Here is a 57,671-nt window from a genome sequence, read left to right as displayed (position 1 = left end):
ATATTTGGGTAGTAAGGTCGGTAAAAGTAAGGAGACTTACATAGCCGCTGGAGGTTTAAATGCCCAGAACACCTTGTAGATAACTCCTCCGCAATATTATATAAAGAGATGTATATGTCATTTGTAGGATTAGAAGCGTTATAGTAATGATGTTTGTATTACATGACAAATGTATGTATTGTTAATTTAACAAACGAATTTATTGTGTTAAAATAACACTATAAATCTTGTTTTGTTAAAAAAATAAAAAGAGACCAAATTATTTTGGTCTCTTTTGCCGATATAAGTGTGGATTCGTATTTTATTTTAGGTTAATAGCTGTTATTTGCTATTTTTTATACATCTTCTCTTTTAAGGCTTTTATATCATCGGAAATAATATAGTCATCATAATCCATAATCTTGTCTATCGTGCCATTAGGAGTTAATTCTATTACCCGGTTACATACGGTCTGAATAAACTCATGGTCATGCGATGACATCAGTACATTACCCTTGAATTGAATGAGCGTGTTGTTAAAAGCCTGTATCGATTCCAGGTCAAGATGATTAGTAGGCGAATCCAATATAAGGCAGTTGGCGTTTGTCATCATCATGCGTGCAATCATACAACGCATTTTTTCGCCTCCCGAAAGCACTTTTGTCTTTTTCAGTACTTCTTCTCCCGAGAACAGCATACGTCCCAGAAAACCTTTTATGTATATCTCGCTGGTATCGTCAGAGAACTGCGACAGCCAGTCTATAAGGTTCAGCTCGTCTTTGAAGTAATCACCGTTATCCAGAGGTAAATATGCGCTTGTAATGGTCTGCCCCCAACTGAAAGTTCCTGTATCGGCCTTTTGATAATCATTGATGATTTCGAAAAAAGCAGTCATGGCACGGGGGTCTTTCGACAGGAAGATCACTTTGTCATCTTTTTCTATATTGAAACTTACATTCTTGAATAATGTAGTTCCTTCTATAGAAGCGCTAAGATTATTTACTTCCAGAATTTTATTCCCCGGTTCACGATCGGGAGTAAAAATAATACCGGGATAACGGCGCGATGAAGGTTTGATCTCCTCTATATTTAACTTTTCGATCATCTTTTTGCGACTGGTAGTCTGTTTCGATTTGGCTACATTGGCGCTGAAACGACGAATAAATTCTTCTAGTTCCTTTTTCTTTTCTTCGGCTTTCTTATTCTGCTGTTGTTGCTGACGCAGGGCTAACTGGCTCGATTCGTACCAGAAGCTATAATTACCCGCAAACATGGTTACTTTGCCGAAATCGATATCTACAGTGTGTGTACATACCGAATCCAGGAAGTGACGGTCGTGCGATACGATTAATATCGTATTTTCTGCGTTCGCCAGATAATTTTCAAGCCACATCACAGTTTCTATATCCAGGTCGTTGGTTGGCTCATCGAGCAGCAGATTATCAGGGTTGCCAAATAATGCACGGGCTAGCAGGATTCTTACTTTTTGTTTTCCGCTCATATCGCCCATCATCTGATAATGCAGATCCTCCGATATACCAAGGCCGCTTAATAGCATGGCGGCATCGTTTTCCGCGTTCCAGCCTTCGAGTTCAGCAAATCTTTCTTCGAGTTCCGAAGCCCTTATTCCATCTGCATCAGAAAAGTCTTCTTTGGCATATAGTGCATCTTTTTCCTGCATTATATCCCATAGTGTGGAGTGTCCCTGAAGAACGGTATTCATTACAGTCTGATCGTCAAATGCAAAGTGATCCTGCGCCAGTACCGAAAGACGTTCGCCCGGGCCAAGTGAGAATGTTCCGCTGGTAGCATCCTTTTCCCCGCTAAGTATTTTCAGGAGAGTTGATTTCCCTGCACCGTTAGCGCCTATTATACCATAGCAATTACCACTGGTGAATTTCAGATTCACATCTTGAAATAATACACGTTTACCAAACTGAATACCTAAATTTGAAACTGTTATCATTGATATTTAAAACTTTATGTGGCACGATGGTTTATCCTGCCGCTAATACTGAATTTTGAAATGAAATTTGAATTCGGGCGCAAAGGTACAAATTTTTTGCCTTATTCCGGCATTATAATGCTTTTAGAATAATGGATTTTCGTATCTGAGGTACAATGGTGAATTTGCGTAATTGTTTCCCGTCCCAAGCTTCGATAAGGATTCTGTTATCACCTCTGCTATTCACATATTTCTCAAAATCATATAGATAAGAAAAATGTGTCTGATATTGTGACTTACCGAATTCTTTGGCTATATCCTGATAATAGACCTTATTCCAGAACATACAATCGGTAAATCCTTCGGCATTAGTAAACTTCGTAGATGCATCCCTATACGCCATTGTTTCTGAAATAAAGCGTTTATACGCTTCAGATAAGCTTCCCTTTGAATGATCGAATTTTTTGTCGTTTATTTTCTGAATGATATAACCTGTACGGATGCCTGCTTCATAAGCCGGAGATCCCATATCGACATCTTTTATTGTTATCAGGTCGTCCGCATCAAAATGCATGCCTGTATAGTTATATTGATTAAAGTCTACCCTATATTTCGCTTCTCCGTTTTTCGGATTGGTGAACGGAAATTGTTTTAGCATCAAAGGCGTATGCAATTTTACATAATCGGCAAGCGAATAAGATGACGACAGGTAATCTTTGATATTGCAGTCCCATATCTGGGTCAGCCTGCTTGTATCTATATATTTACGATCATAAAAACTGAAGCCGTACTCAACTGTATATTGTCCGCCTTTTTCCTTGTTCGGCTCATTTGGATCGAATATTGCCAGATTAACCATTTGTTGCTTATCAGAATCGAACCTCCAGACACCCGGAGCATAATTCGGATTGTTCAGCCCGGTGAAACTCGGGTTCGGTCCATAACTGTAATATGCCTGGACTACGATGTCGGGATCGGAAGTGTCTCTTACCAGCCCTTTTTCTACTAATTCCTTCTCAAGTAAGGCTGTAATTTGCGCATCGATAGCAGGTACATTTTTCCCATCCGAGTAAATATCGAAAGAGTGATAATCTGTAAAATCGACTTCCTTGTTTGGAGTTACATTCAGAGGTAAAGAAAAACTGCGCTGATTCGTGTTTTCAAGACTGTAGAATGAGAATATCTGTGACAGTTGCCTTTCATTGACTGAACTGGTGGCAATACATTCACGATACAGTGTGTATTCCTTGAAATACGTATTCATATTTCGTATGGTGAATTTTACGGTAGGTGCATACATATTGTCGAAGAGCCAGCTGGCTATTGTCGGATTGTCGCGCAGATAAGTTGCTTTACCATCTATCTCCATGATAATATCCCCAACCTTTATTCCGGTCTTTTCGGCGGGAGAATTAGGTTCAACATCAGTAATGACCAGTTCCCCGTAGCCCCAGTTCTGGTTTTTACTGACTTCGAACGTAAAGCCGAAATAGCAATTCTTATCATAAACCTGAGATCGTATATTGATGGTGAATACACCTGTAAGAATACATAAAAAGAGTATTTTCTTCATTTTAGAGTCTGTTGTGAAAAATTTGCTTGCAAAGATATGCTTTTTTTATCAATTTCTTATTTTGAATGAGGGGTTTAGCCGTATTTTAATGCATGAATCTTTATTAAATCAGGTGTTACTTCTTTTACTCTGTGTTTTTTACAAAAGTCGAACTAATTTCTATAAATGTTTTCTCTGAACTCATCCTGACTTTTTCAACACAGAGTAAAAGAAGTAAAAAAGAGTCTATCTGGATATAAAATAAATTATTGATGCGAATCAGTAGTTAAATTTAAATGTTCGTTTTTCTACTGCGCGTAATCAAAGATTACTTGCCATCCTTTTTTCCTAAGCAAAAAAAGGATGCAAAAATGCTTTGGTGGCTCATCCTTCGTGCGACCCGCCACAGACTCAGGAGCTAAACCAAATAAACTCGCCTGCGGCTCAAACAGTATTTGGTTTCACGCCCCTTTCGCCTGACGGGTGCCCCACACTTCGGACTAATGCCACCGGGCGGACGCCTGACAAGGCAGGGGTAACCTTTGTCGTCGCATTGCGACTCCGGCATACGTTCCGCAGGCGGGGCACCCAATCCGGCAGTGGAGGCGTAGAACAAAAAGCTGTCCGAGCTTAGGCATAAGATTCGTATTTAGCCCTGCTTATGAGCGAGTTCTTTTTGTTCAGCCGCAACGCCGGTTTTGGGTCGCCGGAGGAATGCAGCCTTGATTTTTTGTAACTTTTTTATCAAGAAAAAAGTTGAAAGAAAACAAGCCGGCTGACGTGGTAGTAAAAAAACGAACATTTAAATTTAACTACTGATTCACATATTTTATTCTCTAATAAATTCCGTACCTTTGTACCACAAAATATAAAAATATAAAGAGATGTTTTCAGGTATAATAGAAGAAGCAGCCACAGTAGTTTCTTTGCGTAAAGAAGCAGAAAATCTTCATCTGACAATGAAGTGTTCGTTCACTCACGAGTTGAAAATAGATCAGAGTGTATCTCATAACGGAGTTTGTCTGACTGTCGTTAATCTGGATGGAGAAACGTATACCGTAACTGCTATAAAGGAAACTCTGGAAAGATCAAATCTTGGTCTTTTGCAGGTTGGAGATAAGGTGAACCTCGAACGCAGTATGTTGATGAACGGCCGTCTGGACGGACATATTGTACAAGGACATGTAGACCAGACAGCAAAATGCGTGGAAATCCGTGAGGCTGACGGTAGCTGGTATTTTAAATTTGAGTACGATTTTGACAGGGAGATGGCTAAAAAAGGATATCTGACCGTAGATAAAGGATCGGTAACCGTCAATGGAGTAAGCCTTACAGTTGTGGCTCCTACCAATAATACATTTGAGGTGGCCATTATTCCATATACTTATGAATTTACAAATTTTCATCAATTAAAAGTAGGGAGTGTGGTAAATATCGAATTCGATATCATTGGAAAATATATCAGCCGTATAACCCAACTTTAAATCATGGATAAGACTGAGTTTTATGAACTGGTAAAACATCGTCAGAGTACACGGGCATATGATACAGACCGCACCGTTGACCGTGAAATAATAAACCGGATACTCGAAGCCGGACGTCTGTCGCCTTCTGCTTGTAATGCTCAGCCGTGGCATTTTATTGTGGTCGATGAACCGGAACTAAAAAATAAAGTAGCGGATGCGGCATCTGCACGCTTGCTTGGTATGAACCACTTCACTAAACAGGCTCCGGTACACATTATAGTGATTGAGGAAAAAGTAAATCTAAGTTCGGGAATCGGTGGTCTGGTCAAGGATAAACATTTCGCATTTCTAGATATCGGCATTGCCGCTGCACATATTTGCCTGGCAGCAGAGGCCGAAGGGTTGGGTACATGCATCCTGGGCTGGTTTGCCGAGGGAAAAATGAAGAAATTACTGAATATACCGGACAGTAAACGTGTAGTACTGGACATCGTGCTGGGCTATCCCGCACAATTGGTACGGGAGAAAAAACGTAAACCGGCCGAAGAGATAATATCATATAACACATACAAATAAACTATATTATACTGATGATAGAGAAAAAATACTGGATATTTCTTGCCATATTCTTTATAGTGGCCATCTGGTCGGGAATCAATCCTTACGAGACAGGACTGTGGTTTCTCGAGGCGGGAATGTGTCTGGCCGGTGTTGCTATTCTGATCTTTACATTCAAACGTTTTCGTTTTACGGATATGACCTATGTGTTTATCCTGATTCATCTTATCATCCTTTTTGTCGGCGCGCATTATTCTTATGCCCGGGTTCCTTTATTCGACTGGATAAGAGAGGTCTTCGACCAGGATCGTAACAATTATGATAAGGTAGGACATTTTGCACAAGGGTTTATTCCGGCTATGATAGCCCGCGAATTAATAATCCGTCTCGATGTAGTGAGAAAAAGGGGATGGATACCATTTTTTGTCGTTTCTATCTGTATGGCGATAAGTGCTTTCTATGAGTTGATCGAATGGTGGGTTGCCGTCTTGTCGGGTGATGGAGCCGAAGACTTTCTCGGTATGCAGGGATACGAATGGGATACCCAATCAGATATGTTCATGGCCATGATTGGGGCGATATGTATGCTGGTTTTTTTCTCGCGGTTACAGAACAGGCAAATTGGCAAAATAGAAAAATTACAGTCAGAGAAGTAATATGACATGATGCTTTCACAAAAACAACAAGGTCATCTCCTTATGCTACTGGTGATGACAATATTCGGGCTAAATATCCCCATAAATAAATACCTGTATGCAAATGAATTATTGTCGCCTATGGCAATGACTCTGTTGCGTATGGGATTTGCTGCTATTGCATTCTGGATAGTTTCCCTGTTCACAAAGAAGGAGAAAGTAGATAAAAGAGATATATCGATTCTGGCCATCGGAGGCCTTAGCGGTATGCTTATCAATCAGAGCCTCTTTGCAATAGGGTTGGGACAAACCTCTTCGGTGGATGCGTCGATTATAACCACCAGTGGACCATTGTTTGCCATGGTTTTAGCCGCAATTATACTGAAAGAGCCTATTACTACAAAAAAAGTAGGAGGAGTGCTTGTCGGTGCGGCCGGGGCTATATTTCTGGTCTACTCGAGTACACAGGTAGTTGTGCCAGGACAAGGTTCGGCTATTATCGGCGATATATCTGTTCTTACTGCACAATTGTTTTATGCTTTCTATCTGGTTATTACCCGCCCATTGGCTACAAAGTATTCTCCTATCACCATGATGAAGTGGATGTTCCTGTTTGCTGCATTGATAGACTTGCCGATAGGCTTTAAATATGTTGCGGAAGCACCATTGTTCACTCAGCCGGATATCATGCCATATATGTTATTATCATTCACATTGGTTGGGGCAACATTTATTACATACATGCTCATCCCTCTGGCTCAGAGACGGATAAGGCCTACAACAATCTCTATGTATAACAATATGCAGCCGTTGATCGCTTCGGGCGTTGCCATATCGATGGGGATGGATCGGTTCACTATAGAGAAACTGATTGCCGGTATACTGATCTTTGCCGGAGTTTATCTGGTGACTGTGAGTAAATCCCGGGCCGATTTGGAGGCTGAAGGAGTGAAAGAAGGAAAATAAATCGTATTTTTGTAGTTTCAAATTTAGATTATTGATTCACATGAAGATAATAAAGATCATATTACTCTTTCTCATATTGCCTCTGACAGCATCGGCACAATTGTTAAGCGTTGGCGGGCAGTATGCCACACCTCAGGAAGGAGGTAATGCTATCCAGTTTGCTGCTAATGCGGCGTTTCCCGTATGGCACAAAAAGAACCCGATGAATACCTTTATAGCCAGTGGTATCGATTACACAGGTGGAAGTACTCCCGTGTCAGGATTGAATATAAAACCACTGCAGATCACATCATTCCTAAGCGAATCATTGTTCAATAGTAAGTCATTCACATTCCTTGTAGGGTGTGATGCCGGATATCTGTTCAATTTCAGGCATGGAAAAGACGGGATAGTTATTACACCCAATGCTTATTTCGATTATAAGGGCGTTTTTCTGAAAGCAGGATATGATTTTAATGTTACAGGCGGTGAACAACAGTTCTTTTTGCGCCTGGGAGTGAATTTTGGAATAGGTACATTTAAGAATTTTGTAAAAACAAAGATCTGGTAGGGATTTACAGGAATGAAGATAGCAGCATTGGTATCGGGCGGGGTAGATAGTTCGGTGGTTGTACATCAACTAAAGGAACAGGGCTATGATCCGACGATATTTTATATACGCATAGGCATGGAAGACGAGCAGGGCTATATCGATTGTCCTGCCGAAGAAGATATAGAGATCACCACCTACATTGCCAAAAAATATGGTTGTAAGATGGAGGTTGTGTCTCTGCACGAAGAATATTGGGAAAATGTGGTGAGTTATACTATCGATGCCGTGAAGCGGGGACTTACCCCTAATCCGGATATGATGTGCAACAAAATGATCAAATTCGGATGCTTTGAGCAAAAGTGGGGGCACGAATTTGATAAGATCGCTACGGGGCATTATGCAACGACTACCGAACTTGGCGGAAAAACATGGCTTTCGACAGCAAAAGACCATGTGAAAGACCAGACTTACTTTCTGGGGCAGATAGACTATATGCAGGTCTCTAAGCTGATGTTCCCAATAGGAAATTTACTGAAAAGCGAAGTGCGTGCAATAGCTGCACAACAGGCTTTGCCATCGGCACAACGGAAAGATAGCCAGGGAATATGCTTTCTGGGCAAAATCAACTACAATGATTTTATCCGTCGTTACCTCGGGGAAAGAAAAGGTAAGATCGTGGAACTGGAAACCGGAACGGTTCTGGGAAAACATGACGGCTATTGGTTCCATACTATTGGTCAGCGTAAAGGCTTGGGGCTTAGCGGAGGGCCCTGGTTTGTGATAAAGAAAGACACCCGCCGCAATATTATCTATGTGTCTAATGGCTATGACCCTGCCACTCAATATGGAAATGTGGTTAACCTTGCCGGTTTCTCTTTTATAACAGACGATATATGGGGTGATTTTACGGGATCGAAAGACGTAACTTTTAAAATCCGTCATACGCCCGAATTTACCAAAGGTCGTATAGAAAAGATAGGAGATATTTACCGCATATATTCCGACGAAAAGATACAGGGCATTGCCGCAGGACAGTTTGGTGTGGTGTATGATGCCGAATCTAAACTTTGTATCGGCAGCGGGATGATTTCTAATGAAGAATGATAATTTGATAATTTGAATATTAGCAAATTTGAAAATGATATTTATAACTCATAATCCATAACTTATAATTATTACTCATGTTCCTTTTTGATGATCTGACTCAGATTGAAGTTGTCGATATTATCGAGTTCTTAGGGACTATAGCGTTTGCTATCAGTGGTATACGATTAGCTTCCGCCAAGCATTTCGATTGGTTTGGGGCTATTGTTATAGGTTTTGTAACCGCAGTAGGAGGGGGGACGTTGCGTGATCTCCTGCTCGATGTTCCTATATTCTGGATGCAAGCCAGCCGTTATATATGGTGTACGCTTTTTGCATTTATAATTGTCCTCTTTTTCAAGAAATATCTGGTACACTTGAATAATACTATATTTTGGTTCGACTGTATCGGTTTGGGGCTCTTTGTTGTGGTAGGATATGAGAAAGCCATGGCGCTTGAATATCCGGTTTGGGTATGTGTGTCGATGGCTACTATAACAGGCATTGTAGGTGGAATGATACGTGATATCCTTATCAATGAAATACCGATCATCTTTACACAGGAGCTATATGCCGTGGCATGTATTCTGGGAGGTATCTTATTCAGTATATTGAGTTATCTGCATGTCGATCTGGTTGTAACGGAAATAGCTACGGCCGTATTTGTTGTTGTAATAAGGATACTGGCGACAAAATATCATCTGAAACTTCCGGTGCTGAGAGGAGAAGACTAACAAAACAGGCAATATTCTGCATATAAATCAGTTATATTTACAGATCTGTTATCTATCGAAAACCAGATACAAATAAAGTTGCGATTTGAAAAAACATATCGTTTATATATTAAGCTCATTATTGCTTCTGCCATTCTTCAACTACTGTAAATCGGTTAAGCTGGAGGATGCCGATCTCAAATTTGCTCAGGGTGAATACTTTGTCGCCTCAGATATGTATCGTAAAGTATATCGCAAGACATCCCCCCAAAAACGCGAACTCAGAGGTGAAATCGCTTTGCGTATGGCCGAAAGTTACCGCCTGATAAACTATCCTGCCCGTGCGAATGTCGCTTATGCAAATGCCATCCGCTATAATGTGGGCGACAGTACTGTAACATTGCAATATGCCCGGTCTTTGCATAAAGCGGGTGATTACAGGAATGCGGCAAAATATTATGCAGAGTTTTTGGAATTATTCCCCGGGAACCAGTTTGCGATAAATGGTCTGGAGGGTACTAAGGTAGCCCCCGAATGGCGTAGTAAGCCAACAAAGTATAAGGTGGCAAAAATGGATCTGTTCAACTCCAACAGGGGAGAATTCAGTCCGATGCTATTACCCCCCGATTATGATCAGGTTTATTTTTCATCTAACCGCAAAGAAGCCACAGGTGATACGATCAGTGGAATCACTGGTGCAAAACTGAATGATATATTCATGGCAAGGAAAGATGAAAGTGGAAACTGGATGAAGCCAGAGATTATAGAATCTGCACTTAATACACCGTCAGACGAAGGAACCCCGTTTTTTTCCGTCGTGGGCACTTCCATGTACTATACACATACCCGTGTAAAAGATTCGCTGGAAGCATCCTATCCCGCCATATATGTTTCGCAACGGTCAGGCGGTTCATGGGGAGCCGGTACTAAGATAGAGCTAAACAGAAGGGATTCTTCCCATGTATATGCTCACCCCACTGTCAGTGCAAACGGAAATTTCCTTTATTTTGTATCGGATATGCCCGGAGGATATGGGGGCAAGGATATCTGGCGGGCTTCCATGGTCGGCGATCTGGTAGAATATGTGGAAAATCTGGGACCGGAGATAAACACTGCCGGAGACGAGATGTTTCCTTATCTGAGAAACGATTCTACATTGTATTTTTCATCCGACGGACATGTTGGGATGGGAGGTCTGGATATTTATAAAGCATCATATCATTCCCGTACTGAAAAATGGAGTGTTGAAAATATGAAATACCCGGTAAATTCCTTTGCAGATGATTTCGGCATTACGTTCGAAGGAGAGAAGGAGCGGGGCTTTTTTAGTTCGAACCGGGGCGATGCAAAAGGATATGACCATATTTATTCATTTGATTATCCTGTGATTAAGACTGTTGTTGAAGGCTATATTGTTGATACTGATGATGAGTTTGTCACAAAATCTACGATCCGAATAGTAGGTAGGGACGGAACAAATAAACGGTTTCCCGGCAAAAATGACGGTTCTTACAGTCTCGATGTCAACCAGGGTGTGAATTATGTATTCCTTGCCAGTGCTGAGAATTTCCTGAATACCCGCATGTCGCTGAAAACTGTGGAGCAGGAGAAAGACTCGGTTTACCTTGTCGATTTTATCCTCACCCCGATAAACAGACCTGTGGTTTTAGAAAATATCTTTTTCGATTTTGATCGATATACGTTGCGTCCCGAGTCGAAAGAAGAATTGGATGGACTGATTGATTTGCTGACCTTAAATTCAAATGTGACAATAGAGTTGTCGGCGCATACCGACCGGAAAGGCAGTGATGAATATAACAATGTGCTGTCGCAACGAAGAGCTGAGGCCGTTGTCGATTACCTGATCAAAGGTGGTATCGCTAAAGACCGGCTTACAGCTGTGGGAAAAGGAAAAACAGAGCCTAAGACTGTAACGCGGGGAATAAAGAAGAAATACGATTTTCTGGAAGAAGGGCAAATACTGACTGAAGATTTTATAAAAGAACTATCGCCCGAGCAGCAGGAGATGGCCGATCAGGTAAATCGCCGCACCGAGTTTAAGGTATTGAGTGTAACCTATAATCTGGAATAAATGAAAAGGCTGATCATATATATTATTACTATATTGCTGTTCTCATTTGGAATGCAGGCGCAGGAGTTGAATACCAAGCTCACTATCAATACGCAACGCCTGCCTACGCCCAGTAAGGAGCTGTTTGCTTCTCTTGAAAGTAACCTGATCCGTATATTGAATGATCAAAAATGGTCGAATGTCACATTCAATCAAAATGAACGCATCAATTGTACTATGACGATTACGGTAAATGAGATGACAGCGGAGAATGCTTTTAAAGGTGAAATCCAAGTTACGTCGAGTCGTCCCGCTTATAATTCCACATATGTAACCACGATGTTCAATTTCAGGGACACCCAGTTTGAATTTAAATATATGCAAGGAGAGTCTTTGGACTTTAATAGTCTGAATATCGATAATAACATTGTGGCCGTCATATCTTTCTATGCGAATATCATTCTTGGTCTCGACTTTGATTCTTTCTCCCTGAATGGGGGAAAACCTTATTTTGCCAAGGCCACGGAGATCGCAAATATGGCTCAGTCGCTGAATACAAAAGGATGGGAGCCTTTCTCCGGAAAGAATAATAACCGTTACGATCTGGCAATGGCCCTGACTGAAGAGAGTTCATCCAGCTTTCATGATATGTGGTATGCCTATCACCGCACAGGCCTTGACGAGATGGTTTCGAATGCATCGAGAGGAAGAATAAGAGCAATGGAAGCTTTTACCGGACTCAATAAATTATACGAAGCTCGTCCTTCATCCATTTTGCTTACAGTTATCGGCGATACCAAGCTTGATGAAATAGTGAGGATAAGTTCGCAGGGTACAACCGAAGAGAAAAGGAGCATGAAAGATATGTTATCCAAATTTTTTCCTACCCGTGGTGCTATTATAAAAGGATTAGAGTAGTTTGCTGTCTACTAACTACTTGTCCTACTAATTCTTTATTTACACAATCTTAGGAAATCTTCAACGATGCTTTCTTCCACGCCCATTTCCTTTGCTCTCAGAAAATCAGCCTTTGCCAGCTTTTTTTCATATTGAGCAAGCCGTAACTGCCCTCTTATCATATAGATAGACGGATCTTCATATCCAAGTTCCAATGCCTTTGCTATATCTTCCCGTGCACGGGCCAGGCGATTGAGGCGTAAATAGCATTCGGCTCTGTGAGAGTATAACTCTGCTACAGATTTGTTTTCGTATATGAGGTCACTATATTTCTCCTCGGCTTCTTTCCATTGGCTTCTTCGTTTCAGTATCAAAGCCAGTCCCATTTCGGCATTCAGATTCTTAGGTTCGATTTCTAGTATTTTCTCAAAATCTTCTTCGGCAGACATCAGATTTTTTTCACTCATATATATCAGTGCTCTTCTGTATATCGCTTCCGTATCTTTGGGATCACTCAGAAGAATTGTGTTATAGTCTTTCATTGCGTCGCTGAAGCGGTTCATTTCGCAATACAAAGCTGCTCTGTTGTGCCTGATAAATGCAGATTCCGGAAATTTTTCAATAGCTACGTTATATGACAGAAGTGCTTCATCCAGCTTGCCCAGATTGCGTTGTATGGTTCCCAAGTTGACCATCAACATCGTGTTGTTGGGGTTGGCGGGTTCTTTCCTGAGGGCGGCTTTCAGTGCCTGTTCGGCAGCGGCGTAATCGTTCATCTCCACATAGTCGATCGAGCGGCTCACCATCTCTTCGTATGTTTGGGCGTGCGAACTGATTAAAGAAAGACAAAACAGTGAAACAATGGTAATTATATTCTTCATTCCTTTATTTTTATTCAAAGCAAATGTACTCCTATTTAACATACTATGTTTAAAGTTATTGTCTAAAAAGCTTTAAAAAAGATTATAAGTGGTTTACAAAAAAAAATAGCATACCTCTCAAGATATGCTATTCTCTATATTGGGTTTTATTTTTAGAACCTATAACCTAAAGTCATTAATCCCTGGAATGTATTGTCTTTCCATTCCGATTTTTCTGAGCCATAGAAAGTGTATATATCACTTTTTTGAGTTCTCATTACGAAAGCGATATCTGTATAGAAATTCTTTGAGAACCGGTATCCCAATCCGTAGGTGATATAGTTGGTATCGCCGTCCAGAGTATAATGATTGGTGGTTCCGGCTGTCATCACCTCCTGGTTGCCATCTTTGAAGTCTTTTTTAAGCGGACTTTGTTTCCATTGGTATCCTATACGTCCCGAGAACTGGGGAGTGATACGGATTTCAGCACCCACACGTAAAGTTGATGATCCTTTAAAATGATTTTTAATATCTACGTTTGCATCATAGTTCAACGGATCTCCGTGATCATCGTACAATTTCATGTTACTGCCATAATTTGTGTACTCATAGTCGGCACTGATAATTGCAGTGTTACCGATTACCCCCGCCAGGCTGGCTGTCCATCTGTCTGGCGTACGCAATTTATAATCATAATGGTAGAAGTCTGTACTGATCCATCCTTCTTTTAGTCCATATTCTTGAAGATTATATTCGAAATCGGCGGCATAAGAATCGGTCATATTATACCATGTCGGTGAGTGATATGCCAGTCCGATGCGCAGTTCATTGACAGGTTTTACAATAATTCCGGCACTCACCTGGTAACCTGTTCCGTCGGTTCTTATATCATTATCAAGATAGGCGTAAGAATCATTTGTATAGAGTTCGTCAAATTGTGAATACATACGGTATTTCAGGTCGGTAACTGATACTGTCAGTCCTACGCTTACAATATCCGAAAACGTTGTCCCTACATTAAAATCATATGTGTCTACAGATCCCTTTTCTCTGACGGCCAAATAGTTGTCTGAGTTAGGATATAGCTGATCCAGAACATTAAATCGACCACCATTTAATCCGATCAATCCACTGTTATATCCAAAAACAGCCATCCAGTCGTAGTTATCTAATGCTGTGTAATAATTTCCACTCATTTTACTTAGTTCGCTGGCCGGATCTTTTCCTCCAAAGTTGACTGCGTTTGCCCTGTCGGCCATATAATCGGCCATAGTGTGATTATCTGGATTTGTTACACCCATCGAATATTTACGGTCAAAGTTCTTTACTCGGTTGTATGAAAATCCAAAATTGATGAATGGTACAACATCATCGGAGGTTGGGAAGGCGGCAACAAAAGCCAGATTATCAAAAGTAAACTTAAATTTACTGTCGTCTCTCTTTTCCAGATTCGATTCAATAGTTGTTTTCGCATTTTGGAAATTCATTGTGGTAACTATTTCCGAACTGCGATAAACACCGATACCTGCCGGATTGATCGCTATCCCCGATATATCACCACCCAATGCGCCAAATGCGCCTCCCATAGATACGGCACGTGCAGTACCCGTAAGGTCGGTTTGTGACAGTTTGTAAGCATCCATTTCTCCCTGGGCAAAAATGCTTCCGGCCGAAATGATAAGTGCCGCTAAAGATAAAACTCTACGTCTCATAATATTCATTTTGTGTATTTTTAAAAAAGCTGCTTCAATTATTAGCATTCTTGAAACAGCTTTGTTTTATTAATTGTTCAGTTTATCAGCTTTTATCTGCCGCGTCCACCACTACTTCTGCTACTGCTACTGCTTCCGCCACCGCCTGATGAACGACTGCTTGAAGAAGAGCTTCCTGAGCTATAGGAAGAGGAGCTTCTGGAAGAACTCGAAGAACTGCTGTAGCTACTGCTTGATCTTGAAGAACTGCTGCTACTGCTAGAGCTCGGTCTCGAACTGCTGCTCGATCCGCTGTAACTTGGTCTTGAAGAACTGCTGCTAGAGCTTGATCCGCTGTAACTTGGACGAGAACTGCTGGATGATCCGCTATAGCTTGGCCTTGAAGAGCTGCTACTAGAAGAACTTGAACCACTGTAGCTCGGTCTTGAAGAACTGCTGCTTGAGCTAGACCCGTTGTAGCTTGGTCTTGTCGACGGACGCGATGATGTACTGCTCGATCCGTTATAGCTTGGTCTTGTTGAGCTACTGGATGATCCGTTATAGCTAGGTCTGGTAGTAGGCCTTGTTGAGCTGTTGGATGATCCGTTGTAACTTGGTCTGGTAGTAGGCCTTGTAGAACTACTGGATGATCCGTTATAGCTCGGACGTGTGTTCGGTCTTGTAGAACTTGATCCGTTATAGCTAGGACGAGTGTTTGGCCTTGTTGAATTGGAACTATTATAGCTCGGACGGCTATTCGGTCTTGAGGTTGAACTATTATACGATGGCCGGGAATTAGACGAATATCTTCCTCCACTGCTAGTCGCATAACGTCCGCCAGATGAATATCTCGATCCGTAATAAGCTCCTCTTGAACGGCCTGCTCCGCTATAACGTACAGGACTTGAGTAATAGTGATGGTGATGTCCGTACCAGCCACCGTAATAAGGTCTGTTCCAACCCCATCCCCAAGAGTTGTAATACCAAGGATCGTGCCATCCCCAGGAACTATAGTACCAAGGTCTGCTCCAACCCCATCCCCAAGAACCATAATACCATGGATCATACCATGAATCGTACCAAGGGTAGTAGCTGAATCCCCATCCCCAACCAAGGTTTACGTTGAAGTTCCATCCCCGGTTGTGATAATAATTACTATACAGGTCATTTGTAACGTATACATTAATCTCATTATCACTTGTTATTTTTACACTATTCTCCGGATCATGGAATTTTACTATACGGTCTGTATATTCAAAGTCCTGATATTCGGTAGTGTCCTGAGGGGTTTCGTATACTTCTACATTGCCGCCGCGGCGGTTGTATGCATCAACATCGATATTGACGTTACCTGTAGTTTCCAGCGTAACGTCTCCATTATCGCGAACGACAAGTACCTGTGTCGGGTTTACCTGTTTCTGAGATACTGTTGTTTGTTTGACTTCTTTCTTCTTGTTTTCTTTCGGTTTAGAAGAAGCATAGATGTCATCCCATTCCTCCTGCGCAAAGGCAAAGAACGGAATTGCAGACACCAGAAACATTAATAATAATTGTTTTGCTTTCATAATGTGCTCTCCTATTTTTAATTTTCTAAACATTTGTGTCCTTTTATGACAAATACCTTTACAATTTATAGTTTAGACTAGCTGCCAATTAAAAGGTTTAATTCTTGTTATAAATTTAATAGATAATAAACAAATATACAATAATTTATTTCTTTCTCAATGGGTTTATATATGAAAGATGCATTTAAAGAGGAATTTGTTGCGTTTAATTATGTTAAATAAGTATTAAAAATATGAGTAAAGCTGACGCAGGTCATATAAGAGGCTTTTAGGAAGATGGGAGCGTTTCATATAGAATCAATTTTATAAAAGAAGAGGTTGCTTCCTTTCGGATGGCAACCTCTGAGAATAACCTAAAAAAACCTAATTTATCTTACCTGATATTTTATTCTATTATTGAATTTATATATACTTCCAGATTGGTATAAGACCTGCTTAAATTATATTTATTTGTGTCACTGCTATCGTTCGGGTCGAGCCCCATTTTAGTTTCCCATTCGTCGGGTATACCGTCGCCGTCGGTGTCTTTGAGTGCTGCGGTTGAACTGTAAGCCGGCCATCCGCCTACGTCGCTCTGGGAGTCGATAATTCCGTTCGTGCTGCCGTTAGATCCCGGATAGGTATATGTCCCGTTCCTGACTTCATTTATGATGCGTTCATCGACTTTATCCCGTTTGTAAGATGCTCCGGCTTGTTGTAACACGAGATTATACGCTTCCTGCGCACTATGGGTTTCACAATCGGCCATGGCGAATTCGCTGGTTACCTTACATTCCTCTTTCGTGAAAACAACATCGGATACTTTGACTGTAAAGCCAAACCAATTGTCATTGTTTACACTGGCTATTTCGGCGCTGTATTGTGATACGGATGAAGATGTCGCGTCAAAATTATTACCGTTAAGATAGAAATATCCATGTACTCCGTTATTTGCATAAGCCTCGAATATCCGGTAAACGATATTCTTTTTTGTAGCTGTTGATGGTCCCGGTTTATAATAATTATTTACGAAATTGTAGGAACCGCCTTCACCCGCATAACCGCTATTGCCATCTGTGGCAGACCCCCAGTTGTAAAATACGTTATTACGGATGTCTACTTTTTCCAGTTCGGGTTCACCTGTATACCGGCTTCCGCAAAGGCGGGGATTACGGCTGTTATGATGTGCAAGCAGATTGTGGTGGAATGTTACGCCTTGCCCGCCCCATATTCCGCCATAGCCGTGAGAACCTTTCCCATGTACTGAATTGGTAAGGCTCTCGGAAAGGATACACCATTGCATGGTAAAATTCTGGTTGTCGTAGAATGATGAACATTCATCTGTTGACCAACTCATCGAACAGTGGTCGATGATGATATTTTTACGTTCGCGGCCCCACAAGGCATCATCTTCGGTTTGCGTCTCATCTCCCATGCGAAAACGTATATACCTGATTATAACATTGTCAGCTTTAATGCTTGTCGCGTAATTTTTCAGGCAAATGCCATCGCCGGGGGCCGTTTGTCCGGCAATAGTAAGGTCTCCGTTTTTTATTTCGAGGGTATTTTTTAGTTCTATTATTCCACTGATGGCGAATACAATAATGCGAGCCCCGGACTGATTAATAGCCCAGCGCAAAGTCCCTTGTTTCGATGCATCATCTTCCAGACTATTGACGATGAGAGTTTTACCTTCAGCACCACCTTTTACATATTTACCGGCACCATCCGCACCCGGGAATGACGGAACGGTATCCCTGTTCGGAGCAGGATAAGTGGTTAATCCCGGATCAGGATCAGGGGTTGGGGTTTCTACCGGGTTTTGTTCTTCTGTGTCTGATGAACAGGAGCTATTGATGATTATAAAACCGGATAGTATTATTGAAAGGGTAAACCGCAAGTATATGTATTTCATGAATATGTGAAGATATATATATCTGCAAATATATTATTGAAAACAATACAATATGGCTTCTGTTTTAACATAAAACAGATAGACACCCTAATCTGATTAGATTGACACCCTTATTCTACAATCTCGAACCGGGCAAATTTTAATAACAGTTGTTTTATTCCCGAGTTTTCGAATTCTACGGTAGCTTTTCTGCTGTCGGCGTCACCTGTTACGGCGGTTACTTTTCCTATGCCGAAACGTTCGTGTTTAATAATAGCTCCTACCTGAACCTCGCCGCTGTTTTTTCCTGCGTCGGCTTTGGGCATGGCTTTTTTCGCATTCACGAAGTTTGTTGGCGATGTAATATTCTGAGGATTTGGTTGCCTTTGTACCAGTCCTTTGTCTAAATGAGCAGGATGTTGTTTTTTCGAATAATCATACAGGTCATTTGTGTAAGTTTCGGGGCGGTTGAGCACACCAAATGTTCCACTACCCAGAACGCCTGCATTTGCATTTAAGAACTTTTCGTCAATATCCTTTAGAAAGCGGCTCGGGTTGCAAGCATTGATCTGCCCGTTGCGGAAACGGCTGCGCGCATAAGAGATCATGCAATATTCCTTTGCCCGTGTGATGGCGACATAGAACAGGCGGCGTTCTTCTTCCAATCCTCTGAATTCTTCTTTCGCCATGGCCGACGGGAAAAGGTCTTCTTCGAGTCCGACTATAAATACATTGCTGAATTCCAGCCCTTTGGCAGCGTGTACGGTCATCATGGTCACTTTTTCCTTATCGGCCTCCTTGTCGGTGTCCTGATCGCTTAACAGGGAAACTTCGGACAGGAAATCCATTAGTCCGATGCCTCCCAGACCTTCTTCTTTGCGTGATTCACAGAATTCGTGTATACCTCCCAGCAATTCCTGTAAATTTTCCTGACGGCTCATACCTTCGGGTGTCTGATCCTGATAGGCTTCACTGGCTATGCCGCTTTGCTTTACTATACGGGTTGACAGTTCGTAGGCATTAAATTCGGTCAGTCCGGCTATAAAGCTTTCTATCAGTTCGCGGAATCCTGTCAGTTTCTTTGCAGTCCCTGCATTCACATCGAGATTGTAAGCCAGCGGATCACCTATAACTTCCCATAGGCTGATATTGTGCAGGCGTGCGGCATTCGCTATTTTTGTTAAGGTGGTAGCACCTATTCCACGTGCAGGAAAATTAATAATACGACGGAATGCCTCTTCATCGTATGGATTGACCACCATACGGAAGTAGGCGATCACATCTTTTATTTCTTTGCGCTGGTAGAACGAAAGTCCACCGTAGATACGATACGGAATGTTCTTTTTCCGTAAGGCTTCTTCAAAAATACGGGATTGTGCATTGGTGCGGTATAGGATCACGAAATCGCTGTAAGACGCTTTCTTTTCACGCCGTAAGTCCCAAATTTTATTCGACACAATAACTCCTTCTTCAAAATCAGAGAAAGCACTGGCTATTTCTATGCGTTCGCCCTCATCGTTTTCGGAGTATATTGTTTTCTTTATCTGGTCTTTATTTTGTTTTATAAGGCTGTTGGCCGCGTTTACAATATTCTGGGTAGAGCGGTAGTTCTGTTCCAGTTTAAATAATTTTGACTCAGGATATACTTCTTTAAATTTGAGTATGTTGTCTATGTTTGCTCCACGGAACGAATAGATACTTTGTGCATCGTCACCAACAACACATACACGATGGTGCGCATCGGCCAATTGCTTTACAACCAGATATTGTGCAAAATTCGTATCCTGATACTCATCTACCAGTATAAATTGATAACGTTCCTGATAAGATTTCAATACATCAGGATTGTCCCTGAACAGGCAGTTTGTATAAAATAACAGGTCGTCGAAATCCATGGTGTTGGATGCTTTCAGCCTGTTGTTATAATCACGGTAAATATCTTTCAAAGCGGGTATTTTGGCCCGTTGGTCATATTCCAATAGCTCTTTGTTCTGGGCATAAGCCTGCGGCGAGATTAACGCATTTTTCGCATTGGATATAATCGCCTGCACTTTTGCCGGTTTATATATTTTATCATCGAGCTGATATTGCTTGATAATTGTTTTTATCATATTACGTGAATCAGCCGAATCAAAGATGGTAAAGTTGGAAGTAAAACCTATTTTTTCGGCTTCAGCACGTAATATCCGGGAAAATACCGAGTGGAACGTACCCATCCACAGGTAACGGGCATACTGCCAGCCGATAAGCTGCGCTATACGTTCTTTCATTTCTCGTGCGGCCTTATTGGTAAAGGTAAGGGCAAGTATACTTTGCGGATAATAGCCTTGTTGCATCAGGTAGGCTATCTTGTAAGTAAGTACACGTGTTTTACCCGAACCTGCACCTGCGATTATCAGGGAAGGCCCGGTTATATATTCTACAGCTTCGCGTTGTTGCTGATTCAGATGATTGAGAAGATTATCCATAGATATTTGTGATAGGAAAACAAAGATATTAAATAATATGTCAATGTGAAAATAGTCTGATGAAGTGTTGAAAAGTTTATCTATGTTAGTAGACAGTAGAAAGCGATCATTGAAATAAATAAAGTTGACAAGTAAACGAGATACAAGTAAACAAGTTTTTCGTTTTTTGAGATTTAACTATGTTTCTCTCCGTTGACCGTTGGTTGTAATCCGATGATTTATATACATAGCGGATTTAAAATCCGCACTTAAAAACTTCCGGATTGCAAATCCGGAAGAACGGGGGATCTTTGAAATAGTGGGAAAGTGTACGGTTTGTACTGTTTTAGTTAAAATATGAATAGCCTCCTGCTAAAGCAGGAGGCTATTGATTAAGAAGGGAAAATATGTGTAAGTTTTGCCAGGTTTTAGAAAGGCTATTGGCTATAAACTAATAGCTAAAAGTTGCAAAAGTGTAACTTTTGTAACTTTTTTGTTAACTGATAACTGTTGACTGCTAACTGTAAAGTTTTTTCTTTTAACTTTATCAACTTATAAATTAAAACAGCAGTTTATGAAATACAATTTTTGCGGGAACAGCGGTTTGCAATTGCCCGAAATATCTTTAGGGCTGTGGCATAATTTTGGAGATGTAGATAACTTTGGGATGGCAACATCTATGATTGTACATGCTTTCGATAGTGGAGTAACTCATTTTGATCTGGCGAATAATTACGGGCCGCCTCCGGGAAGTGCCGAAACAAATTTTGGTAAGGTGTTGGCTAAAGAACTGAAAGAGCATCGGGATGAACTGATTATTTCATCGAAAGCCGGACATCTGATGTGGGATGGGCCCTACGGGGATGGCGGTTCACGTAAATATATTATGGCGAGCATAGATCAGAGCCTGAAACGTACGGGGCTGGAGTATTTTGATATATTCTACTCGCACCGTTATGATCCGCAGACGCCAATCGAGGAGACTATGCAGGCATTGATAGATATTGTCCGGCAGGGGAAAGCCCTTTATGTAGGCATATCAAAATATCCACCGGAAAAACAAATGCGGGCTTATGAAATATTAAGGTCACAGAATGTACCCTGCCTCATCTATCAGGATAAGTACAGTATGCTGGTTCGTAATCCGGAGAAAGAACATATGGCAATAAATGAGAAATATGGGGTTGGTTTTATTGCTTTTTCACCTCTGGCGCAAGGGCTTCTTACCAATAAATACTTACATGGTATTCCCGAAACTTCACGTGCTCATAAAAGCCATGGTTTCTTACAGGAAGATGAAGTGACACCGGATGTGATAAGGAAAGTTTCAGCCTTGAATGACCTGGCTTTGCAGCGCGGACAGACTCTTGCCGAAATGGCACTCGCCTGGCTATTGCACAACGAGAAGGTAACTTCGGTGATTATCGGAACGAGTTCTTTGACTCAGTTAAAAGATAATCTGAAAGCAAGAGAAAATGCTGATTTCTCTGATGAGGAACTGAATATAATAGAAAGAATACTGGCTTGATAAAACGAAAAAGGAGGATCAATTAAATCCTCCTTTTCTACCTAGTTTTTGATCTCTTTTCTGTATATAATTGTTTTGGTTGGCTCGTCGTATATCTCCGTTACAGGACTCTGATCTTTATAGCCATTTTCTTCCATGAACTTTGTCATTGCAGGATAAACCTTGATAATTCCTACTATAATTGATAACATGCCTTTATTTGGAAACTCGGTGGTAAGATATTGTCCTTTGGCTATTTCTTTTATCCTGAACTTTTCAGAGATTTTAGCCATTTGAATACTATCTACCGGAGAATCCAAAAAACAACCTATCTCGGAGCGGAGTTTACTGGTTTCCACTTGTTGCGGATTATCATAATATATGCCGACTCCCTTTGTTGTAGCTATATTCAGATCATTCAACAAGAAGTAATATACACTGTCCATATAAACGGGGCTTTGATTATAATCACCTGTCATATCCGAATAAACAAAGATCTCACCTCCGGTTTCTTCTATTTTGAGATCAATAGACTTGAATCCTCCATAATAGGCATATACAGCTGTAATGATAACCACAAATGCTACAACGATTACAAAAAGTATCTTTACCAGTTTCTTCATCGGGGCATTACTCTTTTATCTCCACTTTCAGATTCAGTTCATCCAGTTGTGCCTGATCTAATAGAGACGGAGCATCGAGCATTACATCACGTCCCGAATTGTTTTTAGGGAAAGCGATGCAGTCGCGGATACTGTCCAGACCGGCAAATATAGAGACAACACGGTCGAGCCCGAACGCTATACCTGCATGAGGAGGAGCACCATATTTAAAGGCGTTCATCAGGAATCCGAACTGAGCCTGGGCTTTTTCTTCGGTAAATCCTAAAACATGGAACATCTTATTCTGCAACTGGCTGTTATAGATACGGAGAGAACCGCCGCCCACTTCAACACCATTGATAACCATATCGTAAGCATTGGCACGCACTGCTCCCGGATCAGTATCCAACAGAGGAATATCTTCTTCTTTAGGACTGGTGAACGGATGATGCTTTGCAAAGTAACGGCCTAATTCCTCGTCTTTTTCCAACAGAGGGAAATCGATTACCCAAAGGCAGTTAAAGGTATTCTTATTACGAAGTCCGAGTTGTTCTCCCACTTCGAGGCGAAGTTCACACAATTGTTTTTGCGCTTTCTCTGTTTCTCCGCAGATGATGAGGATAAGGTCTCCCGGTTCTGCCTGGCAGCGGTCAGCCCATTTTTTGAGGTCTTCCGGCGAGTAGAATTTATCAACAGACGATTTCAATGTGCCATCTGCTTCATAACGGGCATATACAAGGCCTTTGGCTCCTATCTGTGGGCGTTTAACAAAGTTGGTGAGTTCGTCCAGTTGTTTGCGGGTGTATGATGCTGCGCCTTTAGCACAGATAGCACCCACATATTCGGAAGAGTCAAATACGACGAAGTCTTTACCTGTGGTCAGGTCTTTGATCTCAACGAACTCCATGCCGAAACGGGTGTCCGGTTTATCGGAACCATAATATTTCATAGCATGCGTATAAGTCATGCGCGGAAAATCCGGTAGATCAATACCTTTTACTACTTTGAAGAGGTGTTTTGTCAGCCCTTCGAACATATTAAGTACGTCTTCCTGATTAACGAAGGACATCTCGCAATCTATCTGTGTGAATTCCGGCTGGCGGTCAGCACGCAAGTCTTCATCACGGAAACATTTCACAATCTGGAAATAACGGTCGAAACCCGACACCATCAGCAACTGTTTCAATAGCTGGGGTGATTGGGGTAGGGCATAGAACTCTCCCGGATTCATACGGGATGGTACGACGAAGTCGCGCGCTCCTTCAGGAGTAGAACCTACAAGAATAGGTGTTTCCACTTCCAGAAACTGGCGTTCGTCCAGATAGCGGCGTGTTTCAAACGCTATTTTATGGCGCAATTCCAGATTTTTACGTACAGTATCACGGCGCAGATCCAGATAACGGTATTTCATGCGGACATCATCCCCTCCATCAGTATTATCTTCGATGGTGAAAGGCGGGGTTTCGGATGTGTTGAGTACAGTCAGTTTTTCCACGATGATCTCAATTTCTCCTGTCGTCCTGTTCATATTCTTGTTGGAACGCTCTTTGACCATTCCGCTTACCTGAAGTACATATTCACGTCCAAGCTTATTGGCCTGTTCGTAAAGGTCGTTATTGATATCTTTGCTGAATGATAACTGGGTGATACCGTAACGGTCGCGCAGATCGATAAAAGTCACGCCGCCGCCTAATTTACGGATAGCATGTATCCATCCTGCCAATATTACATTCTGCTCTGCATTCTTTATGGTAAGTTCGCCACAAGTGTGATCTCTGTACATATTTATTATATATATTATATTCTTAGTAAATCTGTTTCATAACGTCTACGGTGAGGCTTTCAACTTTGCCTTCTATTCCGGCAACAAAAGCTTTGAAGTGGTCACTTTTGTTGTGCTCATCGATAGCCTGCTGCGATTTCCATACTTCAAGGATTGTATATTTTAGCGGGTCTTTACAATCCTGATGCAGATCATACGAAACATTTCCTGCTTCTTTGCGGGTGCCATCTACAACTGTGCGAAACACTTTTTCCAATTCTTCCTGATAAGCAGCTTTCACTACAATAACTGCAACGATCTTCAATTCCATCATAGCCTTTGTTGTTTTAAGTTATATTTTAAGGATACAAAAATATTGATTTTATTTGTGTTTGTTGCTAAGATATAGAAAAAGAAAAGGAGAAAACGTTTCCTTTTTCTCCTTATATATAGTGGCAGGGTTATTCTATTAATAGACTAACTTCAGAATACTAACTTCCGATTTTTCAACCATACCTTTCGATGCTTCCTTAAATGCTTTGTAGTGTTTGGTGTTGTTATGGAAATTTATGGCTTCCTGCGATTTCCATTCTTCGAGCATTACAAATTTAGTAGAATCGTTGATATCCTGATGCAGATTATAGGATATACATCCATCTTCTTCCTGACTACCTGTAACCAAAGCCTGATATAATGGTAATATTTTTTGTATTGCTTCTGGTTTGACAGTTGATATAGCCACGATTTTCAATTCGTCGCCAGTGCGTTCTTCAATAATATCGGTTCTTTCCACAATAATATTATTAGTATCAGTATTTGTTTTTTGATTACATGCCGTGAATGATAACAGGCCAATAAAGGCGCTTAACATAATTCTTTTCATAATTTGAGTTTTTTCTTTATTTCTTCTTCTAATTTACCCTTTTCTATCAGTTTTTCAAACTTCTCTATTTCTTTATCCTTTTTCAGGTAACTTTTGTTTTTCTTATAAAATTCCACAGAGGCTTCTATTCCGGCTTTATAGCCCTGCAATTTGTCTTTTGAATAATTGTTCTCTAAAGAATATTTAGTCCATCCTGCGATGTAGATCACAAGCAACTCGGCATTGGCTTTGAAAAAAGTAATGAAGTCAGTATTGACATCGACGCTGACAGCCGGTGAGCCGGTAAGCCATGCGATAAGAAACGTATTGGCATCTTTCCTCTTCGATTCCTCTTTGCCTAAGGGTGTTTGCAGTATCCAGTTTATTGTTTCTTTTACCTCGGGTTCGTACGCAGAATAGTCTTCTTTATTATCAAACTTATAGTTCCTGGGAACGTTATAATCCTGTGCTGAAATTGAGAAGCTAAAAAAAATGGACGTTACAACAACAAAAAGTGCTTTTTTCATGTTATTTAGATTAAGAAATTGACAATGCAAATATAATTAATGAGAGATATTAAAAATGAGGAAATAATAAAAAAAGTGCTTTTTATATAAATTTACCTGATTTTATTATACCTTCGTTTAGCGAAACTATAATAATAAAGCACATCTTACAAAACAAATGTTTAATTAAAAAATAAAATCAATGAAAAAGTATTTAGCAGAAATGATCGGAACTATGGTTCTGGTTCTTATGGGATGCGGTAGCGCTATTTTCAATTGGGGAGTAGGTACTACAGCACAGGTCCTTACGGTAGCATTTGGTTTCGGTCTATCGGTTGTAGCTATGGCATACACAATTGGTAAAGTTTCGGGTTGTCATATCAATCCGGCTATTACATTAGGGGTATTTCTATCAAAAAGAATGTCGGCGAAAGATGCCGGAATGTATATGTTGTTTCAGGTGATAGGAGCTATAATAGGAGCTACTATTCTGTATGCTATTGTATCGTCGATAGATGCAGGGTCGGCATCTTACATAGCAAAGGACGGAGTTTTTGCGACAACTACCGGAGCAAACGGATTGCAGCCAGGGGTTAGCCTTACAGGAGGATTGCTGGCAGAAATCATTTTTACATTTGTGTTTGTTTTAGTGGTTCTGGGTACTACATCTAAAAATGGAGCAGGAAACTTTGCCGGACTGGCAATAGGTCTTTCTCTTGTCTTGGTTCACATTGTATGTATCCCTCTTACAGGAACATCGGTAAACCCTGCACGTAGTATCGGCCCTGCTATTTTCCAGGGTGGTGAGGCTCTCTCACAGCTATGGATATTTATTGTAGGTCCGTTTATCGGAGCCGCCCTTTCTGCTTTGGTATGGAAAGCTGTAGACACAGATAAAGAATAAGATTTAGCATTATATATTCGACAGGGCTCTCCCGAAAGAGGGCTCTGTTTCTGTTTATAATAAAATTAAGTAAAACGCTACACCATTGTTAAATAATCCTTTGCTTCTTGTATCTTTCATAAATTTATTCTTTATTTGCATTACTAACGATGTTATTATAATATAAACCTCAAAATTATAAGCCTATAGAATAATCATTACTCTTTTGAAATTTTAAATATAAGAGATAATGGAAACATTAATAACTATGACCGACGAGCAGTTGGTTAAAGATTATTCTGATGGCAACAATCTTGCTTTTGATATACTACTTATGCGCCACAAACAAAGCGTATTTAACTACATATGTTTTACTGTGCGCAACAGGGAACTGGCCGAGGATATTTTTCAGGAAACTTTTATAAAAGCTATTATGACGATCAAGCAGGGGCGATATACCGAAAACGGCAAGTTTCGTGCCTGGATCTCACGTATAGCCCATAATCTGATTATAGACCATTTTCGTCAGGAAAAAAATGAAAATACGGTGTCGAATGACGAGGCTCCCGTCGACCTGCTGAACAACCCTACGCTATGCGACGGCACTATCGAAGATTATCTGGTGAAAAAGCAAATAACATCGGATATCCGCAAACTGGTGTCTTATCTTCCCGATAATCAGAAAGAAGTGCTTGAGATGCGCTATTATCAGGATTTAAGTTTCAAGGAAATCGCCGAGCAAACCGGAGTAAGTATAAATACGGCATTGGGGCGTATGCGTTATGCTATATTGAATATGCGTCGCATGGCTGATGAAAACAATATAGTTTTGACTCTTTGAAAAAATAATACATTATTATATAATAAAAGAGAGCCCGTATCAATCCGATGCGGGCTCTCTCTTGCTAGAATAGTATTTTTATTATGAACTGAATTAGTCTTTTTTCTTACAGCGTACTGATAATAAATTTGTTTTTACATAAGCCGTTCTGTTCACACTTCCATAGGCAGTGTTGAAATCACGCATCCAGGCAGATCCGATGTTGTTGTTCTGTGCACTTGTCCAATAATTAACATTGTAAGCACGGGCAAGATGTATCATCCTTCTTGCATATTCATCAGTGGAATTGTCTGTTGTCGCTTTGATCCTGCCAACTGCGATGGCGTTGAACCCTCCCAGATAAAGTTCCGAACTGTATCCTATTGATCCCTGAATATATGAGAATACGGTTTTGTTTCCATCTGAAGCTGTGGGCGGACATATGTCTTTCATAGCACCGCCATGTCCTATGTGGTGATTATCTATTGGCCCACCTCTTTGTCCGGCAGTTGTGTTCCATGTCGTCTGCCATGGAGTAGAAGATATTTGACTGGCCCAGGCTGCCTGGTCTACCGCATCGTATACTGTTTTATATTGTCCTGTAGTTATATTTTCATAGACGTACTGTTCCAGCTGGTTCCATTCTCTATCGGTAGGCAGGTACCAGCCATTCGGACAAATTCCTTGTCTTTGTGCCGGTTCGTTACCTATATTTCCATTAGCTCCTTCCTGTATTGATGTCCCTACACCTGAGTCAGGGTTATCGTTGTAACTACGCCCTGTTGCTGCATACCAATTGTAGAATATCCCTTCTATCGGCCGCCATCCTGCGCCGATGACACTCCAGTCCACATTATCCCAATGCGCGCCTATCGTTATACGTTTGTTCCTGACCGCAAATATAGGGACATTATTTTTTAGTTTTGGCGTAATTATGCAATAAAAAGGCGTGAATATGTAATTTAATTTTTGCAATTATAATACTTGAATATTGTACCAATTGCAGTACATTAAAAGGCATTTTAAATTGAAAATGTATGAGATAGAAAATAGACAGGAGTGTATTGTTCATACACTCCTGCCAATTTATAAATTAATGGATATCAGTATTCTCAATATCCTATCGTTCTGTTTTTATCTGGATATCAGGGTTTACAGGAATATAGCATGGCGCTACATTTATAGTTATAACGCCGCTGGGAACCGTACTACACACATCCGTAGTCACTTTTCGGAAATAGAAAGTTCCTTGCTGTGTGGTTGGTGGTGTATATGTAGCCTGTGTGGCTCCTGCTATGTCTGTCCAACCGGATATACCGTCGGTACTTGTTTGCCACTGATAGGTATAGCTACTGATTTTTCCTCCTGTAGTTATACTCTCCAAACTTACACCACTTGATCTGGAACATACATTTACGTTGCTGGCAACAGCCGGTATAAGGTCTCCATAAACATTAACGGTTATCTCTTGTTCTACAGGAACACCGCAGAATTCCGGCTCTACAGATACCTTATATACTCCACTCATACTTGCATCTGCAATGGGTATATTGGGATTCTGTTCGTCTGAAGTAAAGCCGTTAGGCCCTGTCCATTCATATTTGGTATTCCCTAAAGTAAGGCAGTTGAGCTGTATGGGATCACCTGAGCAAACTTCGGTAGTACCTGAAACGATACGGGCGGTTTTAAGATCGGCTAATGTAACAATTTGCGAAAATTTGTTTCCACAATCGTCTTCAAAGCGCACTGTATAGGTATCACCTCCGGCTCCGTAGTCAAAGCGTACACGGCCGTCCGGGAGTATAGTTGGTGTAGCCTCGTTTATTTTTGCTGTATTGTTGGCATCCCACAATTCGTAGCTGTAGGTATTTGAGCCGAAACCGCCTATTGCCTTAGCCAGTATTATACCCTGATAGCCACCCACACAAACATACGCACTGGTTTCTTTGGGGTCTAGCTGGAACTGCTGTACGTCGCATTCTATATCTATCGTTCTGAGGGTACAACCAGTCTGCAAATTACGAGTCATAATTCCCAGTGTATAAGTACCCGAAGCCGTAATGAAGAAGCTCTCGCCGGGTATCTTTACAGTCTTATCGTAATTCACTCCGTCCGGACCTTTTGTAATACGGTAGTAAGTATCGGCATCCATTCCCTGATATGTAAGGGTGCCGACAGGGGTTATCTTCAGACCGGCACAGTCATCCTCTGTTTTGGTATAGGTAAAGATATCATTCTTCACCGCATACATCCCATTGAAGTCGGCTTCCACTACAATAGGGGTACCACAACCTTGGTCTATAGTTGCCGTATAGTGACCGGGAGGTAAAACAGTAAAAGGCATTTCTCTTGCTGATGAACTCGAAGAAGTGGTGGTAACCGTTTGTGTTGTATATCCCGGAGGACCAGTAATGGTAATGGTGGTTCCAACCGGATAATATTTATCGGGTTTGAGCGTTAGAAATCCTCCGTTTTCGGTACAGTAATAACTAGTGGTATTAGAATATGTAGTAGGCGATATACCAAAAGTATAGCTAGTGGAAATAGGTGAAGTTTTCCTCTCAGTGGCTTTCACGATCTGTACGGGGTTCGCATTTGTAAACTTGTACTCCAGATTATATGTTGTGTTATAATCAAGTATTAAACGCGGAGAGATTGCTTTATTTGGTCCGTCTATAGTTCCTGTTTGCGTAGCACCTGTTGTGGGGTGTATAGCAGTTACTTCAATGGGGTAACAAGCAATATAGTTGGGATAAGAGCCAAAAGTATAGTAATCGCAATACAGTGATTCAATTAGGGTTCGGTTACTTACTGAAATTTCCGTGGGAGTTGATATAGAGAAACTGTTGGATATTACTTTATTGCTGCCATCTCTTACTTCTATATCATAAGTACTTGCATCATATGGCAATGTAAACACAACGTTGCGTGCAGCAGTTATGTCGTTTATACCCGTTTGAGTATATACAATAGTGCTACCGATCCTTTTGGTTACTGTGACCGACAGTGGAAAACAAACCAGCGTCTTTGTGGTATTTGAATAATTATATGCAAGATCCAATGTGAATTTAGCCCCATCACACTCTTGGTCTCGATTGCTGGACATGCGGCTGGAGAATCTAATATTCTCAAACTTATTAACCGTAGCACACCCCTTAAGACGCATATATATAGATAAATTTTTAGTACCTACGGGCGACTCATAAAAATCAGCAAGGGTATATGGGGATATGTTTATGTTGGTTGACTCACTTGATTTCCAAGTGAACCAATCTCCGGCGGAAGGTGTAACCCCTTCGGGTGCAACGGCTAACTCATACAATCCATCACTATAATAACGATAATAGTCCGTCAGAGAGCTACTTGGAGCATATGGGCTATATGGTAAAATACTGCAATTACCATCGGTAGGATACCCAAAATACCATGCCTCATTCGTAGTGCCCGGAATGTCAGGCAACCCGGTAACCGTACCTAAGGTAAATGTCAGGGAACCTGTGTAACAACCGTCGTCCACCTCTACCTGATAGCTTCCCGCAGGATAATTTTCACCTGTAAGGTCGTATATATTCGTAGTGCCTTTGCGTGTAGCGGTAACTAGCCCGGTAGGTGATCCTGTCGGAGCCGACAGGATAGTGAAAGTGAAAGTGCCGGAACCGCCGACAACCTCGAGGGCTATTTTACCCGAATTACACTCTGCATACGATTTACGTGAATCGGATGTACTTAACCTTAACACCGGCACCTGATAGTTTCCGCCTACCGTCACATTTTTTTCTATCTTTACCACCTCTGCACCACCATCGACACAAAATGCGCGTACAGTGACAGTATACGTACCGGAAGGCACTCCGTTGAATACATTGCTACTCTGTGCCAACTGATTGAAGCCAGCCGATTCCAGCGAATAGTCTATGTCTTTTAAGGTGCTCATCTCGCCTTTTATGGTTACCGTCACCGTTCCGTTCGACTGGCAAGTGGATGGCGCAGTAGAAACCTCGAGTGTATAATCGCAATTTTGCCCCATCACCTTGCCAAAGGGAAAGGATAACAGCAAAAATCCGAAAATTATATATATGTATTTTTTCATCGTAATCCCAATTATTGTTTAGTAAAGGTTACGGTTAGTTGCCCTTCCAACGGAAAGTTGAAATCGGACTGCCCGTATGAATAGATAAAATTAAGGGTCAGTACCTTACCCTCCACCTTCAACGAATACGGACGCAGGTTTCCCGGGTCTGTTTCGTCCTCCTCATTACCCCCTGTGCTTTTGTAGAGGATATCGCTTTCGTCAATGGATGGACGAACCAGCATAAATGTATTTTCCACGGTATACACCTTATTATCGGCCATAATACATTGAGTCAGTTTTTCCAGATGCAACCGAACTTGAAGGGGTACTCCCCTGAAATGGAAATCATTTATATCTATCTGTGCGGCATCTTCCACTGTGCGGGTATCTATTACCTGCTTTGTTTTCTGGTTCAAAACAGACAGGCTTGCTTTCCGGAACAGGTATGCACCGTCGCTAGGACTCATGTAGGGCATTTGAGCATATACACAAAAAGAGCATACGCTAAATATTGTTAAAAAAAATATTTTCATGATTTATCCGTTTTTGATGAATATGTTATTTGGGTTTAAAAACAATATTCATAAAGGTATTTTCAGTTATAGTAAAACCGGCTTGTAACTTATAAGTCAGAACTCCGGCAGCACTTATCTGAACATCCTGAAAAACCGTATTGTCATAATAAGTAACGAAATAATCCAGTTTGTCTTTGGCTAATACAGTAAGAGTCGCCGTTGAACTTTTTATCGTTGTTGCAAACTGTGTCGAATATTTTTGATGCAGATCAATCGTAAAAGTACCAGCAGTATGTGCCGGATCAGTAATGTCTGTCGGCAAAACAATGGAAGGCATATAGAAAAAATCAGAAGCTGAATTACCCGTAGCAATTCTAACCCATTTGCCACCGTCATTGTAATATTGCCCCGGAGTAACATCTCCTACTGTTGCAGTGTTATACACAAGCATGCCCGCTACATGATTTGCCAGAGGTTTAAATGAAGTGGTCGATTCCAGTTCAACACGAGGTAATAGTAATCCTTTTGTAGAAGGTCCGCTTTCTGCATTTTTGAGATCTAATATGGCATTATCATCAGGAGCTTGTCCTGAGCCGATTGTTACCTGTGCATCTACATGTACTATGTGCACAAAACAGAAAAGTAGTACAAGTAATAAATGTTTTGTTCGTTTGTTTGTCTTCATAAATGTAATGTCTAAATTTTGATAGGTCCGCTTCCTCATCGTATGGGAAGCTTTCTTGTTTTATATGTAATTTGTCTTCTTTTTTAATTCCGTAAGTATAATTTTTTAATGTAATAGAACCGCCAGAAAACGTCTTATGAGTAAAATCCTTTTTGCAGACTATTTTCACAAACAGTAGGACAAATATTAAAGACAATAAAGCAATATTAGATAACAGGATACACAGAAAAGACGAATCTATCTCCGGCGGTCTTATTACATTAATTTTTTTTGTGGTTTTTAATATAGACCGTTCCATGCAGAATAATGAAAGTCTATCATAAAATTTAACACAGTAAATTTTATGGAATTTTGATATATAGAAAATATTCTTTAGATTTCGTGCACACAGATATATATGCGCATGTTTATAAATATATGCGCATAAAAATATTTCTGTTAAAAAAAGATATGCTAATCGGTTAATCTCTCTCTCTCTCTCTCTCTCTCTCTCTCTCTCTCTCTCTCTCTAATAAAATAGCTGTAACCTCCAAATATTCAGAGGTTAAAATACGGTTTAGGACTGTGTTTTGCTTAGTTAATTTTATCATTGTCTCGTGTGCTCGGGTACAATAAACGTCTTCAAGAGACAAAAATAGTGATTAATATTTAAAAAACAAGCATCAGGATTATTTTACTTAATTATGAAATGCGCTTTCCGTTAAATTTCAGAATAATAATTCGGGTCTGTACTCGAAGTGCATGGTATCGTAGTGATACCACTTTCCTCCCCATATAAATCCATGTTTTTCAAATACATCGACTATCAGTTGAGGTATACGGTTTCTATATTTCAGGTCAGCCTCTTCTGTTGTACAACGACAGTCCCATTGCCAGTAATTTGAATATTTGACATTCAGGTCGATTGCAGTACCAAAGCTATGTGAGCTAAGCCGGTTGGTACCTCTCACTTTTCTCCAGTTGAATGTACCTGCGTTTTTTAAATAATCTTTTAGTTCGGGATGTTTGTCCAGTTCATCCGATACTTTTTGTAATTGTTTATCTATTCCATTGACAGAGGTTACTCTTAATTTTTGATTGACAAGTTTAGGACACCATGTTATAGAGACCAGATTTTTTTGCACTTCGGCGAAAGTTTCTCCGTACATTTTTTTCAGGAGTTTCTCGCTTCGTATACGTCCCGGGTCGTAATTTTCAGGTATTTCTTTTACTTCTCCTTTGAGGTAGGTATAGGTGAAAATATCACCTATATCTTCACTGTTCATTAGTTCCGGATGAGGTTTCGGCCGGGTTTCTTTATAAGGGATTCTACTTCCGTCTTTCATTAATAGATTTGCCCCGTCGTATCCGGTTATCCATTCGGGGTATGCATTGAGCAGCTTGTTTACATTTTCGGGATATGTAGTATTTTCCTGTGCATTCAGGAGAGAGAAAGCCCAGAATGTTATGATAAATAACAGGATATAGGGAGATTTCATGGATTCATAGTATTATAAAAAAAGGATATATCCGGAAAAGATATATCCTTTTTATTTTAGTTCTTTCTGCTACTTATTTACGTATAACTTCTCCTTTGATATAAACCTTGTAAATAGAATCCGGTACATTTGTAAAGATAGTTATTTCTTTATTGAACGTACCTGGTCTGCCGGTTGTGGAATAGGTAACGGTTATTTTACCATCCTTGCCCGGTAGTATAGGCTCTTTTGTATAATCAGGAGTTGTGCATCCGCACGTAGTACGTACCCTTTGTATAATAAGAGGTGCATCTCCGGTGTTTTTAAATTTAAATTCACATGACACAGTTCCTGCACTTTCTGCAATTTTTCCAAATTCATGTACGGATTTTTCAAAGACTGCGTTCGGTGATTTCTTCCCGTTCTGTGCTGTAGCAACGCCTAACGAGAAAAGTAATACAAATAGTATAAATCCAATCTTTTTCATATTTTTCCCTTAATCTAATAATTTACTAAATAAATTTAGTTTTGTAATAATGTGATATGTAAGCTACAAAGGTAACAATAAAAAATGACTACCTGTTTGTTTTTTATATTATTTCACATTAGTATTCGTCAGGTATACTCACATATGCCTTATACTCATATATATCCACATCAATAGTGGTTTTTTTTGTTCTTTCAGTAAGTTGTCAATATCTTTCATCGATTTATTATCAATGACGGGGCAACCCTGACTCCAGCCCAGTGGCAAATGGCGCGGATATATTTCTTCGTCGGGCATCGGATTGTGCGAATGCAGCACTATAATCCGTTTAAAGGCGTTGTTGTTGGTTCTTTCCAATCCGTGCATCTTGTAATGTACATTAATGCCCCAACTGCTGTAAGAACGGATGCCCATTTTGTATTTGCCCAGTGATGAACAATAACTGCCTTCTGTATTGGAAAAAACAGGGGTTTTCTGTGTGCTTTTTTGTCCGTATCCATGACAAACCAGACTCCGGTGTTTTATCGTATCGTTCTTAAAATCCCAGACAAAAAAACGATTTTTGCCGGAATGTATACTAAAATCGATAAGAATGCAATAGTCTGTGTTCAGTCCTTTTTGTTTACAGTAAACCATTGCCGTATCCGCTTTTGCCTTCAGGCGGGCAAAAGCGGCCTGCTTTTCGGCTAGTTTTTTATCTGTCTTTTTATCATTAGTATTATTGCTGCCATTTGTGTTGCTACACATGATAAAAGAGGTTGTTGTAATTAATAATACAGATAATATGAACCAGATCGATTTTTTCATTCTTTATCTTTTACAGTTACTTTTATCCCCTGTGTATGCGATACATACTGCGGTGCATACAAGCATTGGATTGTTGTTATGCCGTTTGAATATTCACCCGAACGGTTTACATATACCGGATATTCCAGTACGTAGGTTCCTTTTGGCAGATGGTCGAAATAGAAATTAGTAGACGCATCTTTTGGCATCTGGTAGTATAGCAACCTGTCAGCCCATCTTGTGCCTGATGTGGTTTGTATAGGTTCGAAACATGGAGCGCGCATGTCTTTCAACTGGACGAATTCCATATCCCTGTCGACACGTACAGTCAGGCGTATGACTACTTTATCGCCTACGGCTAACGGATTATTTTCTGTAACCAATATTAATCCTGTGCCTGCCGAAGATACATTTTCCTTAAATAGCTGTTTTTCTACATTCAGCTCCCCTTTCTGAGAGGTGATCTTGTCGAGGTCTTCGAAATACTGCCAGTAGAGTGCTCCGTAAGCAGGATCGGTACTTGGCGTGGTTACAGTAACTTTAGCCATATCGCTGGTTATCTCAGCTTTATCCCATGCTTTTTTGAAATAACCTGTTCCCTGTTCTTTGCTTTCAGGTTCTACTTTCTTGTTTCCGACGGTTATTTCCGTAGGTGTGGTTTCTCCCGCAAACCAGTCGGAACCTGTACTTAACAATGCACTGATCGCATCGATCGTAGCATGGGTTGATTTCCATATCTGGGTTTGTTTTTGCATTAGTAACCAGCGTTTCATAGCGTTCATTTCCTTTTCGGTAGCTCCGTTTTCCTGTAAAGCATCCATGAGGAATGTGTGTGTGCTGATTGCAGACAACGACATAAATACATTGCTGGTATTATTTGGCCAGTACATACCTAGTTTCTTATCGTTGACCGAATGTTCTTTTATCGATTTAACGATCTTGTCAGCCAAAGTTTTATCTCCATTCCTATTAAGCACAACCGATAAGATAGAGCGTTCATATAATCCCAGTTTTGTCCAGTTTTTGCTTGCGACATCGGTATAGAAGCGTTCGGCAGCACGGGTTTCCTGATCGATCGGTATATCGCGGTAGAACGAGCGTACGTATGCATATTCGATCTGGTTGGTCGATACATAAGTCGATTTTTCCCAATCCTTATTATTCTTTTTCAGGTTATTAAAATCTTTCAGTATCTGGGCATCGATATATTTCAATGCATTCATTTGCATCTTCTTTATTTCTTCCGGGTATTGTACTTGTCCCACTTGTTGCAGGCTGGCATATCCGTACAGAATATACTGGGTAATGCTTCGGCTTGGATAAAATCCTTTGTACCACGACCATCCGCCTTCGCTTGTCATCAAATCGGACAGTTTCTGCGTAGCGGCAGATGTCAGCTGACGGGTATTATTCAGATCGAATAACAGTGACAGGCGATTCATCTGGTCAGTCTCGTTTTTCGCTTCCAGTACCCAAGGGGTTTCTTCGAGCAAAACAGCTTTCAGTTCTTCATCTTTCTGAAGTTTCGAAACCAAAGTTTGCTTATCTCCGCCTTGCTTAGCCCATGCCTGTATCATCGCCGATACTTTAGGGTATTGACGGACGATAGACGAACCCAATTCATTTACATAATAGCTGGCAAACCAGTTAACAGCGTTTTCGTTCGCCGGATTACTCATCGTTGGCAATGCCTGTACAGCATACCATGCAGGGTTGGATGCATATTCAAGCGTTAGCTTATAATTGTCGGATGAGGTTGATTTGTTATTATATAATTTATCAAAAGTGAATGTGTGTGTGCCCTTATCTGTTATGTCTATCGGCATACTTTCAGTTACCAGCATGCGGTTTGGCAAAACGGCAAGTACATGTTGTTCTCCGTCGCTGAATGTCTCGCTTTCGGCGACAATACGGCATCCGATCAGATCTATTCCTGATGGAATGTCAAATGTCCAGCTTGCTGATGTTGATGCGTCTTTCGCAATGGAGAACGCTTGTTTTTGACTGGCAATGTTCAGGTCGATGCTTTTATCTGTTACCGGATCGAAGAATTCGATACGTACATTACCAGCAATGGCATTGTCCGATAAGTTTGAGATTTTGGTCGAAATGCCGGTTTTATCACCCTGACGTACAAAGCGGGGCATATTTGGTGTCACCATCAACTCTTTGCGGGTAACTACCATTTGCTCCAAAGCACCTACTTTGGCATCTTTATCGTGAGCCCATGCTCTGAATCGCCATGTGGTATTGCTTTCCGGTACAGTGAATGAGATCAGTGTCTCCCCTTTTTCATTTGTACGCAGCTGAGGATAGAAGAAGGCTGTTTCGTTGAAGTTCTGACGGATTTGAGGAGTGGATTCTTCTTGTTTTTCTAAACTTCCACCATTTATCGTTTCGGATTCAGCAAGTTCGTTTGGCGCAACGGCATCCGCGGCAATAGCAAGTCCTGCGACTTTTCCTTCCAGCGCAGGTGAAGCAGCGCCTCTTACTACAACCTGACTTACAGCTCCTGTCATCATCGCTTTCCTTTGGGTTCCATATCCCACGACTACCACTTCATCCAAATTGCCCTCTTCCTCAATATAAGTGTCGTATTTCGATGGATTTATCTTTCCGCCCAGAATGTTATTCCGGTAGTAATTGTTTATATATCCGAACCAGTTGATAACATCACTTGTCCGGGCCAGTACTTTCTCATATTTTGTATTATAATCCAGATTGAAATTTACCGGATAACTCATTCCCTGCCATGGCAAAGTATATTGGACAGCATATAGATAATCGGTATATATGTATGGACGGTTCAATTGCCATGATAAATACGGACGAAGCTTATCCAGCGATATATCGTACATCGAAGCCAGAATTTCGGCAGATGCCGGATTATCCTTACTGTCCTTCACGCTGATAGTCCATGTTTCTTCCTGTCCGGGACGAAGTTTATCCCGGAATGATTCCAGTTTTATTTTCAGATTGGTATCCGCAATTTCTTTCTTCTTTTTGAATAGCGATACGTTTTCGCTGTATAGTTGTTCGTCTTTCACATAAGTGAATGTCATATTCAGCATATCGCCATATTCAGCTTTATATGGTACTTTGAACAACTGGTTGGCATTACTTAGTTTGACTATGCGGCGTTCAAATACCTGCTTGTCATTCGATAACTGATAGAGGACATAAGCGTCTTTTTTCGAAGTTCCGAATACAACTTCCACCGGCTTATTTCCATCGAATATAACATTCTTTTGTGCAACCCATTTCTCGGTTTCTATAGGTGGTTTTTTATCGGTATAAGAGAAGACAACAAATTCCTTATTTTCTTCTATTTCGTTATTTTTGCTATCCAGCGCTTTTATTTGTAGGCGATATTTACCTGATGTCAAACCTTTGATCCTTGTCATAAGCCGGGCTTGCTCTCCTGTGTTGAATGTCCCTGTCTGGGGAGGAACAGTAATAGAACCATCAGTATTGTGTATCTCATATTTTCCCGAAGTTGCGATCGTATCTCCTTGCAAGTTGCGGGCTTCGATCTTTATTTTATCATCCTTTTCCGATTTTTCTATTTTTTCAGGCATATCAATATTGATCACCATAGATACATTGCCGACTACGAGGTTAAAGTTGTTGGACTGGGTTTCGCCATTCATATCGGTAACAGTCGCTGTGACATTAAACCTGTATATCTGCTTGTCAGTCAAAGGACGTATCAACGGCTGATTGTTGTCTCCGGCCTCGGGAGTAAATATTATTTCGAATGATCCGTCGGCGTTTGTCTTTACACTACCATCGGCAAATTGCGACTGGTTGCCACCGCCCCACCAGAAATTGTACTGTTCGCGTGAGATGGAATACTGCACGTCGGCATCCTGCAAGCTAATACCTGAGAAGTTTTTTGCATATCCTTTCAGTTTCACTTCTTCGCCGAATGTATAGGTCTTGTCTATTTTGTCGAATGTGATTTCGAATGTAGGACGCTTATATTCTTCCACGCTGAAATAGATGGAGGCATCATCTATCTCGATAGAGTACTGCCCCAGTAGTCCGGTTTTAGGTAGAATAAAATTGCCTGCTAAAGAACCGAATTCGTTTGTTGTCAACTCCACTTCTTCGATGTGGTCATTGTTTGCGTTATACAACTCGACTGTATATTCTTTCTTTACTTTAGGTTTCGAGTTTGCATCCAGTACTATCGCCTTGAAATAAACCGTTTGTCCCGGACGATAGATACTCCTGTCGGTGAAAATACTGATGGATTCTTCATCGGAATCTCTGTCAGGCTTTTCCCACCTGTAGCTATTGCCGTCCAGTCGCGCAGTATTTAAGCTATTGTCAGCTCCCAATTCGACAGTGTAAGATACTGTATAATAGCTATTCTTGTCATTCTTTCTCTCGTGTTTGTATAAAGCCAGTCCGAGCTCATTGGTTTTTAATGTCGTTAACAGATCGTCAGGATCGGGTATGTTATAATTATAGTTGTCACGGTCATATATTTTTACAGTTGCGTCTTTTACCGGCTTACCAGAAATACGGTCTACTACAAAGATTTCGAATTCATCTTTTTTACTGTTCCGTGAAAATGTTATCAGATTCGATACAACAAAGTCAACCTTGTTGACCTTGTTGTTTTTTCCGAAGTCATCAATGTCTAATTCATCGGTAGATTGGTCGCTGAAACAATATCTACCGACAGGAAGTTTTCCTAAATCAATTGAGAGCGTATCGAAATCGTAAGGGGCATCGGAAACTAATTTTAAAGGATAATCTTTTTGCTCTTTATATTCGTCTTTTTCTATTTTATAAAGTTTAAATACCGGAGGTTTTTCAAGTGCCTGGATATTTTTGTGCTCGATATCCAGCTTTACTGCTTGCTGACTATGAATTACAGGTTTCACTTTTATATTCAGCCTGGGGTTTGTGATGTCGGCCAGTTTATTCCGGAGAACATTTGTCGTAAGATAATCAGGATATTTTTGTATTCCTTTATTTAGCCAGTCGTATATTTTTTTACTTGCAGAATATTTAATTGCATCAGTTCCTACAAATTGCATCTCTAAAGGGCTATAGCCATAAGAATCTACAAGTTTTACGATTATCTCGATAGAAGCTTCGTTGTTTTCATAATTTTTATACAGCGTTTCATAAGCTTCAGATATATTTTCCTGTGAAAAAGAACGGGACTTCTGTCCCAGATACTCGATACGATCGATGTCGGTGAGTATAACAGTCGGAATAAGATTTCTTTTCAACAGATCGGCCGAATATATCTGGTAATATCGCAACACACACAATTGCTTGTCAATATCAGGCTTTATATTCAGTTTTATATAATCTGCAGCCGGAGTGAAGAATTCTTTTGTGTCTATACCTGTCGCAGACAGGTCGAAATTGTAATAGCCTATGTTTCCTGCCATTTGAGCGACACCGATTGTTCGCAGGGCAAGAAAGTCATAGAGGGTAGGGTAATATTTTTGTCCGTCAGTACCTATAGCTATAATGTCATCGTATTGTTTTGTATTGTAGGTTTTTAGAGTTTCCACATCTTTTACCGACTGGTCGAGATTCTCTACCATTTTATCCATAAAAATGTTTGCCGGCCATTCTTTGATATCTTCGGGTACAACGTCTGTCAAGGCAGTGCGTTGTTGTATTTGCCATTGGTTATTCTGGTAATAATCGGCATACAGCTCTGCCAGCATAGAATGCAGCAAGGCTTTTTCGGCGATGTCATTTGTCCGGGATAATAAACCCTGCAAGTCCGAAAAAAGGCCAATATTATCATTCCTGTCTATATTTTTCTTGTATTTATTCTTATATATCAGGGCTTTGATCACTTGCGGGTTATTTTTATCAGCAATGGCTTTTTGCAGGATTTCATCTACCTGTTTCATCGCCGATTGAGGAAGGCTTTGAGTGTCGAATTCCCCGACCTGCTTCCACTCGTTCTCGTATTTATTGTTGTTTGTTTGCGCGAACATAGTCATGCTAAGTAAAAATATTAAACCAATTAAAATTTGCCTTCTCATATTGTGGAATTTTTATTGTTTTCTGTACAGATATTGATGTTCTTATAATAGACTTTTCACAAAAGGAAAAGTTAAATATACTAAAGTTAAATTTTGTAAAGCAGTTGTGTTATTTTGTAATGTACATTCCCAACCAGACTGCACCCAGTCCGATTATTACACTGGCTACGATATATATAACGGCTATAAAGAGTTGATTGTTGTTGATAAGGCTGAGGTTTTCACTGGCAAAAGTGGAGAATGTGGTAAATCCTCCGCAGAATCCGGTGATCATAAGAAAACGCAGGTTATTCGATGGTATCAGGTTGGCAAACAGCCCGATACAAAAACAGCCGATGATGTTTACAAAGAAAGTAGCCACAGGAAATGGCCATGGCTCTGACCGGGTAACGAAAACCGAAGTGAGAAACCTGAAAATGCTTCCCACTGCACCACCTGCACCAACTAATAGTATTTGTTTTAACATCCCTCAAATTTACATGATTATTTTTTAAGATCGCTAAGCTTTGATTTATTTATATTGAGAGAAACCATATATTTCCGGTTATTGTTCGGTAAGAGGACGAATTGTTTATTATTTTTGTTCCTGTAATATAGTTATAGCAGGGTGACAGAAAATAAACACATATTTCTTAATCAGCTGAATGAAAATCCTTTTATTGAGATTTTCAGGCTGGAAGAACTGACTGATGATACTATTTTTGGTAATTACCAGCGTTACGATTTTTATCAGTTGCTTTGGTTTACAAAAGTATCGGGAGATACAACTTACTTTCTCGATTTTGAAGAATATACTTTAGAGGAGAATCAATTTATTCTGATCTTTCCGGGGCAGATAGACAAGCTCGATCCACAGGGAAAGGAAGGTTTCCTCTACGCTATTCATAACGATCTGTTTTTCAGAATAAGTGAATACATACAGTCCGATTATCTGCGCGGGTATGTTTCGAATGCCTTTTTAAAGCCGGACAAACAAACTGAATCCATGCTCAGGCAATTAAATGGACTTCTTTTACAGGAGTCTCGTTCAGAAAATCGTTTGCCCCTGATGATAAGTTATATGCAATCTTTCCTCTATTTGGTTTCTTCGCTTCATAGCCCTGAGAATGGAAAAGATACAATCGTAGGAGAATTGATGAGGCTGATCGATACTCATTTTATTCACCAGCGTGAGACCGAATTCTATGCGGACTGTTTCGGTATGTCGTGCAAAACGATAAACGAAATAAGCAAGAAAGGCACAGGAAAAACAGTAAAACAACATCTTCAGGAAAGGCTGATCATTGAAATAAAGAAAGAAATACGCATAGGCAAAAAGAACCTTAAAGAAATCGCTTTCGATCTGGGCTTCAACGAAGCCGCCTACTTCACCCGCTTTTTTAAACAACAAACATCACAGACACCCACCGAGTTTCGCGATAGCTGACCATTTGTCCAAGTAATAGGACCATAAGTATAAGTGTGTAACAACCTATCCTGTTTACTTTTGCTCCCTCAAAAAAAAGAAAAAGTATGAAAGGATTTACACTTACACAATGGATTGTTGTTATTATTCTCGCCTTGTTGACTGCCTTAGAGCCACTTAGTATCGATTTGTATTTACCCGGATTTCTGATGATTTCCGAATCGTTATCCACATCGGTAGCTTCGGTTCAGATTTCATTATCTACTTTCCTTGCAGGATTTGCTGTCGGACAATTGATCTGGGGGCCTCTTGCCGATAAATTTGGCAGAAAGAAGCCGATACTAGTATCTCTTGTTATTTTTATTCTGGCATCAGTAGCCTGTATGTATGTTCGTTCGATAGAGCAACTGTGGGTTATCCGCTTTGTACAGGCCATTGGGGGATGTGCGGGTGTAGTCATATCACGGGCAATAGTAACCGATTATTATGATAAAAGTAAAACATTGAAAATATTTGCCTTACTGGCGTTGATTATGGGTATTGCCCCTATTTTGGCACCATCTATAGGGAATGCGGTATTACAATATTTTAGCTGGAAGGGTTTGTTCGGGACAATGATGTCTCTGGGAATAATTCTTTTTGCCTTAACACTCTTTTTTTTGCCCGAAACACATAAGCAAAGCAAACCCGCAGCGAAAGTGAATGTCGTAAAAGATTATCTGCAGATACTTAAAAACCGGAAATTCGTGATTTATTCATTGATCGCAGGAATTGTAAACGGTGCATTGATGATCTATGTTGCCAATGGCCCTTTCCTGATAATGGAAAAAGGAGGTTTTTCGAGTGACGCGTTCAGTATTATATTTGCCGTAAATGCTTTTGGGCTAATGCTGGGGTCTTACCTGACCACGATCTTTCAGAAATATGTGAAGACAAATAATCTGGTGAAATATGCTTTATTATTTATGTCTTTTGCAAGTGTAGTATTGCTTGCCGCCATGTATATGAATGTAAATATGAACGCAATTCTTATTGTTCTGTTCTTCTATGTATTCCCGATAGGTATATTGTTCCCGACCACGACAGAACTGGCTATAACGCCCTTTGCCGATACAAACAACAGTGGTACGGCATCAGCGCTTTTCGGCTCTATACAGCTTGCGATGGCATTTGTCTGTACCATTCTTTCAAGTTTTATCAGTGACGGGTCGATAGTTGCGGTAGGCATTGCTTTCTTCTTGTGCAGTATTCTGGCTTTCGTCATTGTTTTCAGCAGGATAAATATGGGGGAGGAATACCGGAAGCACCCCGTTCAGTAAATATGTAATATGGCATAAACAAAGAGAATCGCATATCTATGTCATCCTCCTTTTCCATATTTTGATGAAATATTTTATTAATTGCTATTAACTTATCATTAAACAATTATCTTTGCTTCTTATTTACATCTATTGAGTTAAACTTTTCGCAATTTCGCATGCAAAATAGAACCCGTGTGTTAATAGGATTTTTTTTCCTTATATCATTATCTGCATATTCCCAGTTTGCTATCCGCTATCAGGTTGTTCCGCCCAAACCGGCCGATTCGCTCGATATAGCCTATTATTCCAAGAAAAACGGCTGGGCTGCCGCTACAAAAATATTCTCGATGAATATGGGTCTATGGGCATTCAACAGGTATGTGGCAAAACAGGATTACGCATATATAAGTATACATACGATAAGGAAAAACCTAAAGCATAGGTGGGTGTGGGATAATGATGATATGGGAAATAACATGTTCCTGCATCCATATCATGGCAATTTGTACTTTAACGCTGCCCGTTCCAATGGCTATAATTTCTGGGAATCAGGAGCTTTCACTTTGGGCGGTAGCGCTATGTGGGAATTATTTATGGAAAACGAATATCCGTCGGTCAATGATATAATGGCTACACCTATTGGCGGATTGGCGTTGGGCGAGGTTTTTTACCGTACCTCCGACTTGGTGCTCGATGACAGAAAGACAGGCTGGGGACGATTCGGGCGTGAAGCTGCAGGCTTTGTTATCTCCCCTATGCGGGGACTTACCCGTGTTATCAATGGAGATGCATGGCGCAGGCGGTCTACTTCGGGCAAGCAATTCGGGGTGCCCGATGTGAGTGTCGAAATATCTACAGGGGTCAGGGCATTGGAATTTAAAGGAGAAATACTGGACAAAGGTGTGGGTGCAGCATTGGATATAAATATCGAATACGGAGATCGTTTTTCTACCGAAAACCAGAAACCGTATGATTATTTTACATTCAAGAGTAACCTGAATGCCCATAGTTCGCAACCATTTCTCAGTCAGCTGAATATTGTGGGACGATTATACGTTACCGATTGGATAGATACGAAGACCGATTTCCTGAGTTTTGGTGTTTACCAGCATTTCGATTATTACGATTCGGATACAATATCTGATGTTTCTAATAAAATTCCATATAAATTCTGTACCCCGGCATCAGTCGGCACAGGATTGATTTACAGAAGTAACCGTACAAGATATTTCTCATTCGATGCTTACCTGCATGCCAATCTGGTTCTGTTGGGCGGAGCTCTCAGTGATCACTATGTAGTGGATATGCGTAATTATAATCTGGCCAGTGGATTCAGTACAAAGGCCGGATTTAACTTCGCATTCAAAGACAGGCTCAGTGTATCGGGCAATTATGAGGTATATCGTATGTTTACATGGAAAGGTTATCCTCAGGATGTGGACTGGGATAATATAAATGTACATGAATTCGATTATCAGGGCGACCGTTCGCAGGCTATCCTACATGCCATAAGCCTCAGAGCTGACCTGAAGTTAAGAGATCATCTCTTCCTGACGGGAATTGGTTACAATTATACCCGTGATACCAATTACAGGTATTTCGATGATGTGTTTTCAAAAACGTACGAAGGGCGATTGATGCTCACATATAAATTCTAACCCTATGATAATAAATGAAGTCCCATACGAGGATGTTCTTATTTTAAGAAAGGACGCGATGTATCCCGACAAGGATATTGATTTTGTGAAACTGCCGGATGATAATATGGGACTGCATATCGGAGTTTATGAAAATGATGTACTGGTTTCCGTTATGTCTGTTTTTCTACATGGACGTGAGGTTCAGTTTCGCAAGCTGGCTACCCGGACAGATGAACAGGGAAAAGGCTATGCATCTGCTCTAATGCAGTGGTTGACAGATTATGCCAACGATATGAAATTTGATAAGCTTTGGTGCAATGCCCGTGTCAATGCAACCGGCTTCTATGAGAAATTCGGATATAAAGAGACAGATGATCGTTTCTCTAAAAACGGTTATGATTATGTCGTAATGGAAAAGATATTTTAATCTTTTACTTCATCCATACATAAACCTTTTTCCGTTTCTGCTTGTTTAAGAAAGGAAAATTTACGCAAACTAAAGGCTATAAAGGAATGAAAAATGGCGTATTGATGCAGTATTTTGAGTGGAATCTGCCCAACGACGGGAATTTATGGAAACAGTTGAAAGCCGATGCTAAACATTTGAGCGAGATCGGGATTACCGCAGTCTGGATTCCCCCGGCATATAAAGCTGACGAACAACAAGATGAAGGTTATGCAACCTACGATCTGTTCGATCTGGGCGAATTCAATCAGAAAAATACTGTCAGGACTAAATACGGGATGAAGCAGGAATTGAAGGAGATGATCGGTGAACTGCATAAATACAAGATATCGGTCTATCTGGATGCTGTGATGAATCATAAGTCGTGGGGCGATTTTACAGAGCGTTTCGAAGTGGTGGAGGTCAATCCAAAAGACCGTACCCAAGCAATCTCGAAGCCATTTGAGATACAAGGATGGACAGGTTATAACTTTCCCGGACGTGATAATAAATATTCCGATTTTCAATGGCACTGGTATCATTTTTCGGGTACAGACTATAATGATGCTGCGAAAAAGAGCGGTATATTCCAGATACAAGGTGAAAACAAGTCATGGAGTGAAGGGGTAGATGCCGAAAACGGGAATTACGATTTCCTGTTAGGCAACGATCTCGACCTGAATCATCCGGAAGTGATAAAAGAACTGAACTTTTGGGGTGTGTGGGTATCTAAAGAACTGAATCTGGATGGCATGCGTCTGGATGCGGTTAAGCATATGAACAGTTCGTTTGTTAAACAGTTTCTCGAAGCTGTAAGGAAGGAAAGAGGAAATGATTTTTATGCAGTAGGCGAATATTGGAACGGAGATCTGAAAACATTGGATAACTATGCAAAATCGGTTGAAGGCTCTGTCGACCTGTTCGATGTGCCGCTACATTATAATCTTTTTGCCGCTTCTGAACAAGGGAAGAAATATGATATGCGGAAACTCCTGAATGACGCATTGGTTGTTTCTCATCCGGAACTGGCGGTAACATTTGTAGACAACCACGATTCGCAGGCGGAGAGCTCTCTTGAATCACAGATTCAGGATTGGTTCAAACCGTCGGCTTACGGATTAATCTTGTTGATGAAAGATGGATACCCTACTATTTTTTATGGTGATTATTATGGGGTGAAGGGAAAGAAATCCCCTCATAAGCTTATTATTGACATAATCTTAGATGCACGCCGGAAATATGCATATGGTAATCAGGTGGATTATTTTGATCATCCCGCTACGGTTGGATTCGTGCGTATGGGTGATAAAGACCATCGGGATTCGGGTTTGGCTCTGTTGATATCGAACGGAGAAGATGGAGATAAGAAAATGAATGTAGGTAAAGAAAGGGCAGGGGAGACATGGTTTGAGCTTACCGGAAATATCAAAAAAACTGTGACCATAGATGAAAACGGAGATGGCGATTTTCTTGTACAGGGAGGAAATCTGGCCATTTGGGTGAAGAAAGCAAAATAAATAATAATACCATAATAAAAAAAGACAGGTTTCTGATGAAGCCTGTCTTTTACATTTATATCATGTTCGATTAGTGTCCGCCACAACCACAGCCTGATCCGCATCCACCGGCTCCGGCCATTTCTTTTTCACTTCCGCATCCACAAGAATCACCTTCCTCGTCTCCGCAACCACAACCTGATCCGCAGCCACAACCTCCCTGTGGGGCAAACAATGCTGCGATTTCTTCCGGAGTAGATTCCCTTACAGTAAGAACTTTTCCGCTGAAGTTCAACGTTTCTCCTGCAAGCGGATGATTGAAGTCCATTTTCACGATATCGTCCTTCACTTCTACAACAGAACCATTCAGACGGTTACCGTTAGTGTCCATCATAGGTACCATATTTCCTTCGAAAATAACTTCTTCGTTCAGTTTTCCGTCTTGTTCGAATATATTGCGAGGAAGATCAACGATAGCTTCGTCATCGTATTCTCCGTATGCTTCATCAGGAGTCAGTACAAAATCGAAAGAATCACCTTCCGCCAGACCGTCAAGATTTTTTTCAAAAGCCTCAAGCATGGAGTTTGTTCCATAGATAAATTCAAGAGGGTTTTCTGACGTTGCTTTTTCCATCAGTTCACGTTCTTCACCTTCACCCACATTCAGGTCGTACGATAAAGAAACAAACTTATTAGTTGAGATTTTCATTTTAAGTATTTGTTTGTTTAAATTAATAATTCAAGCCTACCAGACTTATTGTTTTTCTTTTATATGACAATAACCGTGCCCAATTTTGGATAAAACAAACTCAGGGACGTATATGTTTTGATTCGAATGCCTTTTTAAGATTATCCAACGCTTTTTCAATATTGGCTTTTGGCGTACCTATATTTATGCGCATATAACCTTTCCCTTCTATACCGAACATTACACCATTGTTGAGCGCCAGTTTGGCATCATCGACAAACAGCGATACCAGTTTTTCCTGCGATAGTCCCAATTCCCGGCAATCGAGCCAGATAAGGAACGATGCCTGTGGAAGCATGGCTTTTATCTGTGGTATGTTAGCTTTCAGATATCCGTCCACAAAGGTAATATTTTTCCAGAGATAATCCTTTGCTTCGGCGAGCCATTCGTCTCCATTATCGTAAGCGGCCTGTGCAGCCAGATAGGCGAATATATGTCCTTCCTGTAATTCGCTTCTTTCCAGATAAGCATGGAATTTTTCCCTTAATTCATTATTTGGAATGACAGAGAATGAACTGACTATGCCCGCTATATTGAATGTTTTGCTGGGTGCCATGAATGTGATACTGTTTTGTGCCGCTTTGTCAGAAACGCTGGCAAAGGGTATGTGCCTGTGCGGTGCAAAAGCCAGGTCGGAATGTATTTCGTCGGAAATGACAAGTATGTTGTTATTGTAACAAATTTCGGCAATATCAGCCAGTTCCTGACGAGTCCATACTCTTCCTCCCGGATTGTGAGGGTTACATAATATCAATATACGGCATGACGGATCTATTATTGACTTCAGACCCTCTATATCCATCCGGTATTGTCCGGCTTCCAATATTAACGGATTGTCTGCAACAATTCGTTCGTGCATAGTTGGCACAATGCGGAAAGGATGGTAAACTGGTGGTTGTATGATGACTTTATGGTCTTTTGACGAAAAGCAGTCGATAGCAAAGGCAATTCCTTTTACTATACCGGGAATAAAGGATATCCATTCCTGTTCGGGTTTCCAGTTATGATGACGGTTTACCCAATTAATAATAGCGTCATAATATTCCTGTCCGGCTTCGGTATATCCGAATATTCCGTGTTTAGCTCGTTCGATAATGGCTTCGGCAACAGCCGGAGGCGACTTGAAATCCATATCGGCTACCCATAGGGAGATAAGGTCGGGGTTTCCGTAGCGGGGACCTAAAGCATCGGTCTTGATGGCATGGGTACCCCTGCGGTCTATTATTTCATCAAAATTATATTTCATCAAAGAAGGTTATTTTTATGATTGTGAGCAAAGATAATTCATTTATTACAGCTAATAGTTGATATTTTTGCTTTTCGTGTTAAATAAATTTTATTATTTATTGATACGAATTATATGGATCAGTTGATTGAGAAAAACAAAGGTTTGTTTTTTTTCAACTTTTGTCTTGATACAAAAGTTACAAAAGATCAAGGCTGCAGTCCTCACAGACCCACCAAAGCATTTTTACATCCTTTTTTTGCTTAGGAAAAAAGGATGACAAGTAATCTTTGATTACGCGCAGTAAAATCGAACAATTAAATATGATAATAATCAGTGATCACACTTTTATGAAAAAGCGCCTGCTATTCTCATCAGTATTTCCTGTGGATCCAATGGATTCTTTTTAGGCGGGTCTTTGGGAACGAGAACTTTTAGTCCCTGTGGAATGATCTTTACATTTATTTCTTTTCCCATTTTCACCGGATCGCCATCGATATGCATCAAACCCTCCTTTTCACGTTTGATAGTAACCTCATTGGTTACAAGCTCTATCATCTTGCTATTTTCATCTATTTTTTTAGCGAAAAGTTGCAAAGAGGTCTGAGCAACGTCGAGTATCGACAACGGTTTCAGTATGGCTATATTCATCATTCCGTCCTGAATATCGGCATGTGGGGCTATATGGGCATTGTATCCATATTGAGAAGCATTTGCGCAGGTTACAACAAAGGCTTCATCTTTTATTGTGCCTTCGGGGCAGATGATTTCGTAAGTTTGAGGTTTTTGCTTGAAAAACATTTCCAGCATATTTTTAAAGTACATCAACGATCCCCTGTTCTTTTTGCCCGAAGACATGGCTGCCACTTCGGCGTCGAACCCTACACCGCAGGTACAAAAGAATATGCGGTCGTTCACTTTGCCATAATCAATGGAGATAACATTTTCTTCTGTCAGCACACTCAATGCCTTCTTTACTTCGATGGATATATTCAAATCACGGGCAAGTCCGTTGCCAGAACCTAACGGTAATATTCCCAGCGCAGTGTCGGAGTCAACCAAGGCACGAGCTACTTCGTTGACAGTGCCATCTCCCCCGACTGCAATCACATAGTCGGCTTTCTCCTTCACGGCCTGTTGCGCGATTTCCGATCCGTGTCCTGCATAACCGGTAATAAATATGTGTACATCAAACAAATGAGCGTCAAATGTATCAGCTATCTTATGCGGGAGATTCTGTTTCGATGAAGTCCCCGATTTCGGATTGATTATAACGTATACTTTCTTTTTCTGGCTGTCCATTGCGTAGAAGAAATGGTTTGGAACACAAAAGTAACATATTCACAAGCATAGACCAAATGTTTGTGTTGAATTAGGAAAGTATATCATATAAATTAATTGATTTTTTTAACTAATTTTGACTTGTGGGGGGATGAGTAAAGACGAAATGCCGGATGCAGGCATAGATTTACTTAAAAAGTAGGACTTTATTAATTTAGAAAATATGTTGAAATTACTACCCGTTGTATTCGTTATTGTATGTGTCGTCGTTGGGTATTTAGTCCGGTTTCAGGGACCGGTTTTTTATGTAATACTTTTGATAACGATTGTTGTTTCTCTTTTTATCCTGATAAAGGGAAGAAAAAAGTTGGAATAAAAATCTATATTCGTTGAACTCATCTTGACTTTTTCAATACAGAGTAAAAAAGATTCTGTCTGTAAAACATCAATTAAGAGTCTGTTTAAATATCAATCTGTTATAAATTTCTCTTGTGAACTTCGTTTAAAACTTTGTGTTCTTAGTGGTTAAACCGTCTTTTTTACCACAAAGTACACAAGGAATTATGCCAATCAGTAGTTGAAATTATTAAGATTGTGAAAAATAATCGTTCAATTTTTTACTGCGCGTAATCAAAGATTACTTGCCATCCTTTTTTCCTAAGCAAAAAAAGGATGCAAAAATGCTTTGGTGGCTCATCCTTCATGCGACCCGTTACAGGCTCAGGGACTAAACCAAATAAACTCGCCTGCGGCTCAGACAGTATTTGGTTTCACGCCCCTTTCACCTGACGGATGCCCCGCACTACGGACTAATGCCACTGGGCGGACGCCTGACAAGGCAGAATATTCTTCTCGCCGCATTGCGCCCCGGGCATACGTTCCGCAGGCGGGGCACCCAATCCGGCAGTGAAGGCGTAGAACAAAAAGCTGTTCGAGCTTACACATAAGATTCGTATTTAGCCCTGCTGATGAGCGAGTTCTTTTTGTTCAGCCGTAACGGCGGTTTTGGGTCGCCGAGGAATGCAGCCTTGATTTTTTGTAACTTTTGTATCAAGACAAAAGTTAAGAAAACAAGCCGACAGGCACGTTAGTAAAATTGAACTGTTAAATCTAACTACTGATTCACATGAATTAATAAAACACACTTATGTACAGTGAATTGCATTGCATCCTTTGTGTCGAATTCACGTAAATAATATACTCTTTTTTCGACTTAAAGGGAAAAACTCCTTTAACTCTTTTGACTCTGTGGTAAAAAATAAAAAGTCGGGATGATTTCGTTTGTATAAGACTATATGAATGATACCATATATTCTTTAGTAGCTATATTTAATATCTTATCATAAAGATTCATCAAATTAAGAATTAATTATCTATAGGGAAAAACGGCCCCCTAACCCCGAAGGGGAAATTAGCCTCCCCTTGGGGAGGTGGGAGGGGCTCTTAATTCTTAATCATTATGGCAAAATACAACGAAAAACTGGTGTCCCGCATCGAAAGGCTCATCGAAGCCGACCTGTACACAATCTCCGAGATATGCACGGCTATGAAGATCAGCCGAAATACGTTCTACTATTGGAAAGAAAAGAATCCCGATTTCAGACGCAGGGTAGACGAAGCCGAAGAACGTCGCGACGATGAACTGGTGAAAATAGCCCGCTCGTCACTGAAGAAAAAACTGACGGGATATACAACCATCGAAGAGCATTGCACCTATCAGCCTGCGGTCAGCAACCCGTCGGTTATGATCCTGAAAAAGAAAGTGGTGAAAACCAAACAGAAAGACCCCGACCTGAGGGCGATAAACTATGTGCTGGAACGGGAAGAGAAACGCAAAGAGAAAGAAAAACAGGAAAAGCCGAAACTACGGCAGCAAATTATTTATGTAAATAACCAGCATGAGGCCGACTTGTTTATTAAACTGGATAAGCACCTGAACGGGGAGGACAGCCAGGTCATCAGGATGGCGACGAAGGAAGAAAGGGAGAGGATCGAGAATGAAGAGCCCCCTTTAGTTCCCCCGGCGGGGGAAAACAGGTCCTCCCCTGCGGGGAGGTCAGGAGGAGCTTGATTTTGTAAGGTTTGTCAGGTTTTTGTTAAAAAAGTTCTTGACTACTTAATTCCTCTGACTACTTTAACTACTATTTTTTGAATAGCCTGTTAATTTTATTGAGTTTATATCAAAAAGATAATGATAATCAATGTATCTTTGCTTTAATATATAGTTAATTGGATAATACTATGCTTTCAAAGTTAGAGATAGATCAAATTGTCAGTCTTGTAAAAAAAGAAGTGGTTCCAGCCATTGGTTGTACCGAACCTGTCGCCGTATCGTTATGTGTGGCCAAGGCCACAGAAGTATTAGGGTGCCTGCCCGAAAAGATCAAAGTCTATCTGAGTGCCAATATTCTGAAGAATGCGATGGGAGTGGGAATTCCCGGCACCAAGATGGTCGGATTGCCCATTGCTATTGCCCTGGGGACATCTATCGGCAAAAGTGAATATGGTTTGCAGGTATTGAAAGACCTGACTCCTGCCGATGTGGAAAGGGGGAGAGAATATATTTCCGGGAAACGGATTGAGATCGCTTTAAAAGAAGATATTGAAGACAATTTGTATATAGAGGCGCATTGTTTAAGCGGAGAAGACGAAGCTATTGCTGTTATAAAAACCTCGCATACCAACTTTTCATATATCTCAAGGAATGGTGAGATTCTTCATGAGTGCAGTCTGAAAGGGGATTGCAAAGCAGCAGAAGATGAGATAGCCCTTTCTTTTTCGAAGGTATATGAATTTGCAACCACAGTCCCGATAAAAGATATATGCTTTATCCTAAAAGCTGCGGAACTTAACCGTGCAGCAGCCCGCCTCTCGTCGGAAGGCAGTTACGGGCATAATGTTGGTAAGACTGTAAGTGGCAAGCTGGGGAAACAAATATTCGGCGATTCTGTGTTGTCGCATATGATGTCTTATACGGCTGCAGCCTGTGATGCACGTATGGACGGAGCTATGATACCCGTGATGAGTAATTCGGGCAGTGGTAATCAGGGGATAACGGCCACACTTCCGGTTCTGACCTATGCCGAAGATATTAAGGCCTGTGAAGATGACCTTGTCAGGGCGTTAATGCTGAGCCACCTGACAGTCGTGTATATCAAGCAAAAACTGGGACGTTTGTCAGCCCTTTGCGGATGTGTGGTTGCTGCTACGGGAGCCAGTTGTGGTATTACCTATCTGATGGGAGGAAGTTACGATCAGATAACTTTTGCCGTAAAAAATATGGCCGCAAACATTACAGGTATGATCTGCGACGGCGCAAAACCAAGTTGTGCCCTGAAAATATCGAGCGGAGTATCAACGGCAGTATTATCGGCGATAATGGCCATGGAGGACGGAGTCGTCAGTTCTATGGAGGGTATTATAGACGACGATGTGGATAAGACTATCGAAAACCTTACCAGCATAGGAACTATCGGGATGCAGGAAACCGATAAGCTCGTATTGAAAATAATGACAAGCAAATAGCTATAAGAAAAAAGACCGGCTTACTCAAAGCCGGTCTCTCATATATTGTGTATGAGACAGGACTTATATGTTATCCCTTATTTTCTGTGCTATAGCCTCAAACTCGGCCTGTTCCAGCTTTAGTTTGCGATTAGACAAAAGCATATCCGATTCCTTATTTATAGGAATCAGGTGGATATGTGCATGTGGAACTTCCATGCCCAGCACCATTACACCTACGCGTTTGCATGGCACGGCTTTCTCTATAGCTTTGGCTACTTTCTTGGCAAAGACATTGAGTTCTGCAAGGGTAGCATCGTCCAGATCATAGATGTAGTCCACCTCCTGTTTTGGTATAACTAATGTATGACCTTTTGCCATAGGGTTGATGTCGAGGAAAGCAAAGAACTTATCGTTTTCTGCCACCTTGTAAGACGGAATCTCGCCGGCTGCTATCCTGCTGAAAATGCTTGCCATAGGACTTTAAATTGAGATGTTTACAATTTCAAAGTTCATAATGCCGGCAGGAACCTTTATTTCGGCCACATCGCCAACTTTCTTGCCCATCAGTCCCTGAGCGATAGGAGTGCTGACAGCAATCTTATTTTCTTTCAGATTGGCTTCGCTCTCAGCAACCAGGGTGTAGGTCATCTGCTGGTTGTTCTTCGTGTTACGGATGGTAACCTTGTTAAGTATCTGCACAACGTCTGTCCCAATAGATTCTTCATTGATCAGACGAGCATTTGCCAACAGATTCTTTAACTGCGCAATTTTTGCTTCCAGCAGTCCCTGAGCTTCTTTGGCAGCATCATATTCAGCATTTTCAGACAGGTCGCCTTTATCGCGCGCTTCTGCTATTTGCTTCGAAATAGAAGGTCTTTCGCTTTCGAGAGCAGCGATGTCTTCTTTTAATTTTTTGTAACCGTCTTCGGTCATGTACGTGATAGCCATGGTAATTTTAAATTAATTGGTGACTATATATCTTTTTGATTAATTAAAGCGACAAAAAGAAAAAGAATCCTTGCCCTCAGAGGCCAGAACTCCTTTTCCTTTTCAGATCGTTGTAAGCAAAGATAAGGGATATTTTTTATACTTTCAAAATATTTTTCTTATCTTTTTATAATAATCTTTGAACTTCTTTGTCTATATCATCGTTCGAAGACAGCCTTTTTACAATGTCTCCGTTCTTGTTAAGAATAAAAGTAGTTGGTACTCCCTGTATATTAAATTTGGTAACGAGCGCAGATGTCAGAGATTTTGCATCCCTTACACATATCCAGGGCAGATTAATCGCACTGTTTTTCCATGCATGCATATCTGTGTCGAGCGACACCTGATAGATTTCAAGCTTTCCTCTGTATTTTGTATATATATTATTCAGCGCAATATTATGTGCCGGAGAAAACTCTGTCTGATACGCAGTAAAGTCAAGTATAACAACTTTTCCTCTTAAAGAGGAGGTGCTTATTTCCTTATCATTGATATCTGGTAATGAAATCTCATAATAGACATTGTCTTCTGCAGCTTGCGTATTTTCCAGCTTCTTCAAGGTCTCTTCCTGTCCTGCAAGTTTGCGTACTTCAGCAAGCGCTGAAAGAGTGAAGGTTTTTAAATGGGCCGATCGCGGCGATTTTGGCTTATACTGATCCCATACGGTAGCTAAGGCTTGGAATGCTCCGATGTCTTTTTTGTCGTAAGGATCAAATATCAGATAATTGTCTACTTTCTGGAATAAAGCAAAATAAGATGCCAGGCTGGTATAATCGGAAAAGATCATATCTTTGGCCTTTGTTTTATATTCATCTATAGCCTCTTTGAAAGATTGCAGGTATTCATCGTCGGATATTTCTTTCTTTTCGTATTTGTTATCTAAATCGGAAAGAGCCTGACTTAGTTTATTCTGAGCTAATACAACCTCCTTTATTTTTACTGAAGCGTCGGAACCTTCGATCGTATAATCCATGGCAAAGGTTTCTTTCGGAGCTTTTACTATGATTGTTTCGGTCGAGTCTATAGCCAGATTTATTCTTTGGCCGTTCAGTCTTAACAGATAGAACTCCGGGTATTCGAGAGCATCTTCTTCGAATTTGAAGTTTCCGTCTTTATCCAGTTTTATGGAATCGATAACAGTTGTCTCGGTTAAAGTCCTTCTTTCCAGATAAAGCATTGTTGTGTCAGCATTTGTTATTGTGCCTTCAATTGAGAATTGAGGATTTTTATCTTTACAGGAAAAAAGAATACAGCATGTGGCTATAAGAAATATAAACTTTGATAAAGAAGACGTTTTCATGTATATCTGTTTTTATATTATATAATGAGCAGCAAAGATATTAATTATAATCAAATTTGATAAAACTTGGATTTTTTTATTTCATATTTATCTATATAAAAAGAGTCAGGGAATTGTTTGTGTTCTGCGTTTTTATTTTAATTAAATAGTAAAATTTGAAAAAACAACTTTCATAATGTTGTCGCTAAATATTAAGAAAAATATAGTTTGGATAAAAGATAAATTCTTTTCTTTCTTTATTTTATGTTTAACAACATATTGTGATATAGGTATTTAGTTTATATGTCTAATATTGTTCTGAAATAAAAATAAAAAAAGGCTATAAAATATTTGGAAGGGATTGAATAGTTTTCTACTTTTGCACCCGCTTTGCTCCTTAATGGAGTCATGAAATAGGGATGAAATAATGGATTTTTAAGTAAAGCGGGCGATCTTTGAAAAGAAATGACAACAACATCCAAGAAGTGTAGTACTGGGAAGGATTATATTATCATGATTAGAGATTTATAATTTTTAATTCACAATTCATAATT

General features: G+C 40.5%; 47 protein-coding genes. 20 read left to right on the top strand and 27 right to left on the bottom strand.

The genetic code is table 11. The annotated features are described in order from the left end of the window. Nucleotides 1-328 precede the first annotated feature (328 nt). Together GGR21_RS09340 and GGR21_RS09335 are read right to left on the bottom strand one after the other, a co-directional pair. Nucleotides 329-1,945: an ABC-F family ATP-binding cassette domain-containing protein gene (locus GGR21_RS09340; RefSeq protein ID WP_183306950.1), complete on the bottom strand. Its 1,617-nt coding sequence runs from the start codon at nucleotides 1,943-1,945 to the stop codon at nucleotides 329-331. Between the two features lie 112 nt (nucleotides 1,946-2,057). Further along, nucleotides 2,058-3,497 (bottom strand): PDZ domain-containing protein, encoded by a 1,440-nt coding sequence (locus tag GGR21_RS09335; RefSeq protein WP_183306949.1) that lies wholly within the window; start codon nucleotides 3,495-3,497, stop codon nucleotides 2,058-2,060. A gap of 863 nt (nucleotides 3,498-4,360) precedes the next feature. Between GGR21_RS09335 and GGR21_RS09330 the strand changes: the two genes are divergently transcribed. The 9 genes from GGR21_RS09330 to porD all read left to right on the top strand — a co-directional run bounded on the left by GGR21_RS09330 (nucleotide 4,361) and on the right by porD (nucleotide 12,418). Beyond that, a complete protein-coding gene (locus GGR21_RS09330; RefSeq protein ID WP_183306948.1) occupies nucleotides 4,361-4,960 on the top strand; it encodes a riboflavin synthase in 600 nt (199 codons plus the stop codon). 3 nt (nucleotides 4,961-4,963) lie between these two features. Continuing rightward, nucleotides 4,964-5,518: a nitroreductase family protein gene (locus GGR21_RS09325; protein ID WP_183306947.1), complete on the top strand. Its 555-nt coding sequence runs from the start codon at nucleotides 4,964-4,966 to the stop codon at nucleotides 5,516-5,518. A gap of 14 nt (nucleotides 5,519-5,532) precedes the next feature. Continuing rightward, nucleotides 5,533-6,156, top strand: a complete 624-nt coding sequence (locus GGR21_RS09320) for a DUF2238 domain-containing protein (RefSeq protein WP_221232975.1) — start codon at nucleotides 5,533-5,535, stop codon at nucleotides 6,154-6,156. 6 nt (nucleotides 6,157-6,162) lie between these two features. Continuing rightward, on the top strand, nucleotides 6,163-7,101 hold the full coding sequence (locus GGR21_RS09315; RefSeq protein WP_183306946.1) for a DMT family transporter: 939 nt from the start codon (nucleotides 6,163-6,165) through the stop codon (nucleotides 7,099-7,101). A gap of 40 nt (nucleotides 7,102-7,141) precedes the next feature. Continuing rightward, nucleotides 7,142-7,651, top strand: coding sequence for a hypothetical protein (locus GGR21_RS09310; RefSeq protein WP_183306945.1), 510 nt, complete (start codon nucleotides 7,142-7,144; stop codon nucleotides 7,649-7,651). Nucleotides 7,652-7,663: 12 nt separating this feature from the next. After that, nucleotides 7,664-8,737, top strand: coding sequence for a tRNA 2-thiouridine(34) synthase MnmA (gene mnmA / locus GGR21_RS09305; protein WP_183306944.1), 1,074 nt, complete (start codon nucleotides 7,664-7,666; stop codon nucleotides 8,735-8,737). 77 nt (nucleotides 8,738-8,814) lie between these two features. Further along, nucleotides 8,815-9,450, top strand: coding sequence for a trimeric intracellular cation channel family protein (locus GGR21_RS09300; protein WP_183306943.1), 636 nt, complete (start codon nucleotides 8,815-8,817; stop codon nucleotides 9,448-9,450). 85 nt (nucleotides 9,451-9,535) lie between these two features. Next, the gene (gene porE, locus GGR21_RS09295; protein ID WP_183306942.1) at nucleotides 9,536-11,521 is read left to right on the top strand and encodes a PorE family type IX secretion system protein; all 1,986 of its coding nucleotides are present in this window, start codon (nucleotides 9,536-9,538) and stop codon (nucleotides 11,519-11,521) included. Continuing rightward, complete coding sequence (gene porD, locus GGR21_RS09290; protein WP_183306941.1) at nucleotides 11,522-12,418, top strand: type IX secretion system protein PorD; 897 nt, start codon at nucleotides 11,522-11,524, stop codon at nucleotides 12,416-12,418. Nucleotides 12,419-12,453: 35 nt separating this feature from the next. On the opposite strand, the gene GGR21_RS09285 is transcribed toward porD, so the two are convergent. The 5 genes from GGR21_RS09285 to GGR21_RS09265 all read right to left on the bottom strand — a co-directional run bounded on the left by GGR21_RS09285 (nucleotide 12,454) and on the right by GGR21_RS09265 (nucleotide 20,854). Next, nucleotides 12,454-13,278 carry a tetratricopeptide repeat protein gene (locus GGR21_RS09285; protein WP_183306940.1) on the bottom strand — a complete coding sequence of 275 codons (825 nt, stop codon included), beginning with the start codon at nucleotides 13,276-13,278 and terminating at the stop codon, nucleotides 12,454-12,456. A 152-nt stretch (nucleotides 13,279-13,430) separates the two neighbouring features. Then, nucleotides 13,431-14,969, bottom strand: a complete 1,539-nt coding sequence (locus GGR21_RS09280) for an OmpP1/FadL family transporter (protein ID WP_183306939.1) — start codon at nucleotides 14,967-14,969, stop codon at nucleotides 13,431-13,433. Between the two features lie 92 nt (nucleotides 14,970-15,061). Continuing rightward, nucleotides 15,062-16,546, bottom strand: coding sequence for a hypothetical protein (locus GGR21_RS09275; protein ID WP_246348044.1), 1,485 nt, complete (start codon nucleotides 16,544-16,546; stop codon nucleotides 15,062-15,064). A gap of 352 nt (nucleotides 16,547-16,898) precedes the next feature. Next, complete coding sequence (locus tag GGR21_RS09270; RefSeq protein WP_183306937.1) at nucleotides 16,899-18,407, bottom strand: pectate lyase; 1,509 nt, start codon at nucleotides 18,405-18,407, stop codon at nucleotides 16,899-16,901. Between the two features lie 110 nt (nucleotides 18,408-18,517). Then, nucleotides 18,518-20,854 carry an ATP-dependent helicase gene (locus GGR21_RS09265; RefSeq protein ID WP_183306936.1) on the bottom strand — a complete coding sequence of 779 codons (2,337 nt, stop codon included), beginning with the start codon at nucleotides 20,852-20,854 and terminating at the stop codon, nucleotides 18,518-18,520. 553 nt (nucleotides 20,855-21,407) lie between these two features. On the opposite strand from GGR21_RS09265, the gene GGR21_RS09260 reads away from it, so the two are divergent. Continuing rightward, a complete protein-coding gene (locus GGR21_RS09260; protein WP_183306935.1) occupies nucleotides 21,408-22,361 on the top strand; it encodes an aldo/keto reductase in 954 nt (317 codons plus the stop codon). A 41-nt stretch (nucleotides 22,362-22,402) separates the two neighbouring features. Here the strand turns inward: GGR21_RS09260 and GGR21_RS09255 are convergent, their stop codons facing one another. The 5 genes from GGR21_RS09255 to GGR21_RS09235 all read right to left on the bottom strand — a co-directional run bounded on the left by GGR21_RS09255 (nucleotide 22,403) and on the right by GGR21_RS09235 (nucleotide 26,093). Then, nucleotides 22,403-22,963, bottom strand: a complete 561-nt coding sequence (locus GGR21_RS09255) for a GyrI-like domain-containing protein (protein ID WP_183306934.1) — start codon at nucleotides 22,961-22,963, stop codon at nucleotides 22,403-22,405. Between the two features lie 7 nt (nucleotides 22,964-22,970). Then, complete coding sequence (aspS, locus tag GGR21_RS09250; protein ID WP_183306933.1) at nucleotides 22,971-24,725, bottom strand: aspartate--tRNA ligase; 1,755 nt, start codon at nucleotides 24,723-24,725, stop codon at nucleotides 22,971-22,973. Between the two features lie 22 nt (nucleotides 24,726-24,747). Continuing rightward, a complete protein-coding gene (locus GGR21_RS09245; protein WP_183306932.1) occupies nucleotides 24,748-25,038 on the bottom strand; it encodes a putative quinol monooxygenase in 291 nt (96 codons plus the stop codon). Between the two features lie 135 nt (nucleotides 25,039-25,173). Further along, nucleotides 25,174-25,587, bottom strand: a complete 414-nt coding sequence (locus tag GGR21_RS09240; protein WP_183306931.1) for a putative quinol monooxygenase — start codon at nucleotides 25,585-25,587, stop codon at nucleotides 25,174-25,176. Beyond that, entirely contained in the window at nucleotides 25,584-26,093 is a 510-nt protein-coding gene (locus GGR21_RS09235; protein ID WP_183306930.1) for a hypothetical protein, read from the bottom strand. The genes GGR21_RS09240 and GGR21_RS09235 overlap by 4 nt, the downstream gene beginning before the upstream one ends. Nucleotides 26,094-26,274: 181 nt before the next feature. On the opposite strand from GGR21_RS09235, the gene GGR21_RS09230 reads away from it, so the two are divergent. Together GGR21_RS09230 and GGR21_RS09225 are read left to right on the top strand one after the other, a co-directional pair. Next, complete coding sequence (locus GGR21_RS09230) at nucleotides 26,275-26,976, top strand: MIP/aquaporin family protein (RefSeq protein WP_183306929.1); 702 nt, start codon at nucleotides 26,275-26,277, stop codon at nucleotides 26,974-26,976. Nucleotides 26,977-27,205: 229 nt separating this feature from the next. Further along, on the top strand, nucleotides 27,206-27,796 hold the full coding sequence (locus GGR21_RS09225) for a sigma-70 family RNA polymerase sigma factor (RefSeq protein WP_183306928.1): 591 nt from the start codon (nucleotides 27,206-27,208) through the stop codon (nucleotides 27,794-27,796). A 93-nt stretch (nucleotides 27,797-27,889) separates the two neighbouring features. On the opposite strand, the gene GGR21_RS09220 is transcribed toward GGR21_RS09225, so the two are convergent. The 9 genes from GGR21_RS09220 to crcB form a co-directional block, all read right to left on the bottom strand. Beyond that, nucleotides 27,890-28,750, bottom strand: coding sequence for an FISUMP domain-containing protein (locus GGR21_RS09220; RefSeq protein WP_183306927.1), 861 nt, complete (start codon nucleotides 28,748-28,750; stop codon nucleotides 27,890-27,892). A 145-nt stretch (nucleotides 28,751-28,895) separates the two neighbouring features. Further along, the gene (locus GGR21_RS09215) at nucleotides 28,896-31,865 is read right to left on the bottom strand and encodes a hypothetical protein (protein WP_183306926.1); all 2,970 of its coding nucleotides are present in this window, start codon (nucleotides 31,863-31,865) and stop codon (nucleotides 28,896-28,898) included. An 11-nt stretch (nucleotides 31,866-31,876) separates the two neighbouring features. Then, the gene (locus GGR21_RS09210; RefSeq protein ID WP_183306925.1) at nucleotides 31,877-32,380 is read right to left on the bottom strand and encodes a hypothetical protein; all 504 of its coding nucleotides are present in this window, start codon (nucleotides 32,378-32,380) and stop codon (nucleotides 31,877-31,879) included. 25 nt (nucleotides 32,381-32,405) lie between these two features. After that, on the bottom strand, nucleotides 32,406-33,047 hold the full coding sequence (locus GGR21_RS09205; RefSeq protein WP_183306924.1) for a hypothetical protein: 642 nt from the start codon (nucleotides 33,045-33,047) through the stop codon (nucleotides 32,406-32,408). A 707-nt stretch (nucleotides 33,048-33,754) separates the two neighbouring features. Continuing rightward, nucleotides 33,755-34,525 carry a M15 family metallopeptidase gene (locus GGR21_RS09200; RefSeq protein WP_183306923.1) on the bottom strand — a complete coding sequence of 257 codons (771 nt, stop codon included), beginning with the start codon at nucleotides 34,523-34,525 and terminating at the stop codon, nucleotides 33,755-33,757. A gap of 73 nt (nucleotides 34,526-34,598) precedes the next feature. After that, nucleotides 34,599-34,991: a DUF1573 domain-containing protein gene (locus tag GGR21_RS09195; protein ID WP_183306922.1), complete on the bottom strand. Its 393-nt coding sequence runs from the start codon at nucleotides 34,989-34,991 to the stop codon at nucleotides 34,599-34,601. Between the two features lie 138 nt (nucleotides 34,992-35,129). Next, nucleotides 35,130-35,798: a murein L,D-transpeptidase catalytic domain-containing protein gene (locus tag GGR21_RS09190; RefSeq protein ID WP_183306921.1), complete on the bottom strand. Its 669-nt coding sequence runs from the start codon at nucleotides 35,796-35,798 to the stop codon at nucleotides 35,130-35,132. Beyond that, on the bottom strand, nucleotides 35,795-41,803 hold the full coding sequence (locus GGR21_RS09185; RefSeq protein WP_183306920.1) for an alpha-2-macroglobulin family protein: 6,009 nt from the start codon (nucleotides 41,801-41,803) through the stop codon (nucleotides 35,795-35,797). The genes GGR21_RS09190 and GGR21_RS09185 overlap by 4 nt, the downstream gene beginning before the upstream one ends. Before the next feature lie 109 nt (nucleotides 41,804-41,912). Next, on the bottom strand, nucleotides 41,913-42,269 hold the full coding sequence (gene crcB / locus GGR21_RS09180) for a fluoride efflux transporter CrcB (RefSeq protein ID WP_183306919.1): 357 nt from the start codon (nucleotides 42,267-42,269) through the stop codon (nucleotides 41,913-41,915). Nucleotides 42,270-42,410: 141 nt separating this feature from the next. Between crcB and GGR21_RS21035 the strand changes: the two genes are divergently transcribed. The 5 genes from GGR21_RS21035 (at nucleotide 42,411) to GGR21_RS09155 (ending at nucleotide 48,111) form a co-directional block, all read left to right on the top strand. After that, nucleotides 42,411-43,229 (top strand): AraC family transcriptional regulator, encoded by an 819-nt coding sequence (locus GGR21_RS21035; protein ID WP_183306918.1) that lies wholly within the window; start codon nucleotides 42,411-42,413, stop codon nucleotides 43,227-43,229. Nucleotides 43,230-43,315: 86 nt separating this feature from the next. After that, nucleotides 43,316-44,527, top strand: coding sequence for a multidrug effflux MFS transporter (locus GGR21_RS09170; protein ID WP_183306917.1), 1,212 nt, complete (start codon nucleotides 43,316-43,318; stop codon nucleotides 44,525-44,527). Nucleotides 44,528-44,685: 158 nt separating this feature from the next. Beyond that, nucleotides 44,686-46,167 carry a DUF3943 domain-containing protein gene (locus tag GGR21_RS09165; RefSeq protein WP_183306916.1) on the top strand — a complete coding sequence of 494 codons (1,482 nt, stop codon included), beginning with the start codon at nucleotides 44,686-44,688 and terminating at the stop codon, nucleotides 46,165-46,167. Nucleotides 46,168-46,171: 4 nt separating this feature from the next. Next, a complete protein-coding gene (locus tag GGR21_RS09160; protein ID WP_183306915.1) occupies nucleotides 46,172-46,576 on the top strand; it encodes a GNAT family N-acetyltransferase in 405 nt (134 codons plus the stop codon). An 86-nt stretch (nucleotides 46,577-46,662) separates the two neighbouring features. Continuing rightward, nucleotides 46,663-48,111, top strand: a complete 1,449-nt coding sequence (locus GGR21_RS09155; RefSeq protein ID WP_183306914.1) for an alpha-amylase — start codon at nucleotides 46,663-46,665, stop codon at nucleotides 48,109-48,111. Between the two features lie 70 nt (nucleotides 48,112-48,181). Here the strand turns inward: GGR21_RS09155 and GGR21_RS09150 are convergent, their stop codons facing one another. The 3 genes from GGR21_RS09150 to GGR21_RS09140 all read right to left on the bottom strand — a co-directional run bounded on the left by GGR21_RS09150 (nucleotide 48,182) and on the right by GGR21_RS09140 (nucleotide 51,365). After that, on the bottom strand, nucleotides 48,182-48,799 hold the full coding sequence (locus tag GGR21_RS09150) for an FKBP-type peptidyl-prolyl cis-trans isomerase (protein ID WP_183306913.1): 618 nt from the start codon (nucleotides 48,797-48,799) through the stop codon (nucleotides 48,182-48,184). A gap of 100 nt (nucleotides 48,800-48,899) precedes the next feature. Continuing rightward, the gene (locus tag GGR21_RS09145; RefSeq protein ID WP_183306912.1) at nucleotides 48,900-50,084 is read right to left on the bottom strand and encodes a MalY/PatB family protein; all 1,185 of its coding nucleotides are present in this window, start codon (nucleotides 50,082-50,084) and stop codon (nucleotides 48,900-48,902) included. 327 nt (nucleotides 50,085-50,411) lie between these two features. After that, complete coding sequence (locus tag GGR21_RS09140) at nucleotides 50,412-51,365, bottom strand: diacylglycerol/lipid kinase family protein (RefSeq protein WP_183306911.1); 954 nt, start codon at nucleotides 51,363-51,365, stop codon at nucleotides 50,412-50,414. Nucleotides 51,366-52,032: 667 nt separating this feature from the next. On the opposite strand from GGR21_RS09140, the gene GGR21_RS09135 reads away from it, so the two are divergent. The 3 genes from GGR21_RS09135 (at nucleotide 52,033) to GGR21_RS09125 (ending at nucleotide 54,869) form a co-directional block, all read left to right on the top strand. Further along, nucleotides 52,033-52,254, top strand: coding sequence for a hypothetical protein (locus tag GGR21_RS09135; protein WP_183306910.1), 222 nt, complete (start codon nucleotides 52,033-52,035; stop codon nucleotides 52,252-52,254). Between the two features lie 549 nt (nucleotides 52,255-52,803). Further along, on the top strand, nucleotides 52,804-53,415 hold the full coding sequence (locus GGR21_RS09130; protein WP_183306909.1) for a bacteriophage terminase small subunit: 612 nt from the start codon (nucleotides 52,804-52,806) through the stop codon (nucleotides 53,413-53,415). A gap of 170 nt (nucleotides 53,416-53,585) precedes the next feature. Continuing rightward, entirely contained in the window at nucleotides 53,586-54,869 is a 1,284-nt protein-coding gene (locus GGR21_RS09125; protein ID WP_183306908.1) for an L-cysteine desulfidase family protein, read from the top strand. A gap of 63 nt (nucleotides 54,870-54,932) precedes the next feature. On the opposite strand, the gene GGR21_RS09120 is transcribed toward GGR21_RS09125, so the two are convergent. From GGR21_RS09120 to GGR21_RS09110, 3 genes are all read right to left on the bottom strand, one after another. Then, nucleotides 54,933-55,325, bottom strand: coding sequence for an HIT family protein (locus GGR21_RS09120; protein ID WP_183306907.1), 393 nt, complete (start codon nucleotides 55,323-55,325; stop codon nucleotides 54,933-54,935). Between the two features lie 6 nt (nucleotides 55,326-55,331). Then, nucleotides 55,332-55,799, bottom strand: a complete 468-nt coding sequence (greA, locus tag GGR21_RS09115; RefSeq protein WP_183306906.1) for a transcription elongation factor GreA — start codon at nucleotides 55,797-55,799, stop codon at nucleotides 55,332-55,334. Between the two features lie 166 nt (nucleotides 55,800-55,965). Further along, on the bottom strand, nucleotides 55,966-57,138 hold the full coding sequence (locus GGR21_RS09110) for a TlpA disulfide reductase family protein (protein ID WP_183306905.1): 1,173 nt from the start codon (nucleotides 57,136-57,138) through the stop codon (nucleotides 55,966-55,968). Between the last annotated feature and the right edge of the window lie 533 nt (nucleotides 57,139-57,671).

It is taken from the genome of Dysgonomonas hofstadii (assembly GCF_014196915.1).
GTDB lineage: Bacteria > Bacteroidota > Bacteroidia > Bacteroidales > Dysgonomonadaceae > Dysgonomonas > Dysgonomonas hofstadii.
Note: the sequence above shows the minus strand (reverse complement) of the source record. Positions and strands in the feature narration are given on the sequence as shown.

What these genes read in the sequence shown, in the direction of transcription:
- GGR21_RS09185 (WP_183306920.1), bottom strand. Translation starts at nt 41,803, where the DNA reads ATGAGAAGGCAAATTTTAATTGGTTTAATATTTTTACTTAGCATGACT.
- GGR21_RS09300 (WP_183306943.1), top strand. Translation starts at nt 8,815, where the DNA reads ATGTTCCTTTTTGATGATCTGACTCAGATTGAAGTTGTCGATATTATC.
- GGR21_RS09150 (WP_183306913.1), bottom strand. Translation starts at nt 48,799, where the DNA reads ATGAAAATCTCAACTAATAAGTTTGTTTCTTTATCGTACGACCTGAAT.
- GGR21_RS09120 (WP_183306907.1), bottom strand. Translation starts at nt 55,325, where the DNA reads ATGGCAAGCATTTTCAGCAGGATAGCAGCCGGCGAGATTCCGTCTTAC.
- GGR21_RS09245 (WP_183306932.1), bottom strand. Translation starts at nt 25,038, where the DNA reads ATGATGGAATTGAAGATCGTTGCAGTTATTGTAGTGAAAGCTGCTTAT.
- GGR21_RS09275 (WP_246348044.1), bottom strand. Translation starts at nt 16,546, where the DNA reads ATGTTTAGAAAATTAAAAATAGGAGAGCACATTATGAAAGCAAAACAA.
- GGR21_RS09335 (WP_183306949.1), bottom strand. Translation starts at nt 3,497, where the DNA reads ATGAAGAAAATACTCTTTTTATGTATTCTTACAGGTGTATTCACCATC.
- GGR21_RS09145 (WP_183306912.1), bottom strand. Translation starts at nt 50,084, where the DNA reads ATGAAATATAATTTTGATGAAATAATAGACCGCAGGGGTACCCATGCC.
- GGR21_RS09215 (WP_183306926.1), bottom strand. Translation starts at nt 31,865, where the DNA reads ATGAAAAAATACATATATATAATTTTCGGATTTTTGCTGTTATCCTTT.
- GGR21_RS09165 (WP_183306916.1), top strand. Translation starts at nt 44,686, where the DNA reads ATGCAAAATAGAACCCGTGTGTTAATAGGATTTTTTTTCCTTATATCA.
- GGR21_RS09170 (WP_183306917.1), top strand. Translation starts at nt 43,316, where the DNA reads ATGAAAGGATTTACACTTACACAATGGATTGTTGTTATTATTCTCGCC.
- GGR21_RS09340 (WP_183306950.1), bottom strand. Translation starts at nt 1,945, where the DNA reads ATGATAACAGTTTCAAATTTAGGTATTCAGTTTGGTAAACGTGTATTA.
- GGR21_RS09155 (WP_183306914.1), top strand. Translation starts at nt 46,663, where the DNA reads ATGAAAAATGGCGTATTGATGCAGTATTTTGAGTGGAATCTGCCCAAC.
- GGR21_RS09195 (WP_183306922.1), bottom strand. Translation starts at nt 34,991, where the DNA reads ATGAAAAAGATTGGATTTATACTATTTGTATTACTTTTCTCGTTAGGC.
- GGR21_RS09140 (WP_183306911.1), bottom strand. Translation starts at nt 51,365, where the DNA reads ATGGACAGCCAGAAAAAGAAAGTATACGTTATAATCAATCCGAAATCG.
- greA (WP_183306906.1), bottom strand. Translation starts at nt 55,799, where the DNA reads ATGGCTATCACGTACATGACCGAAGACGGTTACAAAAAATTAAAAGAA.
- GGR21_RS09315 (WP_183306946.1), top strand. Translation starts at nt 6,163, where the DNA reads ATGATGCTTTCACAAAAACAACAAGGTCATCTCCTTATGCTACTGGTG.
- porD (WP_183306941.1), top strand. Translation starts at nt 11,522, where the DNA reads ATGAAAAGGCTGATCATATATATTATTACTATATTGCTGTTCTCATTT.
- GGR21_RS09125 (WP_183306908.1), top strand. Translation starts at nt 53,586, where the DNA reads ATGCTTTCAAAGTTAGAGATAGATCAAATTGTCAGTCTTGTAAAAAAA.
- GGR21_RS09130 (WP_183306909.1), top strand. Translation starts at nt 52,804, where the DNA reads ATGGCAAAATACAACGAAAAACTGGTGTCCCGCATCGAAAGGCTCATC.
- GGR21_RS09200 (WP_183306923.1), bottom strand. Translation starts at nt 34,525, where the DNA reads ATGAAATCTCCCTATATCCTGTTATTTATCATAACATTCTGGGCTTTC.
- GGR21_RS09330 (WP_183306948.1), top strand. Translation starts at nt 4,361, where the DNA reads ATGTTTTCAGGTATAATAGAAGAAGCAGCCACAGTAGTTTCTTTGCGT.
- GGR21_RS09255 (WP_183306934.1), bottom strand. Translation starts at nt 22,963, where the DNA reads ATGAAGAAACTGGTAAAGATACTTTTTGTAATCGTTGTAGCATTTGTG.
- GGR21_RS09205 (WP_183306924.1), bottom strand. Translation starts at nt 33,047, where the DNA reads ATGAAGACAAACAAACGAACAAAACATTTATTACTTGTACTACTTTTC.
- aspS (WP_183306933.1), bottom strand. Translation starts at nt 24,725, where the DNA reads ATGTACAGAGATCACACTTGTGGCGAACTTACCATAAAGAATGCAGAG.
- GGR21_RS09225 (WP_183306928.1), top strand. Translation starts at nt 27,206, where the DNA reads ATGGAAACATTAATAACTATGACCGACGAGCAGTTGGTTAAAGATTAT.
- GGR21_RS09240 (WP_183306931.1), bottom strand. Translation starts at nt 25,587, where the DNA reads ATGAAAAGAATTATGTTAAGCGCCTTTATTGGCCTGTTATCATTCACG.
- mnmA (WP_183306944.1), top strand. Translation starts at nt 7,664, where the DNA reads ATGAAGATAGCAGCATTGGTATCGGGCGGGGTAGATAGTTCGGTGGTT.
- GGR21_RS09110 (WP_183306905.1), bottom strand. Translation starts at nt 57,138, where the DNA reads ATGAAAACGTCTTCTTTATCAAAGTTTATATTTCTTATAGCCACATGC.
- GGR21_RS09265 (WP_183306936.1), bottom strand. Translation starts at nt 20,854, where the DNA reads ATGGATAATCTTCTCAATCATCTGAATCAGCAACAACGCGAAGCTGTA.
- GGR21_RS09285 (WP_183306940.1), bottom strand. Translation starts at nt 13,278, where the DNA reads ATGAAGAATATAATTACCATTGTTTCACTGTTTTGTCTTTCTTTAATC.
- GGR21_RS09160 (WP_183306915.1), top strand. Translation starts at nt 46,172, where the DNA reads ATGATAATAAATGAAGTCCCATACGAGGATGTTCTTATTTTAAGAAAG.
- GGR21_RS09325 (WP_183306947.1), top strand. Translation starts at nt 4,964, where the DNA reads ATGGATAAGACTGAGTTTTATGAACTGGTAAAACATCGTCAGAGTACA.
- GGR21_RS09210 (WP_183306925.1), bottom strand. Translation starts at nt 32,380, where the DNA reads ATGAAAATATTTTTTTTAACAATATTTAGCGTATGCTCTTTTTGTGTA.
- GGR21_RS09270 (WP_183306937.1), bottom strand. Translation starts at nt 18,407, where the DNA reads ATGAAATACATATACTTGCGGTTTACCCTTTCAATAATACTATCCGGT.
- GGR21_RS09230 (WP_183306929.1), top strand. Translation starts at nt 26,275, where the DNA reads ATGAAAAAGTATTTAGCAGAAATGATCGGAACTATGGTTCTGGTTCTT.
- GGR21_RS09260 (WP_183306935.1), top strand. Translation starts at nt 21,408, where the DNA reads ATGAAATACAATTTTTGCGGGAACAGCGGTTTGCAATTGCCCGAAATA.
- GGR21_RS09235 (WP_183306930.1), bottom strand. Translation starts at nt 26,093, where the DNA reads ATGAAAAAAGCACTTTTTGTTGTTGTAACGTCCATTTTTTTTAGCTTC.
- GGR21_RS09280 (WP_183306939.1), bottom strand. Translation starts at nt 14,969, where the DNA reads ATGAGACGTAGAGTTTTATCTTTAGCGGCACTTATCATTTCGGCCGGA.
- GGR21_RS09310 (WP_183306945.1), top strand. Translation starts at nt 7,142, where the DNA reads ATGAAGATAATAAAGATCATATTACTCTTTCTCATATTGCCTCTGACA.
- crcB (WP_183306919.1), bottom strand. Translation starts at nt 42,269, where the DNA reads ATGTTAAAACAAATACTATTAGTTGGTGCAGGTGGTGCAGTGGGAAGC.
- GGR21_RS09190 (WP_183306921.1), bottom strand. Translation starts at nt 35,798, where the DNA reads ATGAAAAAATCGATCTGGTTCATATTATCTGTATTATTAATTACAACA.
- GGR21_RS09320 (WP_221232975.1), top strand. Translation starts at nt 5,533, where the DNA reads ATGATAGAGAAAAAATACTGGATATTTCTTGCCATATTCTTTATAGTG.